Raw genomic sequence first — 56,802 nt, 5'->3', positions numbered from 1 at the left:
CCCTCCGGTATCCAGTGTTTGAGTTCATTGTAACATGTCCTCTTTTTTCACTGTCTACCATCAGGGGATAATACCACCGAGGGGTCTCTTTTCTTGTATAAGGTCACAAACATATATATGTCTTTAAGAGCAGTAGCATTTACACTGTGATGTAGCTACAGTCTGTTAAATTTTAGTTGAGATAGGGAACCATCCTGGAGTATTGATGATTTTCAGCCATAACGAATCCGCAATCCCTAATTTTTCTTGATCATTTAAAGTTAACCCTGTACGAATTTCGTTTTCCTTACCCAGAGTTACTTTTTCAACCCAATCTGGATCGATAATCAGTTCTCGCCCAAGCGCAATAAATGGAACTCCCGATTGTAACGCTCTAAGCGCCTCGTCGGGCGTACGGATCGATCCTACGCCGATAAGGGGAACTCTTTGTTTCACGAGCTCGTTAATAATCTCCATTCTGGAGCGATTGTCCTCTACGCCACGTCTAGGTTTAGACCAAAAATCCATTAAAGAGACATGCAAATAATCCAAATCTTTATTTGCGAGGGCGTCCACCAATATAAGTGTGTCGGCCATGGTAATACCGTGCGCCAACTCTTCTTCTGGCGATAACCGATACCCCACAAGAAACGGCTGTTTTGCATACTCATCCGCCACTTTTATTACTGTATCTACAACAGCGAGTGGAAATGCCATACGTTTGTCTATATTTCCTCCCCATCGATCATCGCGTCGGTTTGTGTATGGGGAGAAGAATTGTTGAATAAGAAATCGGTTTGCCCCATGAATTTCCACACCGTCGAAACCAGCCTCGATTGCCCTGCGAGTGCTATCGCCAAATGCTCGAATAATGTCCACAATTTCTTTCTCTTGGAGTTCTTGAGGGATCACGCTCGATCCTTCTTTAGCAACCGCACTCGCACTGACAATCTCACGGTTCGGTACCAATTCTGGCGAACTTTCGCGACCACCATGAAAGATTTGCAGAATGGCTTTTGCCCCGCGCTTCTTAATGGCTGTTGCCAGGCGTTGTAAACTTGGGATCACATCATCGCGATCAGCCGCTAATTCGCCGCCAAATACCTTGGAGTTGGGTGTGATTATGGTGCTCCCAGTGACAACGATTCCAACTCCATTTGAACGACTTTCGTAATATGCGATTAACTCATCAGATACTGTACCGTCTTGCTTAGAATAAGATATTGTCATCGGTGCATGAACGATACGGTTTTTTACTTGGATACCATTCTTAAAACAATACGGCTCCATTAAAGGCTGATATTTACGGTCCATAGATGTACACTCCTATTTTTTAATCATTGCAGTTCCAATCTGATGCGCACTAGGCGCGGTTAACCGCGTGAAATGTCACGTCGATTCGAGTCCAATATACATTTCCTCCTTTATATGGTCAGGACATTTCTCCCTGTTAGAGCTCATCATAAAAGCTGGAGTCGAATCCAAGTCAAGATGCGAAAACAAAAGAGGTGCCCGGGGAAAAGAGGTAGGAATAAGTTTGACTTGGAGTCGGATCCAAGATGTATAATGGTCAAAATGCAATCTCGGGAGGGGACGAAGTGGAAGAACTAACATATACGATCAAGCAAATCGCCGAGCAAACCGGAATTTCCGAGGATACGATTCGATATTACGAAAAGATTAAGCTACTACCTCGGGCGGATCGGAAGGAAAACGGGCATCGCGTCTATAGAAAAGAAGACTTCTATATGATCAAGCTGATATCTTGCCTTAAAAAAACGGGCATGCCGCTCGAGGCGATGCGGCCGTTTTTGGCGGCCTCAGCCAACACGGATTCCGCGGAATATACGGAGTTGGTGGATCAATTAAAAAGCCACCGAGAAAGTATCGTGAATCAAATCTCCTCACTTCAGCAGATCGTTGATTTTATTGATATCAAGCTGAAGGAAGGGAGACCTCGCCAGGAATGTTCAGAACAAAGTCAAGGTGAGGCTTTAGAAGCAGAAAAGGAGAAAGCAAAAACAAAACCCATTTCCGTCGTGGAAATGAGTTATTTTTCAGCATCTGCTAAAACGGACAGGGTACGAAATTCGATCAGATAGGTATGAGCTTGATCTGCTTAGCTGCGCCTTCATTGACGAGTGTCGAATCAAAAGTATCATACATCCTTAATATCACCGGACTAACTTCTAATCATTTTCTAAATTGACCGAGCCGCTGTCTCTCGGGTCGGTTATTGTTTTGCGAGCTATGAGATCTCCTTCTTCATTGAAGCCCTCGATAGCAAAAGGTGTGGAAATGGCCGTGGGCAAAAACACGAACCAGATCATTTTTTCATTTCCCACGGTCGCCAGTTTAGCTTGATATGTACCATTATTCTGACTCTTGACAGTTACATGCTTGATCGAAGGATTCAGAATATCTCCAAAAACCATGGGAAAGGGGGTTGAGATATGATCTAGTTTAGGCATGCTCATATAGTTGAATGATGATTTTGATTGTAGGGATTCACTGATCCCGAATCCCCCGCCCCAAACCCACTTCCATCCAATCCATGTTTTTCGCACATACTCTACCTGTAGATTGCTGCTATCCGTTTGATTATATCGTCTCATAAATAAAAGGTTGCCCCCTTTAACAGGTTCTCGGTGAATGACTTCCATCGACGATGGACCTCTAAACCGTTCGACCGCTTTATCCGGGGTCTTCCCGAGTGGGATATGAAGGGTAACTTTTTGCCCGAGCGCGCGGGACATGCGCCGATCCGACAATCCTCCAGGGCGTTCCATCATATAAATTATGGCGTAGAAGAGAACGGCAGAAAGTAACATCAGTAAGGCAGTAATCCTAATGATTTGTTTGTGCTTGACTTGCATAATCCTGTTCACCACCAAGAATGTTTTTATCATAATTCCTCTGAAATCGAACAACGACTCCACCAATATACCATAATTTAGATGTTGATGAGCCGTGTATGAGAAACCAGACGTTAAAATGGCCAGTGTATCTTAGAGGGATGAAACGCCCGGTTTACTCAACTCCAGCAGGGAAAAACCCACTTTATGTCGAAGTTTGATGTGGGGGTGCTTACATGCTAAAAACGTTGAAAGTCGAGCTCTTTAGCGATTCCAATCTGGACGATTTGCAAGAACAGGTTAATGAGTTTCTGTATAATATCCATCCTGATGATGTCAAGGATGTTAAGCTTTCGTCTGCCGACGGAACGTACGATATTTTGGTCATTTATAAAGAATAAAGAAAAGCACCGCTAAAGGTGCTTTTCTTTATGTCTAGGTATCACCGTATAATTGAGCATCTATACGAAACAAACGATTCCGTTTTCTCAATCGTGGACACACCGATAAGAACGGAATTCGTGGTTCTGCCACCTATATTTTCAAATGAATAAAATGTTGCCGGCACTCCTCGCATCGTGACGTAATCATCTTGCAGAATATCGCCGGTAGTGTGGGCGTAAAAACCGATAATGGAGTTATCGTTATCATCTACGATGTGTATTTCGGCCAGGGAAATAAGAACTGATCACTGGTGTACTTACAACTTTTTATGTCCCCCTAATGAAGCTTTAAGGTTTCATTAAGCTGCAGATCTTATGATGGAATCACCTCTTAACAATAGATTAGGAGCCCCTCTAATTCCGTGGTTAGAGGGGCTTCTCTTGTTTACCTACCTTTTTTGGCCCGCTCGTGGTTTGATTGTTGCTATTTTTTTGGGCTATGATAGACTAGTGTTTTTTATAAGCCATACAAATGTTGTAAAGAGAGTAGGAGAGTTATGGAAGATGTCATCTTGTGGTTGAAGTACTTGCTGCTGGGTATTGTGCAGGGGGTTACGGAGCCGATTCCGGTATCCTCCAGCGGTCATTTGATTGTCGCCCAGAGACTCATGGGCATGGAGCAGAATGGGCTGTCATTCGAAATGTTAACCAATGCGGCCTCGTTGATTGCAATTGCGTTTATCTATCGCAAGGATTTGCAGAGACTGATCGTGAACGGCCTAAATTATTTGCGCACACGAAAACCGGAGTATAAATCCGATTTCTTGTTCATTCTGTATATTGTTATAGGTACGATTCCGGCTGTCATTATCGGTCTGTTGTTCAAAGATCAGATCGAAGAAATATTTGCTTCTGTACATACGGTTGGTATTGCGCTTCTGTTCACGGGGGTCGCCCTTTGGCTGATAAGGAATCTTCGCGGCCGCAAGCTGGACAATGATCTATCATTCAAGGACGCACTTATCGTAGGTTTGGCCCAGGCGGTTGCGTTGATCCCGGGTATTAGCCGATCCGGTTCGACCGTCATTACGTCGATCGCTGTCGGGATGAAGCAGGAGACAGCGCTTCGGTTTTCCTTCATGCTGTATATCCCTATAAGTCTCGGCGGCATGGTGCTGGGCGTGTCGGATATCACATCGGATCCCGACTTTTCTTCGCTGCTAATTCCTTATCTGATCGCGTTCATTGCTACATTGATCTGTACCTATGTTGCGATGAAATGGCTCATGAATATCATGGCGCGCGGAAACCTGAAATATTTCGCCTATTATTGCTTTGTCGTCGGTATTTTGCTGCTTGTCTTCTTATAAGAATGGGGAACTACAAGGAGGATGATTATGATGACAACAGTTCCTTTTCAGTCCATCATTACAGCGGAGGAGGAGCTTCGGGACCTGTTCGGCGAGTCTAATCACGTGGTCAAACATAAAGCGATTGATCGATTGGATCATCACTGCAAAGACTTCATTGCCAAGAGTCCGCTGCTATTTATGGCTACTTCGGACGCATCCGGTTACTGCGATGCTTCACCCAGGGGAGATGCACCGGGGTTTGTGCATGTGATGGATGAATCCTGTCTGGTTATTCCGGAACGGCCGGGCAATCGCCGCTTTGATTCGCTGCGAAATATCCTGACCAACCCGAGGGTAGGCATCGTGTTTGTCATACCGGGTTTGAAGGAGACCCTGCGAGTCAACGGCAGTGCCGTTTTGGTAAGGGATGAAGACATCCTGGATCGGCTTAGCGTACAAGGCAAACGGCCATGGCTTGGCATTGGGGTCTCGGTTGAGGAATGCTATATGCACTGCGGCAAAGCCTTCATACGCTCGCAAGCGTGGAATCCCGATTCCTGGACATCAGGCGAACAGCTGCCGAATCCGTCCAAGATCATTACGGATCATGTGAATCAAGATAGTGTGACGGAGGAGTCGGTTACTTGGGGATTACAGGACAGTTACAACAAGCGTCTCTATTGATATTCATTTATAATAGGGTTAGCGACGAACGAGTAAGATAAAGAATGATCGAATCATATAGAATGAAAAAGGCTCCCATGAAGGGAGTCTTTTTCATGCACAGTGGCTAGAGAAGCGTTGTTCGGGTCTCAACTCGTATATGGGTCCGAAAACGACGCGTAGCACCTCTCTAGCATCCGGCGGCTTATCCGCTGGTTCGCTTAATCATCATCCTTGCGTTTGCTCTTGGATGCAGCTATAACAAAGGCAATAATGATAAGCGGAATGAAGATGAACCAGGGGATCGTAATCGTCGTCCCCAATAGAATGGCAAGCAGTAACAATCCAACCATACCCATTATAATGTATAGGCAGCCTCTGCCGAACGTCTCCATCTTCCATCAGCTCCTTTTGACAAGGATAACGTAATGGACAAGATCCAAGTTTCACGTATCATGCTAAAAAGGCAGAAGCCTTGCTCTTGCCATCACGCCCTTGCCGGTCACGCTGACAATGAATGAAGGTTTCCACCCAACCTCAGTGTAAAGTATGAAAAGCATACCAGATCAAGACTTCTTTTTATCGTTGTTCATCTTTTGCATTCATCTTATAACCCTTCAATGCGCTGAGATTAGCCCTGGAATTACCAAGGGGTGGTTTCTGATCGCCAGGCTGCTTGGGAAGACGGTGCAGCACTTCCCGGAGCAGGGCATTATTTTCCCACACGATTTCATGGATTTCACCTACTGTATAGAATAGTGCGCCTAAGATTGCACCGCTAATCAGCCAAGTAGCTCCGGTCAACCAATTGCCTTCCATGATGATATGAACGATGACTCCTCCGATAAAACCGCCGATGAGCCATATAGCTCCCAGTGTCTTGAACAGTTTTGACATGCCGATACCTCCATAGGGGTGATAATGTGTAATCGTATCAAAAAAAAGCAATGCATGGTATTGTGTGCACTCGTATGCATCACAGCTCTTTACTCCGGGTTGCCTCCCTTTGAATAGGGAAAGCAATCATGATAGTATCAGGAAGGAACCAGTGGACGAAGGGGGCTTGATGGATTGTGGCTAACATTAAAGAGATTGCCAAGCTGGCAGGCGTATCGGTGTCAACGGTATCCCGGGTGCTGAACAATCATCCCTATGTCAGAGAAGATAAGCGGACACGCGTGTTGGAGACCATGAAACAGCTGAAATACGCCCGGAATATGAACGCGGTTCATCTGATTACAGGGAAAACGATGAATATTGCTATCATGCTGCCGTTTATTAATCATGCCTACTTTTCCTTGCTGATGGAGGGAGCTGGCCAAGAAGCGCTTGCTGCTAGTTATCGCCTAATCCTGTGCCAAACCGGGTATGCGCCGGATAAGGAAGTGGAAGTGCTGGAGATGCTGCGAAACCGCGAGATTGACGGCATTATTATTTTATCATCGGCTGTGACCCCGAAACAGATCGAAGCCTATTGTGCTTATGGACCGATTGTATGCTGTCAGGATGCGGGCGAACGATTATTTTCTTCTATATATATAAACCATGCTGAGGCATTTCGCAGTGCCATGCAATTTTTGATAAAGCGAGGACATCGACGCATCGGCTTCACGGTGGGAAGACTGGACAGTCCGAGCACGAGAGCACGCCAAGTGGCATATGAAGAAGTCCTTAAAGAGATCGGGGAGCCTTACCGCCAGGAATGGATTTTGGATGGCTGTATCGATCTGGAAGACGGTGCGGCAATCATGGATCGACTGTCCGCTATGGAGGAACGTCCAAGTAGTTTATTGGTAACGGGTGACCATGTGGCCGCGGGTTTGATCTATGAAGCTGAGAAGAGAGGACTGTCCATTCCGCAAGAGCTCGCTGTCATTGGCTTCGATAACCAGCCGATCGGTAAAATGCTGGGTCTCACCACGATTGATAACCGACTCTTTGATATGGGTTCGGAGGCCTTCAAAATGCTGTATGCGCATATTCAAGGGGAGCGGAAAGAGCCGATTCGCAAGGAGCTTGCCTTCGAGCTGATCGAACGTTCATCGGTATAATGGCTGCGTAGCCAAGTTCTAACAAACGGATTACAAAGTTCGACAATTATGATATTCTTATTTATGCAAGTTCCATGTTTCACAACGTTAACGTCTGCAGCTGTCTGCAGGCGTTCTATTCTGTATTATAGAAGGAAAGGAGCATAACCAAGTGGATGCCCTTGAACAGTTTAAAAAAGCTTCCCGAATCAAAGTGATTCCCGTGATGCTGATTCCGGTTGCTTTAGGAGCACTCGGGGCTTATGTATGGACAGGTGAATTTCATATAGGCCTCTTTTTATTGACCTTGATCGGGAGCGGTGCTGCCCATCTGTTCTCCAATATGGTGAATGATCTGTGGGACTATAAGAACGGAACGGACACGGAAGCGCAGGAGCATGTAGATGCGATCTCTACGAATTCCGGTTTTCTTACGAAGGGCGTCTGGTCGCTCCGTAAATTCGAGATCGTTACCTGGACGCTGTTTGGGATTGCGGCGCTGAGCGGTATTATCCTTAGTTTGATTAGTGGTTGGTGGGCCTTCATCTTTGGCGGACTTGGCGGGCTGATCGCTTATTTCTATGTCGCACCGCCGATTCAATTCGGATACCGCGGCAAGGGTTTCAGCGAGATTGCGATTTTGCTATCCTTTGGTATTTTGCCGGTGATGGGCGCATACTACGTTCAAACCTCACATATGGATGTTCGGGCGCTGCTGCTGTCACTGCCCATTGGGCTGCTGACAACGCTGATTTTGTTTAATCATCACTTTTTGCATTGGCAGGCGGATCGTCAGGCCGGGAAGAAGACCCTGGTAGTGGTATGGGGTGAAAAAAGAGCGCTGAGCTTCTCGAGAGTTCTGCTGCTGCTGGCCTGCTTGTCTTTGATAGCCTGCGTATTGGCCGGGGCGCTCCCGCCTTACGCATTGATTGCACTGCTTACGATGATTCCGTTGTATCTTGTCTATGGAAGATTGAAGGACAACAACCGTTCCGAAGCGTATTTACCGCTGATGGGTGCGTCAACGATGACCACCATGCGCTGCGGCGGCGTGCTGATCCTGTCATTGATCATTCAAGGAATCATTCAGACTTTGTAAGGAAGAAGGGGTATTAGATGGAACAACAACGCGTTTTTGGTGATTTTCACTCTATCCTGTCCGAGACCGGGACTTGGAAGATCGGCGGTTTTCCGCTGCCGGACGGTTCATTCTGGGAATATCGCGAGCCGAATGCAGTCGTGATCGTCCGCAACGGAATCCTGTACGTGCGGGCACCGCTCAGCCGCCAGAATGATCAAATCCAAATTCTCGATAATGCCAAGCATATGTATTATTCCAACGAAGAGGTGGATGTGCCGGAATCCGGCGAGGTCACGTTCGAGCTGCAGATTCGGGCACGCACCCAGGGTACGGTTCCTGGCGACTTGTATGACGGCTACGTATCGTTGAATCTGCTTGATTTCAGCACGGGTGCAGCACTGGACTTTTTTGCTTCGAACGACAAGTATGCCAGCGTGTATGCCGTTCTGCCGTTCCCGGGCGTGCAGGTGCCGGAATCGGACAAGACCCGCTACTTCTGCATTTTCAAAGAGGAAGATACGCATTTTACACCGCGGGAATTCAACACGTACAAAATTACGTATAACCGTGCCGAGGACGAAGCGATCTTCTACGTGAACGGCGAGGAGATCCGCCGGGAGAAAAACATCCCGATCAAGTTCAATAAGTTCACCATCGCTTTGGGGATCATGACCGAAAAAGACCTTACGCCGCAGGGCAGCGTATCCGTGCATGGACAAACCGTCATTGCCGAATACTCTCCCGTGACGGTAACGATAAAAGAGTAGTGCTTATATAGTAGAAAAACGATCATGCCCATCTGTGGGCATGATCGTTTTTGTGAGCGAGGGACGAGCTGAAGGAGTGCAATGTCGAGGCCGTACGGGGAAAGCTGCAAGCCCCCGACAGGGCAAGGAAGTTAGCCTGGCAAGCCTGTGAGTCCAGAGGAGTCACAGCATGCCCGGCAATGAATGAGTCTGACCGCGTAGAACAGGTCAGACTCTCAAGCCGAGCCGGCAAGCCTGTGAGTCCCAAGAGGATTCACAGCATGCCCGGCAATGAATGAGTCTGACCGTGTAGAACAGGTCAGACTCTCAAGCCGAGCCGGCAAGCCTGTGAGTCCCAAAGGGATTCACAGCATGCCCGGCAATGAATGAGTCTGACCGTGTAGAACAGGTCAGACTCTCGAGCGGAGCCGGCGAGCCTGTGAGTCCCAAGAGGATTCACAGCACGTCCGGCAATGAATGAGTCTGACCGTGTAGAACAGGTCAGACTCTCGAGCGGAGCCGGCGAGCCTGTGAGTCCCAAAGGGATTCACAGCATGCCCGGCAATAAACCAGTCTGACCGTGTTGGACAGGTCAGACTCTCAAGCCAAGCCGACAAGCCTGTGAGTCCCAAAGGGATTCACAGCATGCCCGGCAATAAACCAGTCTGACCGTGTAGAACAGGTCAGACTCTCAAGCCGAGCCGGCAAGCCTGTGAGTCCAGAGGAGTCACAGCATGCCCGGCAGTGAATCAGGCAGCTGACCGTGTAGCAGTGGTCAGCTTAGCCCCTCCCGCGCCCAGCCGCAAAAAAAGCCATCCCAGACGAAAGGGATGGCTCTCTTTTGGTGGGTGGAAAGATTGGAGGCCGTACTTAGGAACAGAGGATGTATGCGTGGAGGAGACCTGGCGTTCGCCTTTGAAACCGGGAAAATACCGCAAGAATATCATCCCGTTTTCCTGGTTTCAACAGCGACCGGAACGGATACATCCTCCCAGAACAGGCCGACTAATCTTGACCACCAAAAAAAGAAAGCCATCCCACAAACCATGGGATGGCTTTCATCGTTACTTCAAATCCTCAATAGAATTGGCTTCCACATAAGACGGAACCACCAGGCCGGTTTTTACGCCTTCCATGTTAGCGCCAAGGTCTTCGACCTGGTCCTTGAACTTATCCCAGTAGTCTGCATGCGTCAACGGAAGCCATGCTGCTACGGTTGCATCCACGTCACCGTTGGCAACGCCGGTCCACATTGGGCCTGCTTCGACTTGAAGCGCCTCAACTTTGTATCCGAGCTTGTCTTCCATGATCACTTTCAGCAGATTGGTGCTGGCGATCTCGGAATCCCAAGCGACATAACTGAATTTGAAGGTTTTGCCGTCAACGGGCTGAACGCCTTCGAGCCAGGCGTCGACTTTCTCCGCATTGTTGTCCGCCCATTCCTTCGCGGCAGCTTCAGGGTCTTGACCTTCTTGAATCGCCGTCATAATCTGACCCATATCGTCGGACGTCCATTTGAAATTGCTCAGGAATTTGTAAGCTTCCGGATGATCTTCTTTCAGTCCAAGACGGGCAACGGTGTGAATCTCTTCCGCTTCACCGAATACTTTCTTCGGATCTTCCAGATATTTCAGGTCATATTTGGAGAACATCCAGTGCGGAGTCCAACCGGTAATAATAATCGGATCCTCATTCTTAATGGCTTTGTTAAGGGTTGCCGTCATGGCAGCTCCGGAGCCTTCGACCAGTTTCCAGTCGGTCAATCCATATTCCTCAATAGCCGCTGCGGTCGCTTTCATAATGCCTGCACCTGGATCAATACCGATGATTTCATGTTTCACTTGTTCACCGAGGGAAGCAGTTGAACCGCCTTCAGCCCCTTTGTCCGTCGTTCCATCCGTTCCGCTATTTCCGCCCTGTCCGCAAGCAGACAGAACCAGAATAGCAGCCAAACTGAGCAGCAACCAAAACTTCTGTTTCTTCAAATTAAGCACCCCTTTTTTTCGTTTTAAATATATTTTGTGTAAAGCGGTCAAGGACAATCGCCAAAATGACGACAGCCAAGCCAGCTTCAAACCCTTTACCAATTTGCAGCTGCGTTACGGCCCGGTAGACCTCGGCACCGATACCTTGGGCACCGATCATCGAAGCGATGACGACCATCGACAAGGACAGCATGATGGTCTGGTTAATGCCGGCCATCAAGGTTGGCATCGCCAGCGGGAGCTGAACCTTGAACAATTTCTGTCCGGAAGTCGAACCGAATGCATCCGCAGCCTCCGTCAGTTCACCTGATACTTGCATAATGCCAAGACGGGTCAGGCGAATCGTTGGCGGAATGGCGAAAATAACCGAAGCGATAACCCCTGGAACCACGCCCAAGCTGAAGAATGTAACGGCAGGGAGCAAGTATACAAACGCCGGCATGGTTTGCATAAAATCTAGAACCGGAATGATCACGCGGGATGCCGACTTGCTGTAGGCCGCCCATATACCTAGCGGAACACCCAGTATAACGGAGATCAAGGCTGCCGTGATAACCAGGCTGAGCGTGCTCATGGTCTGTGACCAGTAACCCAAGTTATCGATGAGCAGAAAACCGATGGCTGTGAACAATGTCAACGGCAGACGGCCTAATAGGTAGGCAATGACGGCCAGGATGACAATGAACAGATACGGATGTGGCAGCATGAACAAATCCGTAAAGAGCTGCACGACGTTTTCAATGATGAAGGCGATGGCGTCAAAGAACCCGGAAAAGACGTCTCCCATCCATTCAACCAAGGAATCAACCCAGCTAGCGAGAGGAATCTTAGGCATCTTGCGTCACCTCCTCGCTCTTGCTTTCTCCGGCCAAGGCACCAAGAACAGCACCGCGGACGATAACGCCCATCAATCGGCTATTCTCATCCACAACGGCCAACGGTACTTTAGCCATGCTCGTAATCTCAAACAATTCATTCAGCAATGTATCGGGTCCGACACTCGGACCGTCCGTAATAAGAATATCCGCAAGCTTGCGGTTATTCTTCATGGCATCCGAAGCATCTTCGGCCGTAATGACGCCAAGCAGCTTCTTGGAACGGTCGATGACGAACAGGTTCGAGATTCCCCGTTCACGCATAAGCTCCAGCGCAACGCGAGGTCCACGATCCATCGTAATGGTCTCCGGACGGCGCATAACGCGTGAAGCGGTAAGCACCTTGGACAGATCCACATCTTCCACGAACCGCTCAACGTAATCGTTGGCAGGCTGGGTCAAGATTTCTTCCGGCGTTCCGATCTGTACGATCGAACCGTCCTTCATCAAGGCAATGCGGTCGCCGATTCGAAGAGCTTCGTCCAGGTCATGCGTGATAAACACGATGGTTTTTTTCATTTTATCCTGGAGCTCGATCAATTCGTCCTGCATGTCTCTGCGAATGAGCGGATCCAGTGCGCTGAAAGCCTCATCCATCAGCAGAATCTCGGGATCATTAGCGAGCGCGCGGGCGAGCCCGACACGCTGCTGCATGCCGCCGCTAAGCTGATCGGGCATTTTTTCCTCCCAGCCCTTCAAGCCTACAAGCTCAAGCGACTTCATGGCCGCTTCGTGCCGCTTGCTTTTGTCTACCTTTTGAATTTCCAATCCGTACTCCACATTCTCTACAACCGAACGATGAGGGAACAAGGCGAATTTCTGGAACACCATGCTGATTTTTTTGCGTCTTACTTCACGCAGCTGTTCCTTGTTCATTTTTCGGAGATCCTTGCCGTGGATCAATATTTCGCCCGATGTTGGTTCAATCAACCGATTTAGCAAACGGACCAATGTAGATTTACCGCTGCCTGACAGCCCCATGATGACAAAAATCTCGCCCTCGTGGATATCGAAGCTGACACGGTTAACGCCAACCGTTATGTTCTTTTCTTTCGCAATTCGCGCTTTACTCCAGCCTTGCTCCAGCAATTGAATTCCTTGTTCCGGATTCGCGCCGAACAATTTGCTGACTTTGTTAACTTGCAGAATAGCCAAAAGTACTCCTCCTTTTATTGTATAGAGACGCGTCCATTTGACCGAGTCTTCTTATTCCTGTCGTCTCGTAAACCCATGTCACCCATTGTAACAACCGATACGTAAAGTATCAAACGTTATATCCGTACGTAAAGTACGTACAGTAAAAACTGTACAAAGTTATCCTTTAAAATGCTCCCATATACTCCGATATCCTCTAGAGCGATCTTCTTTACTTTTAAAATAGCTTTCCCTACAATAGATCAGAGAATGTGTGTGGATTCGGCTTGTTTAGATTTCATGGAGATCGTTCACACTACACTTCGAGTCCACCTAGTTTTGTTATGTTGACATGACTTCTTGGATGGCTACAGATAGAGGAGGCTGCAAGCATGGGCTTGTACCATTTAGATGATGAACGGCAGGCAGCCGTGCATAAGATTCGTAAGCGTGTCATTGAAAATATTGGACGAAATATGGATTTGTACGGCATTCCACTCTCAACGGGACATTTATACGGACTGCTTTATTTTGCGGATAAGCCGATGAACCTGGATGAAATGGGACAGGAAATGAAAATGAGCAAGACTAGCATGAGTACAGGCGTGCGGACGCTGCTCGATTATAAAATGGTAAACAAGGTGTGGGAGAAGGGTTCCCGCAAGGATTTGTATGAAGTGGAGTATGACTGGTACCAGACCTTCTTGGATTTCTTCGATATTAAATGGCGTAAATCGGTGGAGAGCAACATTCTGGTCCTGCGCAAAGCGCTCGACGAAACGGAGAAGCTCCGTAAAACGCATGAAGATGACGAAGAGCTGGCAGCGGTGCTGCAAGAGGATCAGGCGAAGATGCGCGAGGCCGTTGCTTACTATAAATGGCTGGAACGATTGATTGATACTTTTGTGGATGGCGATATCTTTAAGTATGTGCCGAAAGAACCGCCTGAAGGTGAATCCTGATATTGAAAATGGGGAAATTCCCCAGTATAATGTGGAGTAAGGCAATGCTTACCCAAGAGGTACAACCTGATTTTATCGGGTTGTGCCTTTTTTTGTTATCTGGCATCGCCTGGATGAATAACTGCTATGCAAGTGCATGTGGTGCAAAAATAGTCAGGAGGGGTTAGAATGGTCAGTATGTCCTCAAGAATGGTAGAAATTGCAGATTTTCCATCGGTTAACTTAGGCAATACCCGAAGTTTGTATGTATATCTTCCACCCAGTTATCATGAGAATACGGGGAAGCATTATGCCGTACTCTATATGCATGACGGGCAGCATGTATTTTCAGCGGATGAAAGAGGCGGTTCTTGGGATATGCACGTCACCGCCGATCGGCTGGTTTCCGAAGGACGGATGCAGGAGATTATCATCGTTGGCATCGCAACGGTTCCCCATCAAAGACTGAATGAATACTTCCATGACAATCCAAAGATGCATGAGGTGTTTGATCCCCCGTTTGCCGGTGAACGCTACGAATTATTTATTATTGATGAAGTTATACCCTATATCAACCAGAACTTTCGCACGTTGAGGGGCCCTCAGCACACGGCCATGATGGGTTCGTCTGCGGGCGGGATCGTTACCTACAATATCGGCTTTAGAAGACCGGACGTGTTCGGAAGCATTGCGGTCATGTCGCCTTATTTCGTCAAAGCTCATTTTGATGCTCAGGGAGAGCTTAAGGAACATCCCTTTTATGAAAGATACGGGACGCATCCCAATCTTAAGATATGGCTTGATATGGGCGGCGCGGAAGGGGTCTTCATGGAAAAATACGCACGGGAGGAAGCAGAACGTTTGATCCAAGACGGCTTTGTGCCGGGAGAAGATCTCATGCTGTTCCTTGATCCGGGGGCGGCTCACAGCCAAAGCGATTGGGCAGGCAGAGCGAAGGGGCCGCTGTTGTATTTTTTCGGCGATATTGGAGAACCGGCCTCGATTAAGCTGTATGGAGATGGCGTCGTAGGGGTAAACGGACCCGTCAAACAACTGAATCCGGTCATTACATACGACAGCGGATTTGTGCAAACGTTGATGAATGGAACATATCATGTTGAGGATCCTGAATTGCTCACGCTGCTGACGGACGGGACGATGAAGCCTCGGCTATCCGGCAGTACCCGGGTTACGCTGCACAAGGGAAGCTTGAGCGCAGATAAAGAGATTACGATCGTTGAACAACTGCCTGAGCTTGTGAAAATAACGATTCAGGTGAAGGTACCGCCTTCCACACCGGCTTCCTCCACGATCTATGCCGGATTTGAGATTCCGTACTGCGGAGTTGGCATATATAGAGGGAGTGCAATGGTACCACATGGCTTGTCTTTTACGTTCAAGGTATCAAGAGGGTTTGGACTGCACGAGAAGATCGGGGATCCTGAAGTGAAACGACGTTCTTTTACAGCATCGTCCGAGATGGAGCTGTTTTATGAGGTTGAGGACTGGGGTACTTGAATGATGAAATTGCATTGAATTGTAATCGGAGGATGAATAGGCATGAGCATCAGATCAGCTAGACCACAGGATGCAGCTGCAGCGGTAAGGCTGCTGTACGACGCACTGCACGATGTGGCGCATCAATTAACAGGGGAAGACAGCGAAGAGAAAGTGCTTGAAGTGCTGGAGCAATATTTCCGGGCAGACGGGGGCAGGCTCAGTTACCGTCAGGCTGCCGTGAAAGAGATCGACGGCGAGGTAGCGGGCATTATCGTTGCTTACGGCGGGGATCAAGCGGCCGAATTGGATCGTCCGATTCTGGATCGTTTGCGGAAACTGAAGAATGACCCTTCCGTAGCGCTGGACAAAGAGGCAGACGAGGATGAGTATTATATCGATACGTTATCTGTTTCTCCGCAGTTTGGAGGAAAGGGGATCGGTTCGGCGCTCATAGATCATGCAGAGAACCGGGCAAAGGAGCTTACGTATCGTAAAATCGCTCTCGCTGTGGTAACGGACAATCATCGCGCTCATTCTTTGTACGACAGAAGAGGATATAAAACGGATAAGGAAATCATGATTAACGGGCATGTTTATTATCATATGGTCAAACCCGTTTAGAAAAAAATAAACAATTTATAAGCCGCCTATTTACAAATGGTAATAGGTGGTTTATTATTGTGTCATAACGATCTAGAAAATTAGAATGATAAACTAAAATGGAATGAACGAAAATAACAGTTTAATTTACGTAATTAGAATAAATTTAGAATGGAGTGTTGCGCTATGGAACAAGATCAAAATCAAAGCATCGAAATATCGGTGGAACAAGCAAAGCTGCTCGGGAGCGCCCAGCGGGTGAAAATTCTCGGAACCATACTGGATACGGCCAAAACCTCAAAGCAAGTAGCAGATGAATTGGGAGATTCGCCGGGAAGCATCCACTATCATATTCAGAAGTTATATGACGGCGGGCTGATAGATTTGGTGGAGACCCGGACGGTTGGCGGCATCGTAGAGAAATATTATAAATCCAAAGCGAAGTGGTTTAACACCAAGGGAACGCAAACGATGGACCCGGTCCTTGCCGAAGATTATGCAGCGGCGACCCGTACAAGGATCAGCTTGAGGCTGCAGTTGGACGCAGACCAATATGAAGAGATGACAAAGGAATTCAAGGAACTGCTTGAAAAATGGGTGAACAAGACCCTCACGACCAAAGGGAAAGACAGCAAGGAGTATGCCGTCGGGATCAACGTGGTTTCGACGGAAACGTCCGATTAGGAAGGGGCTTCTTTAGCCTCTTCTCTCCAAAACTACTAAATTTTTAATCAAGGAGTGTTCCTCTATGGAAATATTAAAAAATCGCAATTTCCTGCTGTTGTTCGTTGGCCGAATTCTTACGAATATCGGCGACAGCCTGTACGCGGTAGCGGCCATGTGGCTGGTGTACGATCTCGGAGGCTCGACGCTGTATACGGGGCTTGCCGGCCTCCTCTCGATTCTTCCCCGAATCATTCAACTGCTATCCGGTCCGATGATTGACCGCGTTCCTATACGAGGGCTTCTGGTGTACACCCAGTTATTTCAGGCGCTTCTTCTGTTGATCGTTCCGCTTGCATTTTATTTCGACTTTCTGACGGTCGGCGTTGTACTGGCGATTACACCGATTCTGTCCACGCTGAATATGTGGGTATATCCCGCCCAAATGTCGGCCCTTCCCAAAATTCTCGATAAAAAGCAGCTGACGCAAGGCAACTCGCTGTTCTCCTTAGCCTATCAAGGCATCGATGTCGCTTGCAACGCAATATCCGGCGTGTTGATTATTGTGCTGGGCGCAGTATCCCTTTACTTATGGAATTCCATTGGATTCTTCATCGGAGCGCTGTTATTCTCGCAACTGAAAATCAAGAAATCTATCAAAACTTCGGATAACAACGATAATAAAACATCAATGAACAATACCGTAACTTCAAAACCTAAGCGTAATGCCCTTAAAAGTTATTGGGCGGACATGAAGGAAGGTCTTCGCTACATTCTGGCAACCCCGCTCGCACGGGTACAAATGGGGATGATTGTCATCAATGCTGCGGGCGGCGCTACCTTTACGGTTATGCCAGCGTTTGCCGACAGCCTCGGCGGAGCCGGCGTCTACGGTATATTGCTCATGGCCCAGGCTTTCGGAAGTTTGCTGGGAGCGATCCTGGCTCCATATTTGAAGCTGGAGCGCCTGCCCCTTGGATATATTTTTGCCGGAGCGTTCTGTTTATCGGGCGCTGCCTGGTGTCTCAGCGTATTTACCCCTTGGACTTGGCTTGTCGTTCTGGTGTACGGTCTGGCATGGTTTCCCGGAGGGATTACGAACGTTATCATCAATTCGGTCATTCAGAAGGCAATACCCGAGAAAAGATTGGGCACGGTGTTTGCGGCAGCTAGCGGACTCAGCGGAATTGCCATGCCGCTTGGCAGCCTGATCGGAGGTGCCCTTGGCGTGGTTGCGGCAAGCTCCTCCATTATCGCGGGATGCGGAATCGCCGTGTTCTGTGTAGGGTTCTTCTGGATCTTTGACTCGACCACCCGTAGTCTTCCGTCACCTGACAATGTAGATGAAGAATGGTTCGCGCCTTATACGAATACGGCTCCTGAGAAGTCCGTTTCTATGCACACAGCCCCTTAGAGTTGGCTAAGGTCGATCAGCTTCTATACTTACAGAGACCAATAAGAAGAGGGGTTGTACTGATTATTTTCATATATCGAGCCGAGGATGAATCAGCAATCGACGGATTCATCCTCGGCTCTTTTTTTCGTTTAAGCGAAGTGTAAACGCCCGCCGCATCCCAACGCAGCGATGCTTGTCAGGCTAGTCTGCATAATGTGACCAAGTCCCTCATAGACATGTATCAATCAAGTCAAAACAAGTGTTGAAGGGGATGATGACATGCGCCGGATTTCATGGGTGCTGCTCGCGGTAGTATTATGCTTAACAACAATACTGGCGGGATGCGGGAAGAAGAATGCAGACAGCGTTGTGAAGGATCTGGGCAAGGTGGCTGATAAGCTGGAAAGTGCCAAGGGCGCTTACCAGGGAGCGGGCGTTATGACCATACATACCGGTTCGGCGCCGCAGGAGTATCAGGTTGAGGTATGGTACCAGTCTCCATCTTATTACCGGATCAGCTTAACCAATGGACAAAAGGATATTACGCAAATCGTGCTTCGCAACGATGACGGCGTGTTCGTTCTGACGCCGAGCTTAAACAAGAGCTTCCGCTTCAAGAGCGACTGGCCGGATAATCAGGGACAGGTATATCTGTACCAAACGCTGCTTAGCAGCATTCTGAACGACAACACCCGTCAGTTTGCCGAGGATAAGGATAGTTACGTGTTTGATGTGGCCGCCAATTACCACAGCCATTCCTTGATTCGTCAGAAGATTTGGCTCGCCAAGGACAACTACACGCCGAAACAGGTACAAGTGTCGGATTCCGAAGCAAATGTGGTCGTTGAGGTGAAATTCAACACCTTTACCTTTGATACGAACCTGACCAAGGATTCATTTGATACGAATAAGAATCTAAGTGCCATGAACGATGCGAAGGGGACCATGGCGGAAGTGGACGAGAACGGGGTACCAGTGGCTTCCAGTACGGAAGGTAACGGCACTCAGGGAACCGAAGGTTTGACGGAAGCGGCTTCGGGTCGCGATATGGGATCCTTCGGCATCATCTATCCGGAATATGTGCCTGCAGGGGTCACAAACAAAGACACGATGGAAGTTCCGGAGAGCAAGGATCATGCGGTTATTCTGAAGTATGACGGCGTGTATCAATACACGATTATGGAATCCAGACCGGTGGATCGTGCGGTTTCCCTCGTACCGGGCGAGGCCGTGTATATCGATTTCACAACAGTTGGCCTGCTCACCGGCGATCAGCAAAGAACGCTGACCTGGAATTCGGAAGGCGTGGAATACCGAATTACGAGCGCCAATCTGCCTGTTGAAGAAATGAAGAAAGTCGCTGCTTCCATGCAGGGAGAATCGGGTAAATAATACGAAGTAGGCGGATACCGAGCATTGAAGGAGGGCAAAATTCCGACAATGAGGCCATTCGCCTCTTTTCCAAATAAAGGAACTCCATCCGTGGGCTCATCACTATTTCTTGCAGATATTCCGATGTTTCACCAAGTTTCGCACCCGGGGGGAACCACGAGCCTCATAAATAAGCAATTTGCCTCAATTGACAGTTGCCCCCGGGAACATTACCATTAATCTAATGTAAAGCATAATGCTTTTTTCAAAATGGTAAGAAGGTGACTGGAATTGCAAGCGATATATCGACCTACCCTGGCGGAGATCAACCTGGACCATCTGCGCGCCAACTATAACGCTTTTCGTGAGGCGCTGCCAAGCCACATGAAATTGCTTGCTTGTGTGAAGGCTAACGCCTATGGTCACGGAGCTGTAGAAGTGGCACGCGAACTTCAGCAATTGGGGGCGGCTTACTTAAGCGTAGCTTTCCTGGATGAAGCGCTCGAGCTTCGGCAAGGAGGCATATCCAGCCCGATCCTGGTGCTCGGTTATACACCACCGGAGGCTGTAGAGATCGCTTATGAGCATGATGTAACCATAACCCTGTTCAGTTCGGAAGTGCTCCAAGCGATTAATGCACTGCCGGTCCAGCCGGAGAAGCCACTCAAGGTACACATCAAGATTGACAGCGGAATGGGTCGTTTGGGCCTGCTTCCAGGCGAAGATGCAATTTCTTTTATAGAAGAAGTATTTTCACTGCCGCAGGTTGTTGTCGAAGGAATGTTTACCCATTTTGCAAGAGCGGATGAAAAGAACAAAGACTATACATTGGGACAGTACCGCCGTTTTCAGGGCGTAGCGGACGCTCTTCGGGATAAGGACTACCATATCCCGCTCATACATACGGGCAACAGCGCTGCTGCAATTGATACACCCGAATTATCCTATGATATGGTTCGTGTCGGCATCAGCTTGTACGGACTGTATCCTTCGGATGAGGTGAATCGAAAGACAGTCAGCCTCCGCCCTGTCATGACGTTAAAGACAAAGCTTGTCTACGTCAAAAATTTACCTCCGCATTCCGGTATCAGCTACGGGACGAAGTATGTAACGGAGGAGGAAGAGCAGATTGGAACCCTCCCCATCGGTTACGCCGATGGCTTCTCTCGTATGCTGAGCGGTAAAGTGGAAGTACTGATACGCGGCCGCCGCGTCCCTGTTGTCGGAACCATCTGTATGGACCAATGTATGGTATCGCTCAAACCTTTCGCCGATGAGGCGGAACAAATTAAAGCTGGTGAAGAGGTTGTACTCATCGGTCAGCAGTCTGACGAATGCATCACGGCAGATGAGCTGGCGTCCAAGCTGGGGACGATCCACTACGAGGTCGTCTGCATGATTGCCCATCGGGTACCACGTCAGTATATACGCAATGATATACCCGTGAAGACCGTGAATGCACTCTGGAGCAACCTTTAAAAAGTCAAGTCACCATAAGTAATTTATTCAGGAAAGAAGGAATAAGTACAGACCTTCCCGAATTAGGAATATGTCGTTTAAGTCTGTACGAAAGTGTCGATTGTAGTTTATAATGATATGCAGCATACTTGATATACCTTCGGCATATATATTCTTTTGTATAATTTTCCTTGAATAATGTAATACTGGTGCACAGGGCGAGAAGGTTGTGGGGGTGTAATAGAGGGTGGCCAATATGCAGAACACCAAACGAATCATGATCAGTTTACCGGATCATCTTTTGCAGGAAGTGGACGGGATCGCTCAGCTGGAAAATTCCAACCGCAGTGAGCTTATTAGGCAAGCCATGAAGTTGTACCTGAATGAACGGAAGAAACGTTACATTCGTGAATCCATGCAGCGGGGTTATATGGAAATGGCCAAAATTAACCTGACCATGGCTTCTGAGGCGTTTCACGCGGAGGAAGATGCAGACAACACTCTAGACCGCTTAGTAAGCGGGGTGTAGACAGTGATCGTTAAACGGGGCGACGTATTTTTTGCGGATTTATCACCTGTTGTCGGTTCTGAGCAGGGCGGCGTAAGGCCAGTCCTTGTCATTCAGAACGATATCGGCAACCGGTTTAGTCCGACTGTGATTGTTGCAGCCATTACGGCACAGATTCAAAAAGCCAAGCTGCCGACTCACGTCGAAATCGACGCGGCGTCGCATGGATTTGACCGGGATTCCGTCATTTTGCTAGAGCAGATCCGGACGATTGATAAGCAGCGGCTAACCGACAAAATCACCCATCTTGATGATGAAATGATGAGTAAGGTGGATGATTCCCTGCAAATAAGTCTGGGCTTGATTGATTTTTGATTCCATTCAAGCGCTAACGTTTTCCACATAGAATGTTATGACTAAAAACCCTCAAGGACTAACTCCTTGAGGGTTTTTATATGGAGGGTATGTTCGAAGGGCACGGCAATGGATGCATGAACTAAGAGAGTAGCGGTTTACGCGTTTGTAGGTATGAGGATGTAGGCCGTTGTAACCGCCGCAACGATAAACAAAAGGCAGACAACGGACCAGGCAATCGCATGTTTGTCATTCATCTTAGGTGACCCCCTAATTGTAATGAGGTTCGGATATCCGGCAGCAGCATTTTCGTACACTAAGAATATAAATTTAATCTTAAAATCAGATGAAATTGACATTAAAAGCAGCTTAAAGCCTTATGAAGTGAGCGATGTAGTGGAAATGAGCGCTTAAGTTTGGGATAATAGCAAATATAGTTTCATTGAAGAAAGAGGGATATCATTGTCTGAATTAGAAGCTGTTGTGGAAGTAAATGAGGAACAGATTCGCAAGGAAGAATCGAAACGGATCGTGAAGCAGATCGCGAAGGAGCTTCAATTGTCCGAAAAACAGGTGCGCACGACCGTTGAACTTCTGGATGAGGGCAATACCATACCGTTTATTGCGCGTTACCGTAAAGAAATGACAGGCGAACTGGATGAGAACCAATTACGTGATATTGAAGAGCGGACTGGCTATCTGCGCAATTTGGAGATCCGTAAGCGGGAAGTCATCCGCATCATAGAGGAACAAGGCAAGCTGACGGAAGATCTGAAGGCATCGATTACGGCCGCCGTTAAGCTGCAGGAGGTAGAAGATCTCTACCGTCCGTATAAGCAAAAGCGTAAAACCCGGGCAAGCGTTGCCAAGGAAAAAGGGCTTGAGCCGCTGTCGGAGTGGATATGGTCGCAGCCGAAGCAGGCTGATGTGATGGTTGAGGCAGCCAAGTATGTGGATGAGGAGAAGGGTGTGGCTTCGGCAGAAGAGGCCGTGCAAGGCGCGATGGATATACTGGCTGAAAATATTGCCGATGACGCAACCGTTCGTTCCTGGGTTCGCAGATACAGCTTGGACCACGGCATATTGACCTCTGAGGCGAAGGATACCGAAGTGGAATCCGTATACGAGAACTATTACGATTACCGGGAATTGGCGAAGAAAATGCCGCCGCACCGGATTTTGGCCATTAACCGGGGAGAGCGCGAGAATATTCTGAAGGTAGGGCTGGATGTTCCTTCCGAATCCATTCACGCGTACATCGGCAAGCAGGTGCTTAAAGGTCCATCAGCCGTCACGGACATTCTTACGGCGGTCATCGAGGATTCATACAAGCGCCTTATTGCTCCATCGATTGAACGGGAAGTCCGCGGAGAGCTGACGGAAAAAGGGGAGAACCAGGCGATCTCCATCTTTGCCGGGAACCTGCGCAGCCTGCTGCTGCAGCCGCCGGTGAAGGGACGCTGTGTGCTGGGCGTTGACCCGGCTTACCGTACCGGTTGTAAGCTGGCAGTGGTCGATGATACGGGCAAGCTGCTTGAGGTGGCCGTAACCTATCCGACGCCGCCGGCCAACAAGAAGCAGGAGGCCGCGGCGAAGTTTAAGGAGCTGATTGCCAAATACGGCATCAAGCTGATTGTCATTGGAAACGGTACGGCATCCCGTGAAACGGAACAGTTCGTCGCCGAAGAAGTCATTGCGGAACTTGCTGACCCTGAGCTGGCATACCTCATCGTCAATGAAGCGGGAGCAAGCGTATACTCGGCCTCGAAGCTGGCGCAGGAAGAATTCCCGGACCTGGATGTCGCCGAGCGCAGCGCGGCCTCGATTGCCCGCCGTGTGCAGGACCCGTTGGCCGAGCTGGTTAAGATCGATCCGAAATCGATCGGCGTGGGCCAATATCAGCATGACGTAACCCAGAAGCATCTGGAGGAGAGCCTGAAGGCCGTCGTGGAGTCTGCGGTTAACCATGTCGGGGTGGATGTGAATACGGCTTCGCCGTCACTACTATCCTATGTGGCCGGCATCAATGCAACGATTGCCAAAAATATCGTGAAATACCGGGAAGAGAATGGGAAGTTTGTCAGCCGGAAGCAGCTGCAGAAGGTTCCGCGTCTCGGTGCCAAGACCTATGAGCAGTGCGTGGGCTTTATGCGGATTTCGGAAGGCGAGAACATATTGGATCGTACCCCGATTCACCCGGAATCCTATGCGGTGGTTGACCGTTTGTTCAAAGAGCTTCAGGTAAGTCTGGACAAGCTTGGAAGCAAGGAACTCGCTGAACTGCTGGATGCCCAGCAGCCGGAGAACCTTGCCGTGAAGCTGGAGGTTGGCGTGCCGACGCTGCGCGATATACTGGACAGCTTGCAGCGCCCGGGACGCGATCCGCGGGAGGAATTGCCGCTGCCGATTTTCCGTCAGGACGTACTGAAGATCGAGGATCTCATGCCGGGAATGGAGCTGCAGGGAACGGTACGCAATGTCATCGATTTTGGCGCCTTTGTGGATATCGGCATCAAGAGCGACGGACTGGTGCATATTTCCCAGCTAAGCGATGGATTTGTCAAACACCCGATGGATGTTGTCTCTGTGGGGGATAACGTTACCGTGTGGGTGCTGAATGTAGATTTGAAGAAAGGCCGTGTCGGATTGACGATGCGTAAGCCGAAAGATCAGTCATAGGAACTGCTGTGTAAAATAGAAGAAGAGCCGTAACCCCTTGAACTGTACCCCAGTTGTTAGAGATCACCTAACATTTGGAGGCGCAGTTCCCTTTGGGGAGAACGGCTCTTTTTTGTATCATTCTTGATCTGGAGCAATAGCTAATGGGGCATGTCCTCACGGTAGGCTTAGCCATGGCTCAGCTTTAGCAGCAGTACTTTTTTATCGTATCTTTCGAGACACCAGTGATATTTTGCTGAAATTTTGGGTTCGACTGCGGGAGCATTTACATCGACTTCATGAAAACCAAACTTCTTATAGAAATGCTGCAGCTCCTCAAACGGAATGCAGTAAACCGTCTTTAAACCTAGTCTCTTTGATTCTTCCACCAGAAACGAGACGACTTCGTGCGCGAGGGACTGGCCTCTAAACTTGTCCAAAATATAAATACCGCCGAGCTCTGCCTCGTGTTCATTAAGTCTAACCAATCGACCGACTCCTGCGTAGTCGTCTTGCGACATGACGATGGCAATGATTTCATTGTCCAGTGAACTTGGCTGAAAGCCGATGTGCTCGTAATGTTGATTGACCCAAGGCAATTCTGCTTGAGTCACCCTTTTGATGCTCATGATTACTCACCTCAGTTTCTTTAAAATGGATGTGGAGGTATACTGCGCGCAGCATAAGCATTCGGCTTAGTCCTCGCTGTTCGAAGATTGCTGCTTTTTCTTCGCCCGGAATCGTCTGACTTTCATCAGATTGCCGCACATTTTATCGTCGCAGTACCGTTTGGAACGGTTACGCGTGTCGTCGTAATATACCCAGAGGCAATCGGGATTCGTGCAGATGCGGAACCGGGATAACTCGCCTTGCTGGGTGGCTTGCGCAAAGGAGCCTGCAATCTCGGCAGCCGCTGCTTGCAGGCCAGGATTTTGGATGATATAGGACAGCGCCAAATTTTGTTCCTCATCGATCTCCAGATGACGAATAACGGGTCCAGCAGCCATCCAGCGGTTTAATTGCTCTATCTCCATGGGAGAGGGTGACTCCCCCGCGACGATGTGTTGAACACACGTTAACAGGAAGGAACGAAGCTCCCTCAACTGCCCCAGCTCATCCGGGGTCAGGGGCAGGCTGACTTGAAGCTGATATTGGTTCATGAAATCGGTGAGCCAATCCTCTCGGGCAAGCCGGTCCTCGGATCGGCCGCTGCCCCTCCAGTCATGCCATTCGCTGTTTATAAAATCATCCCATAACATTAAATTCATCCTTTCTCATCTCATTATTGTAACAAGTAAATATTAATGTTGCTAGTTACTTGTAATGGGGTGCGAAGTGTGTTAATTTTTATGTAACATTCTATTTGATTTATGCTGGTTACAAATTTGATACGGAGGCGATGGTTATGAACATGAAGGAACTGCTGCTCCAAAACTGGGATTATGCGATGGGGCAGGAGGATTGGTATCCGCCGATTCTTCCTGCCCTGAAGGATGTAACAGTTGAGCAGGCTTTGTGGAAACCGGAAGGGCAGGCGGCAAATTCCATTTGGGAGAACGTGCAGCATTTGCTGTATTACAAGCAGCGTCTGCTCGCGAGATTGGAAGGAACGCCGCTTCCTAATGAAGGAATCGGCAATGACGAGACGTTTCTCATTCATGACACAAGTGAGGGGGCATGGAATACGGCCCGGGAGCAGCTTCAGGATGTTCATGCCGCTTTACGACAGAAGATGGAAGAGATGACGGAGGCGGAGATCATCGAATCGCCGCAGCGAATACTTAGCTTAATCATGCATGATGCGTATCATACGGGACAAATTGTTTTTCTCCGGAAGCTTCAGGGCTCCTGGCCAGCTAAACGCAGCGATCTATAAGTATAACATTCGTCCATTCAGCCATCATAATAAATGCAAAAATAAGCCGGACAGGGCGTCCGGCTTATTGTCATACCTATGGATCGGTTGCAGTGCACTAACGGGCATTCGAGTTTTCTTCGCCCGGGGAATTCCGGTAAAAGTACCAGCATTCGTTCAACAGCTTGATCTGACGTCTGTCCTTTTTGCGAAAAGCGCGTGTCAATTGATTGCAGAGCCATTGCGGCAAGGGTATCTCCTCCTCTTGCTAATTCCATCTGTATGGATAGCATATGGGGAAAAAGCCCAAAGCGTGCAGGTCTACCTCGATTATAACGCTTCTTCCTCGTACCATTGCTCAAGCTGCGCTTGGAGAGCACGAATTTCGGTAAGCAATGAGATGAGCGGATATTCCGTTTCCTTAAGGGAAGCAAAGGCCTGCTCAAGCTCATTTATGTATTCCAGACCACCTTGAATGCTCAGCGATTCCTGAAGCAGATCCAGATTGTCGCATTCGGCTACAGCAAGAGGCAGCTGAGGTTTGCCTGCGGCGGTGAGTTTATCGATTTCCTTATTGAGGCGTAAATTTAAAGCACTGAGCTGGTAAGCATAGTCACTGGGCATTTCGACAAATAACAGCTCGTCCTGTCCTTTTAAAATAACGTAGCGCATGTTCGGCATGATTGCAGGTTCTCCCTCCATACTTTCTACTTGACAGTGTAGCCCAGAGAGAAGTTAAAATTCAAGTAGCATTTATAAGGCAAAAGGAAGGATCAGACATGGTGACGATCAACGAGATGAGTAACGAAGAACTGCAGGCATGGGTTGAGAAAATCTCGCTGGAAAGCTTCCGGGTTCCGTTCAGGCATCAGGCTACGTTTAACCGGCGATTGTCTTCAACAGGCGGCCGTTATTTCATGAAAAGCCATAACATCGAGATTAATCCGCATCAGCTTGCTACGAACGGTAAGGAAGAGGTGGAGAAGATCATCAAGCATGAGCTATGCCACTATCATCTGCATATCGCGGGCAGGGGATACCGGCATCGGGACGCTGATTTCAAAAACCTGCTGCAAGCCGTTGGAGGGAGCCGTTTCTGCAAATCCTTGCCGAAGGGCAAGGCCGCGGGCCGGCGTCAACCGGAACCATACCGATATAAACTACGCTGCAGCGTCTGCGGAACCGAATATCTGCGTAAACGGAAAATGAATCCCGCCCGGTATCGGTGCGGAAAGTGCAGCGGACGCCTTACACTCCTGAAGCTTGACTCCCCTATAAAGTCATGATAAATTATTTATATCCAACTTAATGTTCCCTGATAGCTCAGTTGGTAGAGCACTCGACTGTTAATCGAGTTGTCACAGGTTCGAGTCCTGTTCGGGGAGCCATATGGAGAGATACCCAAGTGGCTATAAGGGGACCCTCTGCTAAGGGGTTAGACTGCGTAAGCGGTGCGAGGGTTCGAATCCCTCTCTCTCCGTTGAGCGTTACATCGAAGAAAGCTCCCATCACCAAGTGATCGGGGGCTTTTTTGCATAGGGATGAGAACCCTGACCTAGGGTTCGTCGGAGCCTAAGCAACGTTAGGAATACTTCGCAGTCTCGACCGAAGGGAGAGTACCCCTCTCTCTTTTGTTGAGCGTTACATCGAAGAAAGCTCCCATGATGGGGTTGCAATACATTTTATGGACGGACGGTTGCAGCGAATCGTAAGCTCAAGGGAAAATGCACATGCATACCATGTGGAGCGAGAAGGAAATAGCGTTCAAGAAGTGGAGTTAACACCGGAATTTTTAGGCTGATTTATTGGCCGAAAAAGCTCCAAAAATAAATTTTAAAATTTACGAAAAAAAAGCTTGCCAGCATTTTTGGAATTATGCTATACTCAATCTTGTCGTCACGGCGACGTGGTTAAAGTGGCCCGTTGGTCAAGGGGTTAAGACACCTCCCTTTCACGGAGGTAACAGGGGTTCGAATCCCCTACGGGTCACCACTTTCTATATAACCTCGGGATGAGAACCCCGTCGGTTCGTCGGAGCATAATCATCGTAAGGATAAGCTTCGCAGTCTCGAACGAAGAGAGAGTATCCCCTACGGGTCACCACTTTCTATATAACCTCGGGATGAGAACGCCGTCGGTTCGTCGGAGCGTAATCATCGTTAGGATAAGCTTCGCTGTCTCGAACGAAGAGAGAGTATCCCCTACGGGTCACCACTTTCTTATATGGCAGCAGCATGATTGTCATCGAGAGCCATTAGCTCAGTTGGTAGAGCACCTGACTTTTAATCAGGGTGTCGAAGGTTCGAGCCCTTCATGGCTCACCATTTTTTACAAAGCAACGAAACGATGTACTCCTTATATTATGCGGTAGTGGTGGAATGGCAGACACGCTATCTTGAGGGGGTAGTGGGTGTATACCCGTGGAGGTTCGAGTCCTCTCTACCGCATACGAACATGAAGAAAAAGCTCCGCACCTTGTGCGGGGCTTTTTTTGCGCTTAAGATCTCAAATGTATAAATTTCTAAGCATGGCCTACCTGATATGCAAGAAAATAATATCTAAACGAGTTCTGTCTTCTTATGAATGTACGTCGATAGTTTTTTCTTATATCAAGGTTTACATAGGATTCATCACGGTTTTGATCGATTTTCATTGCACATTTATGCACAATTGATGTTTCATCTCTGGTCAGGAGTTTAATATCATAACGTGGACGAGCAACAACTTCAAATTACCTATAAGGAGTGATTCAGAATGGCTAATAACAACAATGGAAAGATGAGCCGTGAAGAAGCAGGACGTTTAGGTGGAGAAGCAACTGCGAACAACCATGACAAAGAGTTCTACCAAGAAATTGGACGGAAGGGCGGCGAAGCAACTTCCCGTTCCCATGACAAAGAGTTTTATCAGGACATCGGTAAAAAGGGAGGAGAATCCACTTCAAACTCCCATGATAAGGAATTTTATCAGGAAATCGGCCAGAAGGGCGGGGAAGCGACTTCCGATTCCCATGGCAGGGAATTCTATGAGGATATCGGACGCAAAGGCGGCGAGGCTACCTCGGAATCCCACGGACGTGAGTTCTATCAAGAGATTGGACAGCAGGGCGGCGAAGCCAGAAGCGGCAGCGGCAGCAACGGAGACGGCAAGATGAGCCGTGAAGAAGCGGGCCGCAAAGGCGGCGAGGCAAGAGCAAGACAGCGCCAGCGGGGGAACTAATGACAATCCGGCGTATTTGAGAAGAGGTTTTTCTTGGAGGGGACTGAAATTCTCTCATGCGAAGGATCCGCCTTCATACCCAATATTTAAAAAGCAGCGGCTACGGCTTCCTGACAGGGAGCGCGTGGCTGCTTTCTTTTTGTCTAACGTCGTCGTGCGACAAGGTGGAAAAGAGAGAAGATCGTGCTGGACTTTTGGGACGGTGTGTGATAATTATATGATAATGATAACCATTCTCATTTAAGGTTGGGGTCTGTACATATGTTAAACCTGTCGACGAATAGCAGTAGCAAAAAAGATTCGCGTGAATACAGCGGGCTCACGGCCCGTTTATGGAATATGGATATTGTTCATGGGCAAGAGCTCTCCCTGGAGCAGCAGTTGGCAGTGCAGCCAGCCCTTATTATCCCGCTTAGCGGAGAACCCTGTTTACAACAGGCAGAGCAAATCACCCGTATGAATAAGGGATGCGTTTATTGTTGTGCAGCGGGGGCTACTTTCGGAATTACGAGTGCCGATTACAGGAGTTCCGAGGAGCACGAGCAGGCTTCGGTCGCGATCCTTCATTATAGTTTCATGGAAGGGATATCAGGCTGCGATCGATTGCATGAGGTGGATTGCGCCGATTTCATGCCCTATGACGGCATCTTTGTCATCAGCTCTCCGGACCGCTTGAATCTCGTCTGCCGGTCGATGTATAAGGATTTTCACAGCAAGGAGCCCATGAAGCAGTGGAGGGTTCAGCTGGATTTTCAAGAGCTGCTATATACGATGATTGCCGAATGCAGCCCTTACTCCAAGAATGATAAGCGGCAAGCGCTGGAGCGGGTGAAGGAGTATATCGAGGAACATTATGATGAAGATTTAACGATTGAACAATTGGCGAGCCTTTCGGAGCTGAGTCCCAAATATTTTGTTGAAGTATATAAGAAGACGTATGGGCACAGCGCGATGGATTATTTGGCGCATGTTCGTTTGAACAAGGCGAAGCAGTTGATGCTGGGCTCGGATTCTTTGCTGCGTGAAGTGGCGCATATGGTGGGGTATAAGGATGAATTTTATTTTAGCCGCAAGTTTAAGAAGGCATTCGGGATATCCCCCTCGGTGTATATAAAAACAAGGAAAAATAAACTGGCGATGTACGGCTCGACGGCCCTCCTGGGTTACGCCATGCCGCTGGATTTCACGCCGTACGCGGCTCCGCTTCATCCGAAGTGGTCACAGCATTACTATAACATGCTTGGGCCGGATATCCCCGTTCATCTGGATGCATACCGCCAGAATCATAATAAATATGCGAATCTGGAGAAGCTGGCCTCGGCACGTCCGGAGCTCATCGTTTGTGCACAGGGGGTGGAAGATTGGGAGAAGGAGCAGCTTCGGCTGATTGCCCCCCTCTACGAAATGCCGGAAGAGCAGGGAGGGTGGCAGTTTAATCTGTTAGGGCTCGCTAAATTGCTGAACAAGCTGCACGAAGCAGAGCAGTGGATCGATACGTTTCATCATAAAATATCGACTTACCGTGGGAAGCTCCCCGCTGAAATGATGGAAGAACGCACGCTTTTGACCGCACGCCTGCGTCAGGATGAACTGATGGCTTACAGTCATCCGGGCATGAAGGAACTATTATTTGATTATTTTAATTTTCAGCCGGCTAAGTCTGTGGACTGGGAGGAGGCTGGACGTTTAACGATTGAGCAGATCAAGGAGAGCCGGGCAGACCATATGCTGCTCTTGATCCGTCAGGATTCCGAAACGCTGGCCAATTGGAGAAAACTGCAGGCAACGCCGGAGTGGATGACCATTACTGCGGTGCGAGACGGAACGTTGCACCAACTATCCTCTTACCCTTGGCGCGAGTACTCTCCCATTGCGATGGAGCAGATGGCGGAGGAAGCCTTTCGGTTGTTTTCCGGAAATTGTCCATGAGGAATCCGGTGATTTGTCCATGGTACTAAGAGAGCAAATCCTATACTATGATCAATAATGATAATCATTATCAATTATTGAGTGATCATAGATCATGGAAGGGGTAATTGGAGAGAGATGAAACGAATGAAATGGGTCTTGGGGTTATTGCTGGTATTTGCGTTGGTACTGTCCGCCTGCGGTGGAGGCAGCGAGGCTAAAGATACAGACGGAGCTAGCGCGAATAATGCAGCAGAGAGCGCGAACACAGCCGGGGAGGAAAACGCTGCGAAAGAAGAAGCGGCTCCAGCATCGTCCGATACTAAAGTTGTGAAATATCTCGATCAGGAATATACGCTTCCGGCCAAGACGGAGCGCATCGTTATCACCGGTGCCGTTGAAGCCATGGAGGATGCCATTGTGCTGGAAGTAAACCCGGTTGGGGCCATTAGCTTCTCGGGTAAATTCCCGCCGATGTTTGAATCGATTACGAAGAACGCCCAGTCGGTTGGCGAGAAAATGGAGCCGAATTTCGAAACGATCCTGTCTTTGAAGCCGGATGTGATTTTGGCATCGTCCAAAGCCAAGCCTGAAGTCATTGAACAGTTAAATAAAATTGCACCCACGATTCCGTACTCCCATATATCGACCAACTGGGAGAGCAACCTGAAATTGCTCGGCGAGTTAAGCGGCAAACAGGAACAAGCGGAACAGGCAATCGCGAAATATAAAGAGAGCTTGGAAGAAGTCAAAGCGACGATTGGAGATAGCCTGAAGGACAAGAAAGTTCTGGCGCTTCGGATTCGTGCGGGCGAGATGTACATCTATCCGGCAGGCGTGTTCTTTAACCCGGTATTGTATGAGGATTTGGGGATTGAAGTACCGGCTGAAGTAGCGGCAGCCAAAGCACAGGAACTGATCTCGAAAGAGAAAATTGCAGAGATGAATCCGGATTATGTATTTGTCCAATTCTCGCCAGATGAGAATAAGGATACGCCGAATGCTTTGGAAGAACTTCAGAATGATCCGATCATGAAGAACTTGAATGCATTCAAGAACGGGACCGCTTTTGTCAACGTGGTGGATCCACTGGCTCAAGGCGGAACCGCGTACAGCAAAATCGAGTTTCTGAAAGCTGCAGTCGAAAGCCTGACAAAGTAACATCCAACATTTCAGTATAAACCTATAAGGCGTGTTGTTCATGAGGTTCAAAAAATCACTGCCGGCTGTCATCCTTGTGATGGCCCCGGCAGTCTGTTTCTTGCTCATAGCGGCCTCCATCCTGTATGGAGCCAAAAATATTACGATGGATACCGTTTGGGATTCCATCTTTGCTTTTGATTCGGAGAGCATCGATCATCAGATTATTGTGAGCTCCCGATTGCCGAGAGTTGTCGGTGCCATGCTTATCGGCGCTTTTCTCGCGGTATCAGGCGCTTTAATGCAAGGAATGACAAGGAACTATTTGGCGTCCCCATCCATCATGGGGGTATCGGATGGTTCGGTCTTCGCGGTGACACTGTTCATGGTATTTATCCCGAACGCCAGCTCCAATATGTACATCGTCAGTTCGCTGATCGGCTCAGCCATCGGAGCGGCCGTGGTGTTCGGCTTGGCATGGCTTATTCCTGGCGGACTCAGCCCGGTTCGACTGGCTATTCTCGGAACCGTAATCGGGACGTTTCTTAGCGGTACCGCAGAGGCATTGGCGGCCTATTTTCAGATATCGCAAAATATCAGCTTCTGGTACAATGCCCGGCTGCATGCCATGGACCCGGAACTGATTAAACTGAGCATTCCGTTTGCAATCGTTGGTTTGTGTCTTGCCGTTGTATTATCCAAATCGATCACGCTGCTGTCGCTCGGGGACGAGACGGCCAAGGGGCTTGGTGTGAATACGTGGCTGATTAAAGCCCTTGCGATGGTGGCTGTTGTGATTCTGACTGGCGTATCTGTGGCGCTGGCGGGTAAGGTTGCCTTCGTAGGTTTGATTATTCCTCATATTGCCCGCTTTCTGTCCGGCTCGGATTATCGATGGATCATACCGGTGTCGGGCGTGCTTGGCGGCATGTTTCTTGCATTATGTGATATTCTCGCACGGTTTGTAAATGATCCGTTTGAGACGCCGGTGGGTGTTATAACTTCGTTGATCGGGGTTCCTTTCTTCCTCTATTTGATCAAGACGAGGGGAGGGGCTCAGCGTGCGTAACACCTATTACCGATTCCCGATGGTTCTGACTGGAGGAATCTTGGTTGTATTGACTGCCGTATATTTCAGTCTCACCAACGGGACGTTTGATATGTCCATCAAGGAAGTGTTTCAAACTTTGCTCCGGATGAATCCCAATTCGGATTTCGATCTCGTTGTGTTCGAGTTCAGGCTGCCTCGTATTGTGCTTGGTGCTCTCGTCGGGTTTGCGCTGGGTATGGCCGGTGCAGTTATCCAGGGGGTTACCCGCAACGGTCTTGCGGATCCGGGCATTCTCGGCATCAATGCAGGCGCAGGCATGGCGGTTGTGTTGTTTATGTTCCTGCTGCAAGGGCAGATCACGATGACCGGCTGGTTCGGGGTTATGATGATGCCGATGTTCGGTATCGCTGGCGGTTTGGCGGCAACTACGGCCATATTTATGTTCGCCAGAGAAAACGGAAAGCTGGATCCGCAGCGGCTAATTCTTGTGGGGATTGCGATTGCATCCGGTTTTGGTGCTATTACGATGTTCCTCTCGCTCAAAATGAATCCATCGGATTATGAGATGGCTGTAGCTTGGCTGGCCGGCAGCCTTCACAGCGCTAACTGGAAGTTCGTGGTCACGATGCTTCCTTGGCTCATCATGCTGCCGCCTGTCATTTGGCTCCGCTCTCAAGTGCTCGATTTGTTCCAGCTGGGCGAGGAAAGCGTGAAGAGTGTCGGGGTAACCGTTGAACGGGAGAAAAATGTATTGCTTCTATGCAGCATCGGTTTGGTCAGCGCGAGCGTTGCCGTATCCGGCAGCATCGGGTTTGTCGGTCTGATCGCTCCGCATCTGGCGAGGCAGCTGGTTGGACTGCGGCACAGGCATATCATCCCGATCAGCGGTATAGCAGGCATGGCGATTGTGGTCATAGGCGATTTCATCGGCAGAACGATATTCGCTCCGGCCGAGCTGGCTGCAGGCATTGTGGTGTCCGTGATTGGGGTTCCATATTTTATCTATCTATTAATTCGTATGCGAAAATAAAAGCAGCTTTCGGGAGGATCACATGAATCGTTATCAACAGCTGGTGGTTGAGGACAGGGAACTCACACTGTATTTGCCTCCTTCCTATCATGAGTCGGACCGTTCTTATCCTGTTGCCTACGTACAGGATCAAGGAGATATGTTCACGGACTGTCTCAATTATCTGAACCATCTGTTTGCAGCAGGCCAACTCGTCGAGGTCATCCTGGTCGGGATTTCGTCAACAAATCGAAACCGTGAGTACACGCCTTGGCCGGCCGAGCCGCTGCTGGAGGGCAATCCGCCTTTCGGCGGGGAGGGCAGAGCTTATGTCGATGAGGTGGCGGATGTCATCAAGGCGTACATAGACAGACAGTACCGTACACTCGCAGCGCCCGAACATACAGCCATCATTGGTGGTTCCTTTGGCGGTTTGATCTCGATGTTCGCGGGGTATTGGCGTCCCGAGACCTTCGGACGGATCGGGATGCTGTCGGCTTCGTTATGGTATGACGGGGTTATGGGTTACATCAGGGAGCAGGGGGAATTGCCTGCCGGGCTGAGGGTATATATGTCCGTTGGACAGTTGGAAGGCGCATATAAGAACAATGCGCAGAAACATATGTATCCGAATAACGTCGAGGCGCATCGATTCTGGATCGAACAAGGGGGGAGCCCCGAGCGGCTCCAACTGGCGGTAGATCCTGATGGGACCCATGATCCCATTTTTATGGCCAGAAGATTTCCGGATGCGCTGCGGTGGTTGTTCGTCAAGGAAGAATATGACCAAGAATCTGAGATTGTGCGAGCTAACTGCAATTACCACGAAAAGGATCCTCTGTTTTGCATACCGGGAACGGTGACATGGTCCATGCAATCCGACGTCACAGGCCGCGAATACCGTATTTTCATTGCCGAACCGATGGGACCACCACCTGAAGGCGGTTATCCTGTATTATATTCGCTGGATGCCAATGCGACCTTCGGAACGCTTGCGGAGGCAATCCGACTGCAATCCCGGACCCCCCGCGGCATTCCCTCGGCGCTTATTGTCGGGATCGGCTTTGATAGTGACAGTCCGATCGTGAGCAGCGAGCGTTTTTACAACTTTACTGAATATGCTGAAGACCATGAATTGCCGGTCCGCCCTAACGGATTGGATTGGCCGGAAACAGGCGGCGTCGAAGCATTCCTTACCTTCATCGAGTTTCAGCTGAAGCCGGCCGTGGAGCGGCAATACGCGGTGAATCGTTCGAAGCAGGCGCTGTTCGGGCACTCGCTCGGTGGTTTTTTCACCTTGTATACATTATTCACCAGACCTGAGACCTTTTCGCGGTATATTGCGGCTTGTCCCTCGGTGTGGTGGAAGAACTACGCGCTGTACAAACGGTGGGAAGAGGGGAAGCTCCGTTTACAACAGAGCGGACAGCGTAAAGAGCTGCGTCTGTATGTTGGAGCTGAGGAGAAGCCGTCCATGGTTCAAGACGCCAGGGAACTCTATGCATTCCTCAAAGGGCATGATGAGGTGCTGGAGACTACGTTTCATGAAATTGAGGGAGAAGGCCACGTCTCGGTGCTGCCTGCTCTGGTAAGCCCTCTGCTTCGTTTTGTGAACGCGTAATATGAGAAAAATGCCTTAAGCATGAATAAGCAGCCTCATATCCAGGGATAAAGCCGGATCATGAAGCTGCTTATTCCGCGTTGCTGTTTATAGGCAGAGAGTTAATCGTGTATTTCCGGATCATCAAGGATGGAAGAGTACTTTGGGTACAATCTGCGAATGCAATCCGGACAGATATCGTGGGTAAATTCAATGGGGAGGCGGCTCTCCAAATAGCTCTCCACAGGCTCCCACTCTTCCGCGTGGTGAACGTATTTGCATACGGCGCAGATGGGAATATGTCCGGGAAGGGGAAAGCTGTGAGCCAGCGCTTGTTCCAGCAGCAGCTCCTTGCGTTTGAACTTCGTAATATCCGTAAATGATATCATAGCTCCGTGAATACGGCTGTCCTTGTTGATAAGCAGCGGCAGTACCTCACATAAAACCCAATTCTCTTGGCCGTTCCATTGTACGGCATATTCAAAGGAATAATCAGAATGCTTCCCCAGCATAACATCTCTTACGGAGGGCAAATCCAACTCACGGAAAAAATGATCAAATGAAGCCAGACTCAGGGACTTGGAAGCGAGATTAAAAAAAGATGCCCCCTGCCATCCAAACTCAGGGGAAACACCATATCTTCCGGCCATGGTAATGAGTGGATCGTTAATTTTGTCTATGATGCCATCCGGCGTAATGATCATCAATCCTTTGTTCAAGGAATGAACCGCATTATTCCAGGATGTGATCATGGTATCGTAGGGCAAATGACTCGCTCCTCATACGGAATAGACTCATGAGTAAAAGATACAACCATCCATGAGTACTATGGTATAATTTAGGCAATATATATTTGATTATACACGTAAATAAGTGGTTTTGCAAGAGAAAAATACGTACATAAGTAATTTTCTTTCAAAGAGAACTAGGAAGGCGGTTGTTTGATGCAGTCTATTTACCAACGAATCGAACATCTCATAGAAAGCCGAGGTATGACCAAGAAGGCGTTTTGTGAAACCCTCGGGATCAGCACAGGAAATTTTGGTGATTGGAAGAGGGGGAAAACAACGCCGAGTACAAATAAATTGATTGAGATAGCTGCATTCTTTTCCGTAAGCTTGGATTGGTTGATTATTGGCAAGGGCAATCCTACCCGAGTCAATGAAGCGCGCGGGGAGTATGAAGTGGAGCCGGGATCATCCGATCTTCCCATCATGTCCGGATTGGCAGAGAATGAGAAGGAGTTTATCCGGGAATATATCGAGTTTTCAGCATACCGGAAGGAAAAGCGAAACGACAAGACCTAGCGGCTTATGAACCTAAGCTGACGACCCACAATTTGGTTCTTTACTTTTGTGTGATGGAACAGTATAATAGGGAATGTTCGCTACAGAACATCCCTTACAACATGCGGTAGTGGTGGAATGGCAGACACGCTATCTTGAGGGGGTAGTGGGTGTATACCCGTGGAGGTTCGAGTCCTCTCTACCGCATACTTTATGAAGAAGCTGTTTATCAAGAGGAATTCTTCCTCTGATAAACGGCTTTTTTGTTTGCATCGCAAGTTGGGACATGCTGTTTCTTATGCGAGTTTGCCCAATTATCGTTTCAATTTCCGCTGCAAGTTTAAAGAGTACATGTAGAGACCATAATAGGGCATGAAGGAGATGAACGAGCATGAAACCATTATACACAGCAGATGTAAAAGTCATTGGAGGGCGTGAAGGCTCTGTTGAATCTACCGATGGGGTTCTTAATCACAAGTTAAGCATGCCGAAGGAGCTTGGAGGACCGGGCGGTGACGGAACCAATCCGGAGCAGCTGTTTGCGGCCGGCTATGGCGCCTGTTACGAAAGCGCCCTGGCTAATATCGCCCGTAAAGAGGGCGTCGAGCTCAAAGACGTCGTGATCCATTCTCAGGTCATGATCGGAAAGGACGATGGCGCTGACGGTTTTAAGCTTGCGGTGAAGCTGAAGATCGAAATGCCGGGAATCGAACGAAGCCAGGCGGAGGACCTCGCGAAGAAGGCGCATGCGTTCTGCCCTTATTCCAAGGCTACCCGAGGCAACATTGACGTGGAGTTAAGCGTAAGCTAACCATAAAGGAATTCGGATGGTCCTCTGAAATGGAGGGCCATCCTTTTTTGTCGGCTTACGATGCGGAATATGAAACTTTTTACATGATACTCCGTATTTCAGTTAAAGCTATGAATTGGAAAGGGGCGCTTAAGATGAGTATTGAACAAATGATAGAGGAACGGTTTGTATGCAGCAAATGCGGAGGGAATCACTGCCAGACGAAAGAGGTCTCGATGTCAGGGGCCGGGCTGAGCAAGATGTTTGATATTCAGCACAATCATTTCCTATTTGTTTCCTGCACGAACTGCGGATATGTGGAAGTGTTCAACCCGGATATATTAGAAGGTAAAAAGAGGGGGCAGCTTGGCTCGATCCTGGATGTGTTCTTCGGTTGACATCACCCCTAAAATTCTTTAATATGACTAAGTACCAGAAAGTACAAACCAGTCATAGGGAATTTAAATAAAATAAACGGGTGATGAACATGCCATACAGACCGCAGATTGCAAATGTGACCACAGCTGGAAGCAATGAAAAAGAAGGGCTTTACGAATTCATTATCCACACGGCTGACGGAACGGATATTCGCGTATTCTATAACCGCTTCCCGGAATGGAAACTGACTGCGCTTAGCCGACTTGGGAAAGTACCTTGCCCGGTTTGTCGTAAGGATTTCATATGCAAATGCATGGAGAAATTCTCGAACGAATTCGACCAGCAGATGAAAGACGGCGAGTGGCTGAACAAAGCTGCTGAGTAATAAACCAATAAGCGTACTTGATCAAGCGTAGGAGAGGGCTCCTGCGTTTTTTCTTTTTTATGGCTTGCCTGAAAGGAGCGAGGAAAATATGAAGGATCGTGCAACCGAAAATCATGAGGAATATGCGATTGTGCTGATTGATGGCGTGTGCCATTTGTGCCAGGGTCTGACGCAGTTCATTATCAAGAGAGATCCTGCCGGTGCCTTTCGCTTCGCTTCGCTGCAATCCGAGATTGGGCAGGAGTTGTTGAGGCAGGGAGGGCTTCGTGGAGATACTACGGAAACGATGGTGCTGATTGAACAGGGGAGGTATTACACAAGGTCGACGGGAGCTCTTCGGATTGCGCGGCGTCTTCGCTTTCCTTGGCCGCTGTCGTATATCCTGATTCTGATTCCCCCGTTCTTACGAAACCTGGTGTACCGCTGGGTAGCGAAGAACCGTTACCGGTGGTTTGGGCAATCCAGTGAATGCATGATCCCGACGCCGGACATTCGGCGCCGGTTCTTGTCCTAATCCACTTGTATTAATGATGATGTTCTGCCGTACCTTCTTGAAATGTCGGAGTTCCTGCTTGCAGGTAGGCAAGCTCGGCCTCGGACAGTTTGCCGACCGCGAACGGTTTCTGGGGAATGATGATGGAACCGTTATTTCCGCTGTGCAGCTTGATGAAATACAGCCCCTCATTATCGAAGGTTTTGGTTACCGTATACACGCCATCACCGACCTCTACCGCATCCGTCATGGGATCCCGCAGGGAGCCGTCATGGCTCCACAGTTCGTAGTGGACAAAATCCGCACCAGGTACCCTTTGGCCATCCTGGGTGAGAATGATCTCAATGGTCTCCGGTTGATGAACATATAACGTCTCCGGAATGTTCACCTCGGCGATCAGCGGGATTTCTTTTTCATACCGGTTGACTGCTTCGGGACTGGCCGAACAAGCGCTCAGCAGCAGGACCGATAGCAGTGCGGATAATATAAAACGGCTTTTCATGATCATGAAACCGCCACCCCTTATTGTAGTTAGAGTATAGACTGAATCAGGCATTCAGAAATGTCTTGATCGTCGGTACCCTCCGAACGATAACATAATCGATGATCCACACGATGATGAGCGACAAGCCCACAAGCGGGAACAGGATCCCCAAAGCGATGAGAAGCAGAAGGAATACCTTCATGTTCTTGGCTTTAACCTCGGGTGCTTTTGGCGCCCCCAGTCCATGCTCCGGTTTTCGCTTCCACCACAAGTACAGACCGCTCACCGCAATGAAAATGATTCCTATGCATATAAGCAAACTGAAGATTTGGTTAACGATACCGAATTGGGTTCCTTTATGCAGTGTAATGCCTAGGGCAACGGCTTTACCAACGACCCCGTAATGGTCATAGCGATAATCCGCCAACACCGCGCCGCTGTACTGGTCGATATGCATGGTAGCCTCATCTTGGGCTTTCGGCGGATAGGCCGACAACGTGTACACCCCGTCCGCTTGCTGTGGAATGCTGATGGTGTAGCTAGGATGGATCCCCTCGCTTCGGGCTACGTACATGACATCTTCGATTGGAAGCGGCGTAAAGTCGGAGATGGTGGAGTTAGGTACCTCCAGATTTTCGGCCGCCCAAGGGACCTCTGCGACTTCCTTCGTCTGAACCACATGGGAGGATGGCGCACTGCCTGACCAGATGGAAGGGGGATAACCAGCGCCGGTGTTAGTTGCCATGGTTTGAAAATTGCTGCCCCACAGGCCTGACCAGGGCAAGCCGGTCATAATGAGAAACAGCATGCCTGCCGCGATCCAGAAGGCGGGAACGGCGTGCAGGTCCCTGCGGAGAATCTGCTTGCCCTTGCCGAGCCTCGGGTACAGGATCCCCGCGAGGCTTCTTTTCTTTTTGCTTTTGTTTTTATTTTTCGGAAACCATAAAAATAATCCGGTAATGATCAGCACGATCGCCCAGCAGGCGGCTAGCTCCACGATCCGGTCCCCCACGGTCCCGACCATCAGCTCGCCGTGGAATTCCTCGATTTTGTCCATGATGCGGTCTTTGTCTTTCAGCTCGCCAATCTTTTCTCCCGTATAAGGGTCCATGAAGACGGTCATGGATTCGCCCCCTGAGGTCAAACTGATCTCTGTAGATCGGGAGTCCGACTCGCCGGGGCGGTATTTCGTGATCGTAGCGTCAGGGTAGAGCTCTTTCACTTGTCCGACCAGCTTGCTGGGCGTTACCCGTTCAACCTGAGGGGTTACCGTGTAGTAGTCCCGATATAGCGCTTGTTCAATCTGAGGCTTAAATAAGTAAACGGAGCCGGTGATCGCCAGGATGATCAGAAAGGGAGCAAAAATGATGCCGGCATAGAAATGCCATCTCCAGACGGTTTTGTACCATGCGGCAGAGCTTGGATTTGACGGTTGACTTTCATTTGGTTGGATTGCTGGAGGTTTCTTGTTCCCCATGGCTGGTGGCTCCTTTTCAATTAAAGCTAAAATTTATATAAGATGAACATGAGAGTACATTTCATATATCAGATGAGTTTACTTCGGGGCCCGGAAACCGGCCTGGACGGCTTCTGCCTCGCTGCAGAACCACTGCTCCTGCTTCGTGCGCTCATAGTATGGGGATTCGGGAGTATGGTAGATTTTCTCGCCCTTCGAGTTGATGTTGCCCTTGATGTCGCAGCCTTGCTTGGACGCTTGGCTGTTCTCTTTCGGAGCTTGGGCTGCCGCTGTGTTATTACGGCTACTGTTGTTCTTGTTGTTTGTGTTGTCCTGCTCCTCCGGATGGAAGCCGTCTTCCTGGGCATAGTTCTCTACGCTCCATATCCCGAGCGCCTGGTCCCGGCTGATCCGCTGCAAATCATCAAATTTGTCCACATAGCGGGTGTTGGGCGGGTAGATATAGGCCACGCGGGCGAGCCCTTCTTCAAGCAGCGATTCCTGGACCATTTTTCCGTCGGCATATACATACGCAAGCAGCCTGGAGTATTTATCCCGGTTCGGACCGATATCAAATTCCAATTCAAGAAGGTCGGCTTGTTCCACCAGATCCTTCGTAAAAGCCTTGGCCTCGGGCCCGAATGGCTGTACGCCCAGCTTCGGATGACTCGTCTCGGGGGTATCGATCAGGAGCATCCGGACATTCTCCTTCTTCCCTTCGAACATCACGCTGATGGTGTCACCGTCAACGGCTTTGACCAGTTCCACGGCTGCCCGCGGAAGATTCAGATCATCGGTTGGATAGGTCGTTTGTTTGGAATTCGTTGTACTGGTGTTGTTGGTCTTGGCTTCAGATTTAACGCTTGTTGCGGTTCCTTCGTTTGATGTCGCCGGGGACATCAGCGGCTGGCTGCAGCCTGATAATAGCAGCAAGGCGGTTAGCACAGCGGTTAACATTCGTTTGTTCACTTGTTGTCACTCTCCTGGCTTGGAAGTTTGGTTCAGATGGTTTAGGAGTTTATGTAATGTTGGTTCTATATAAGTAGTTCTTATATAGAGAACATTCGTTCTAAGCCTATATAGTAGGACATATATCCTTGTTTTGACAATAGTGAATAAGGGCTATCTGTATATCAAAATAATATCTTGCCGTTCTTCTGCAACTGTGATATTCTAATGTCAAATTATAACAGACAACGGAAGCACCGTTCATGGACCGCATATTGCGGCCTTGGACGGTGCTTTTTGGCGTTGTTACAGAAGAGAGGGATTGGCTTTATGATACCGGCCCGACTTGTGCTGGCAGTGCAGGATTCCCGGTATGTTGAACCGCTGCTGAGTTATGTGCATGGAAGTTCTTACGGATCGGCTCTTCAGGTAACCGCATTTACCCGCATCGATTCATTTCTACATTATATGGAAGTGGGGGAAGTGCCCAATCTGGTCGTGGGGGATACGGAAATGCTGGAGAGCTGGCTTAACCGGGGGGAGACTTCGGTTCCTTGGCTGCTTCTAAGTGAAGGTCATTCATCTTCTTCTCTTGTAGAGGGCGGCAGCAGTACATTCAAGTATCAACCGCTGCCTCAGCTGATGGAAGTCATCATCACCCACTGTAAGCGAAGCGGTGGAGCGCTGGAGAAATTGAATGTCGGAACAACCTCGGTGATTGGGATTGTATCTCCCCTGAGCGGGAGCGGGAAGTCAACGATAGCAATGAACATGGCGAAGCAGCTGGGCGTGCTGGGATTAAAGGTGTTCTATCTCAATTTGGAGACGGTGAACAGCAGTGCATTATTTCCTTCCGGTTCGGTGGGCATGGAGGGGAGCTTTTCAAGATTGTTGTACGACATTAAGGCCTCACAAGAAACGGCTTCGGGGACCGATTTGTCAGTAACCCCTTATATCATCAGACATCATGGCCTGAAGTGCGATTCCTTTGAGCCCAGCTTCAACGTGAAGGAAATCACGGAGATGACCATGGAGGATACGGCTTTGCTGCTGGCTTCCCTCGTATCGTGTAATCAATATGATGTCATTGTCGTGGATACCGAGGGATACATGGAAGAACGAATGCAGGCGGTTCTTGAACAGGCCGGAGTGCTAATCTGGGTTTTATTAGATGATCTCATGAGTATGTATAAGAGCGGTGTGTGGATGGATCAATTGGAGCTTGAGGATCCCGCGCTTTTCGGGAGCCTGAAGAAGCGGAGCCAATTCATTGTCAATCGGTACACAGGACAACTTGTTAACGGATTCCCCCGCAAGGATATAAGCATAGACAGCGTACTGCCTTATATTCCTTCATGGAAACAGCTTCATCGGGAAGAACTGCTGTTGTCCTCACCCATCTATCAGAGAGAGGTATTGAAGCTCTGCCAGCAGCTGCTGGAGGGCTCGGGTATCATGGCGTTGCAAGCGGGTGGTGGGCAGTGATGATGGAGGATCCGTTCAAGTCGGTTCGTGACCAGGTTCGTTCCGAGCTTGATATGAGTGCGAGCATTAACAATTCGGAATTAATGGCCCGTATCGAGGAAATGGTGTGGAGAAGACGCGAGCTCATGGAACTGACAGCCGCTGAGAAGCGGCGGCTGGTGCGCAGGGTATTTGATTCTTTTCGCGGGTTGGATGTGCTTCAACCCTTAGTGGATAATCCTCGAATTACGGAAATTATGATTAACAGCCACCAGGATATATTCATCGAGCAGGATGGGGAGGTGAAGAAGCTGCCGCTCCAATTCGAATCGCAGAGCCGCCTGGAGGATATCATTCAGAGCATTGTCGGTACGGTAAACCGGGTGGTGAACGAATCCACGCCCATCGTTGACGCCAGATTGAAGGATGGCTCGCGGGTAAATATCGTGCTTCCTCCCATAGCGCTGAAAGGGCCGACCATGACGATCCGTAAGTTTCCGGAATCGCCGATGACGATGGAGGACCTGGTACGAAGGGGCGCCCTGACAGAGGAGGCAGCGGAGCAGCTTCGGATACTGGTTAAGGGGAAATACAACATTTTTATAGGCGGAGGGACGGGTTCGGGGAAGACGACTTTCCTGAATGCATTATCGCAGTATATTCCGCCTGATGAGCGTGTCATCACGATTGAGGATTCGGCGGAATTAAAGATCGTGACGGTCCCGAACCTCGTGTCGCTGGAGACCCGGAATGCTAACACGGAAGGCCGGGGAGAAATCGCGATACGCGATCTGATCCGTTCCTCGCTGCGGATGCGCCCCAATCGGATCGTAGTGGGCGAGGTGCGGGGAAGCGAGGCGCTGGATATGCTGCAGGCGATGAATACCGGGCATGACGGAAGTCTGTCGACGGGGCACGCTAACAGCACACAGGACATGATCAGCCGTTTGGAAACGATGGTGCTGAGCGGCGCGGATCTTCCGATCAGTGTAGTCCGTCAGCAGATAAGCTCGGCGATCGATATTTTCGTTCATTTATCCCGGCTTAGGGATCGATCGCGACGCGTAACGGAGATTAGCGAAGTGATCGGAATGAGCGATGGCGAGGTGGTGCTGAATCCGCTGTACCGGTTCCGTGAAACGGGCGAATCGGGCGGCCGGGTGATTGGGTCTCTTGAGCCTTGCGGCAATCCGCTTCAATCGGCGGACAAGCTTCATATGGCCGGGATTACGGCTTGGCCGCTGCAGAAGATGATGGAGGTGACGTCATGAAGCGATCTGAAGGTTCGGTCTTGACCCCGGAAGAGGGTCAAGGTGAGCGGGTGATCAAGAGGAGGAATGGAGCTGGAAAGCGTGAGCAAGCTGCTCCAGTTGGAACCAACACTCTTCCGGATTACGGCGTCTATCATCTCTCGATGAGACAGAGAATGGGATGCATTATCCTTGGCGGTCTTATGTTTTTCTCCATCGGTTATCTGTTTTATCACGATCTGATTTTGTCGCTGCTGCTTGGAACGGCAGGTCTGACGATCCCTAAATTTTGGGGACGGTTTATGCTGGAACGCAGACGCAGGACGCTGAATCTTCACTTCAAGCAAGCTCTCTACTCCTTGTCCTCGTCTCTGTCGGCCGGCCGCTCCGTGGAGAACGGATTCAGGGATGCCGTTCAGGACTTGCTGCTGCTGGATCCCGGAGGCAGTAGCGATCTGATCTTCGAACTCAAAGTCATTGTGTCCCGTTTGGAGTACGGCGAGCCTATCGAAGTGGCACTGCAAGATTTTGCACAGAGGGCGGGGATGGAGGATCTAACGAATTTTGCCGATGTCTTCTCAACTTGCAAACGCACAGGCGGCGATCTGGTTGAAGTCGTGCGGAGAACTTCTTCAGTCATCGGAGAAAAGCTGGATATTCAGCAGGAGATATCTGTGATGATCGCCCAGAAGCGGTTCGAATCCAAGGCGCTGCTGGCTGCGCCGTTCCTGCTGCTGCTGTTCATGAACCTGACGTCTCCCGATTATATGGAGCCCATGTATAGCGGATCGGGGATCATGATCTCTACTTTTGCATTGGCGGCTTTAGGAGGATGTTTCTTATGGATCACCAAAATGATGAATATCAAGGTGTAAGGAGGTGAGGCGGGGATGCTGACATGGATATCCGGTGCGCTGATGGTTCTGCTTGTGGGTGGTTGGGTGGTGCTGAATCAAATGTGCGGCGAACGATACCATCGTCTCAGCAAAGTGCCCATGGATGGGCTCAGGCTGCAGCGGTTAACACCGCCTCTGTTGTTCCTGCTGGAGCAGGGAAAGATTCCGATGCGTTTTCCGATCGTGTTCTATCGGATGCAGGGCTCAGTCCAGAAGATCCATGGTCTGCGGCACAGCGCGGAAATGACGTTGTTGTTTATGGCCGAGGCACTTGCGTATACATGGCTTATTTTGATCGGCGGCTGCTTGTGGTCGTTGCTGTCCGGGGATGCAATCGGACTTCTGGCTGGATTGGCATTGGGGGCATTGCTGCCCGTCGCTTTGGTGAAGGACCTCCATAAAAAGGTCACGCTGCGTGAGCAGGATATCGTGATGGAGCTGCCGGAGCTTCTGAACAAGATTGTTTTGCTTGTCGGGGCCGGCGAGACGGTGCAGCGGGCGATCATTCATTGCGTGGAACGGAACAAGAACGCAAACCATCCCCTGTATGCTGAGCTGAAGAGAATGGTGCTTGAATGGGAGGGAGGCCATCCGTTCCAGCAAGCCTTCGAACAGTTCAATAAACGGTGCGGCGTTCAGGAAGTATCGATATTTACAACAACCGTTTTGCTTAATTTTCGGCGCGGCGGGAATGACTTTGTCCTGGCACTGCGGGATTTGTCCCGAGTGCTGTGGGAGAAGCGCAAGGCCATTGCAAGAACAAGGGGCGAGCAGGCCTCCTCGAAGCTGGTACTGCCAATGGTGGTCATCTTCATGATCGTGATTGTTTTGCTCGGAGCGCCTGCATTTATGATGATGAACATGTAGAAGGGAACGGTGTGCGAAATATGATGTTAAACATGGCGAAGAACGGGATGAAAGCTTTTTGGAAGGATGAGAAAGGGATCGGAACGCTTGAGATGATCCTGATCCTAGTCGTTATTTTGATTATCGCCCTTATATTTAAAGATCAGATTACGGCCTTGGTGAACAACTTGTTTAAAAACGTGAACAACAAGAGCAAAGAGTTCCTTGAATAATCGGCTTAAGAGAAGATGGAAGGACGAGACGGGGAGCTTCACGGTGGAAGCCTCCCTGGTTCTTCCCATCGTGTTGATGGTGACGGTATTGCTGCTGTTCCTATGTTTGTACATCTATCAACAGTCTTTGCTGGTCCAAGCTTCAGCTGCAGCATCCGAGCGGACTGCGTATAACTGGGATAACAGCCATAAGATTGCAGCCACGGGATCCGTAGAGCAGGGACAATATGATTCGCTATATTGGCGGTTGACGGATGATAACGTAGTCGGATCTCTATTTGGTTTGGCAGGGGGAGATAGTACGAGGTCAATTACATTGCCGCAGAGCGAGGCTGAGAGCGGAAAATTGCCCGAGCTTAAGATGTCAAAGGGCGGCATGGCCGTGCCTTCCAGTATGGCTGGAGAGATGCGTTATACGAATCAGCTGCTCATACGAAAGGTAACGACGTCGTTAAACGAACAGGTCTCTCTGACGCCGATCAGCCGAATGCTGGACGATGGCGGCCAAATCAAGGTCAACTCACAATCGATTGTGGTTGATCCCGTTGAATTTATTCGTACGGTGGATCTAATGCGATATTACGGATCGAAGTTTCAAGGCGGGAGAAATGGAACGGATAAGGCAGCCGCAGGAGAAGTTCTACAAAAGTTCGGAGGTTCGCGATAGTCATGACGAAGCATGGGAAAGCACGGTCTAGTCGGAGAAGGAGAGACGGGGGCCGATCGTCCGATGGATCTGTATCTGTTTTTTTGATTATCGCCCTGGCAGCCGTATTTATGTTTGTAGCCATATTCATTGATTTCTCGCGTATCGCGGCCATGAAGGTGCAAAGCGAGAGGCTGACAAGAGCAGCCGTACGCTCCGTGATGTCATCCTACGATCCGCAGCTGCAGAAGGAATACGGACTGTATGCCCTTGGGGGCACCAGCGGCGACCTCATTATGGGAAATGTGCTGAATGACAGCTTGAACCCGGGAGAACGCAGCGATGCGTTTCGGTTAATGGCGATGGAACTCGATAGCTCGGGGCTTGAATTGCAGCGTCCATTGGGCACTTATGACATCTTCAACCGACAGATCATCGAGGACATGAAGTATAAAGCGCCGATAGATTTCACTTTGGAATTAGTGGGTAAGTTCAAACCTTTATCGCAGTCCATGAAAGAAGCTTCCAATACCGTCGATGTGCTTAAGAAGCTGCGCAAGCTGTATGACAAGCGGGAAGCGGCGCTGGATGAGATGCTGGCAAAGCAGCGCAAGGCAGGAGAGCATGCGATCCAGCTTTCGAAGCTGGTTATGGATCCGCCTGGACAAGCGATCAACGATACCTCGCTTGGGGGCAGCATCCAAACCGCTGCCGACGGGGCATCGCAGTATGAGGATTATAAAGATAAACAACAGGAGGACGCGGACAGGCCTCCCAAGGAGAAACAGTATACGCTTCTACTCATGGCTTACCGGAGCGGAATTTCTTCCATTGGCTCACAGATTTCGAGGGAGGCCAGCCGAATTCAGAGGGAGAATGACAAGCTGCTCTCAGATGCACATCAATTATGGGAGGAAGCAAGGAATCTGAATGAAGAGATGAAGCAGGTCATCAAGGATTCCGAGAATCGTTCATCTAATAGGGGATATGATCAGGTCACGAATGATGTAACGCCAGGGTCTAACGATTCTTCGGGGGCAGAAGCGGAGATGATTCAATCCATACGGAAGCAAGCTGACAAATTGATTCATAGCGATGAATTCTTGAACGGCTTCCGGCAAGAGATTGACAGCCAGGAGAGTCGATACCAACAAGTTGGACGTGCAGTAACCACTCTTCAGTCTTCTCTAGGGGGAGAAGGAATGAAGGGAACGGTGCTTGAAGCCAGTCGCACATTAGAGCGTTTTGTTTCTAATTATGGAGCATCAGGCAGTGGGAATATTATAGATCGGCAGCAGGCGTCATTGGAACAGTTCCGCACATCGGACAAGGAACGGAAGGCGATGGAGAAGCAGGCCAATCAGAAGCTGAAGCAGGCATCCAAAGTCATTGAGTCAATTAACGGGTTGAATGGACAACATCAGGCGATTATGGATGAGTTCCGTGAACTCCAGCAGTACTATGACGAAAGTCTTCAATTTAATGCCGAAGCGGACAGCATGAGTAAGGGAAAGCCTATGGATGATGATCCGTATGATGCCGGTAAACAGGCAATGGATAATATGGACGGTATGTTTGGATTTATGGGGAACGTGCTTGGCGGTGTCAGGGATGAACTGTTTCAAAATGAATACGCCGTTCATTATTATCAGCATTTTGATATTGGGAAATTAACCGGAATGGTTGATGGTTCCAACACCGGCGGAGATGTCGTCCAGGAATTCGACATTGGGAACCAGGAAGTGGAGTATATTCTATACGGATTTCATAACCCCGCTGGGAATATATCTGCGGCCTATGCAGAGATTTTTTCTTCCAGACTCGCGGTCCGGACGATGGAAGGATTCATTGTGAATAGTAAATTAGGAAATCCGCTGGCGATTTTGGCGGCGGCCATTCTGTATGGGATTGAGAAGGCCATAGAGGATATGATCCAGTTGTGTCAGAAGGGGAGCGTTCAGCTATCCAAGTATGCCCCCATTGAGCTCACTTACAGAGATCATTTGCGAATATTTCTGCTTATTCACAGCAATAACGAGAAGAAGCTGTCACGCATGTTGGCGTTGATTCGATTGAACACCGGCACCAATCCTGCGGAGCGATTTACCTATGCTTCAGGAGAGGTCAGGACGGCCATGCGTTTATGGTTTCTTCCAGGGGTGACGAAGGCGATCGGCGTTGTATTTGGAAGCGATGGGGACGAAGTTCAGGGAAGTCGTTACATGGTGAAGCGCAAGGCGGATTTTTCCTATTAGGATTAGGGGTAGTTGAATGAAACGATTATCGGAAATACAGACACCTCTCCGTAAAGGTAAAGCGTCATCGGAACAAGGAAGCATGGTCGTGGAAGCTGCACTTGTGCTGCCGATGTTTATGTTTTTTGTTATTTTTCTCATTTATATCGTGCAAATGACGTTGATATCGACAGCGCTCCAGAGTACCGTATCGGATACGGTCAAAACTGTCGCGGCTCATATGTATCCTGTCTCTCTAGCCGTGCAGGCTAATGCTGGTGGTAGTGGAACAGGAGAAGGCTCACCAAGCACATCTCATTGGGAGATTCCCAAATTGTCGCTTTCTGATTGGGTTTCGAATTACAGCGACTCTCTTCCTGCTCCTGTTAGTGAGTGGATCACGCAAGCTGTAGCGTCAGGCGAGGAGCCGCTGCAGCAGCTTAAGAACCAAACCGTGGAAGCCGTACTCGATCCCGTGGTCAAGCCGATGATGAAACCGTTCATGCCTGAACATCTTCTGGATTATGATCGAATCCATGTGTCCAATGTTCACATTCCCAATTTGAAGAGCGGAGCGAGTCCCTATTTCGGCATTGAGGTGAATTACGCCCTTCCGATCCGGGTTCCTTTCTTGAACAAACGCATCGTGCTGCAGGCAAAAGCTCAGGAGAGATTATGGATTGGCGATACCGGTGAAGGAGGGACGGGTTCAGGGGATGGATCCGGGACAAACGGGGCGATTGAGCTGTTGGAGAAGCCGAATCCGGCCGTTGCCAGCAAGCAGGCTAAGGTAAAAGTACGAGTGGCGCCGGGCAGCAGTGCTCAATTGTCAGTCTATTATAAGAGCGGTCAGAGTACGGCTAAATATTTGGGTTGGGAGACCGCGGACGAGAACGGCTATATCGAATGGGAATGGAACGTAGGCTTTAATACAACGCCGGGAACGTGGCTGTTTGTCGTTGAGACAGCAGACGGGCAGCGGATTGAGGTGCCGTTTACGGTGGTCGCGCGGTCGGGTTCTTGAAGCTTGATAGCAAGAGTTCGAGATGAAGGATTCCAAGTGTTCCAAGAAGCGTTTCAGAGAAGTGCTTCAAAGAAGTCTTTCAAATAAGCGTTTAAGAGAGTCATTCGAAGAATCGTTCGTTGTGCATCCATAGTTAAAATCCTACCACGGCTATTCCAGTGAATAGTTTAGCAAGGGAGTTATGATGTTTTATGGCCGTTGCTTTTGGTGTTTGTGCTGTTTATTTGATCGCCGCATTCATTACAGACCTTCGCTCCATGAAAATACCGAATGTTTTAACTGTTTCGGCTATGCTGTCCGGCCCTGTCTATCATGGCGTTCTGGACGGGTGGGAGGGGCTGCTCTTTTCTTTGAAGGGGCTTGGAGCCGGATTTCTTATCTTGTTGATCATGTATTTTATAGGGGCTGTAGGAGCGGGTGACGTTAAGCTGTTTGGGGGCATTGGTGCCTGGACCGGCTTATGGTTTACCTTGCAGGGCATTATGTATTCTGTCCTTTTTGCCGGTGTCATCGGTTTGCTTATCCTGCTCTGGCGTCGGGAAACGATGAAGCGAATACGTACTGTCGTTGGCAGTATCGCCGGCGTTTTTGTGATGAAGAGCTGGTTGCCATGGCGGAACAGCCAGGAGGAACACTTGCGATTCCCTTTTATGATTGCCGTCCTTCCTGGCGTAATCAGCACGTATGTGGTACTGCACTTGTAGGAGGGGGAATTTATGCTCGGATTAAAGGCGGATTTTATGCAGAACGGTGGAACCATTATGGTGCTGGATCGGGCTGAAGGAATCCAATCATCAGAACTTAATCATGTACAGCTAGGGATGATCCGTTCGTCGAGAATCCCTCATTTTCTGAAGCTGCATATGAAAGAAGTCGATTATAAGGTAACGCTGGAGTATGATATCACCGGCAAAAAAATGCTATCTCAAACGTTAAAGAGCGAGCGCATGACGCTGACCGAATATTTTGGATTGCTGCTGCAGATCGTCACGGCTCTGGAGGACAGCAAGCTGTATATGCTTCAGCCGGAGAATTACATACTTCATGAGGATTATCTGTTTATTGAAGGTTCCTTACATCTTGGCACTTTATATTTAACTTATGTTCCGGTTGCAGCCATCGAAGCAAGCGGCACTCGTCTTCCGCTTATGCTCAAGGAACTAATGACAAGGTTGCTTGCATCGGTGACGGAGCTAAAAGGGGGAGGGATACAGGCACTGATGTCGTTCTGCAGCGAACAGAGCTTCAATCTGCCGGGCCTTAAGAAGCTTGTGATTGAACTGTTAGCCGGAGAGGGTGAAGACCATCGTACTGTAACTCAAGCAAATGCAGCAGTGCCTTCAGGTCTGAATCAAGGATCGCCCTATACCGATAGTCAATCAAGCAACATTCGCTCCAAGCCTTCATTCGCATTTGCAGAACCGACTCATGGACGGACAGCAGTGCCACAGATGGAGAGTGACATCTACACAGATAAACAGAGTTTAATTCAAGGTCTGAAGGAACGTACGAATGAGATGTTCGGGAAGAGAGACAAGAGCGAGGAAATGAATTCTCATGCGGGTCGAAGCCCATTGGGTTCCACTCCTTCGTGGCTGCCTCATACGGATGAGACAAATTCAGAAGCTTCAGATAATGAGAAGACTTCGCCGGTTCGCACCTATATTATGTTAGGATGTTTGCTCGCCGCAGCGGGAGCTTGGAGATTGCTTTACATGAATCAGCCTACTCCATTGATGCTGGGGTTGTCGGTAGGTATTACGATTCTGCTTGCTGCGGTAACCTGGCTTGGCTGGACAGGTAAACTCCAGCTGCTCTCACGGAGATCCGGCGATTGGTCCGGTTCCTTGCCCATGTTCGAGTCAACAGAGCTTAGTCCGCAGGAGCATTCCAAGTGGAAGTCTGTCCCGCGTTTTCAGGCGGACCCTTTATCGGGTCTTCTTGGGGATAACTCGGAAACAGACGCTGGAAAAGCAGAAGCAGGGCTTGAGGAGGGGAAAGAGAACTGGAGATGGCGGGCCCCTAAATCTCCATTCAACTCCGAGAGAGATCACCATTCAGGGGGATATTCCGCACAATCTCCGCAGGGCCATGCTTATTCGCGTTCATCTGAGGCAGAAGCTGCGGCCGCGGATCCATATGGGGAAGTGGGGGATTATTATGCCCAGTTGTCCCAACGGACGGAGGTGCTTTCGTTCCCTGGAGGTGAGGGAGCTACCGTCCTACTAAGTCCGGATGCTGCAGCCCGTCCAGCCGTGCAGTATTCAGCAGGTGCTTACCTCGAGCTAAACGAACCGAATGCAGCCGCCCCGCAGCGGATTGAACTATATCAGCCCCATTTCATCATCGGCCGATCCCCTGACGTAGCCCAATTCGTCGCGCAGGGAGTGGGGACTTCACGGGCGCATGTCGAACTTTCGCGGGAAGGCGGGGGTTACGTCCTGAAGGATCTGGGTTCGAGAAATGGTACGGTGTTGAAAGGGGAATCCATGGTGCCTTATAAAGAATATCCTCTGATGGAGGGGGATGTCTTTATTATTGCCGGCTGGTCGTTTACCCTGCGAAGGGGGTAATATTGATAAGGGATTAGTAGGAGTAAGATTTGCGAAGCTATTATTCTATGAAGATTAGAGAAAATTTGGATTATTGCAGAAAACCAAAGGTGTAGGGGCTTTTGGTTTTTTTTGTTTTTACTAGATTTATAAAAACATCTGGTATGATGATTATGGTAAAATGCACCGACTATGTAACTAAGTTTGTTTTTTTAACGATTAATCGAAAATATATCTTGTGTTTTTGATTCATACGTATAAGGAGGACTTTGATGTGTCTGAAGATCTTAATAAAGAAATATTGAAAGAACTAAAAGAAATCAATAATAAACTAGACATCTTGAACTCGTCAAAAGGAATATCAGGAACTCTAAAAGTTATTGCCCTGATATTCGGGTTTTTAGTGATAGGACCTTTGCTTGTAGGGATAATGGTGTATTTATTTAATTTAACTGGCTAAGATCTCATCTATATTCAGGGCGTAGGGGCTTCCCGGGCACATGTCGAGTTTTGGCGTGATAGTGGAAGATATGTAGTGAAGGATCTGGGTTCGAGAAACGGTACGGTGTAGACGGGAGAGTCCATGGTGCCATATAAAGAATATCCTCTGATGGAGGGGGCCTTCATTATTGCCGGATGGATGTTTACCCTGCGCAGGGGTTTATATTGATAAGGGATTGTATAGTAGAAGAAAGAGATTAAATTATTTCCGAAGCCAATATTCAAGGGACATACTTACTTGTATAGATATAATTGGATCATCTACACTTAGTTGGACACTAAAAATAGGGGCTAGTAGAATGAAGAGAATAATATTAGGAGCGGATCTACTATGCCAAAACAAAGACGCACATTTACAGCAGATTTCAAAAGACAAATGGTTCAGCAGTATTAAAACGGAAAGCCAAGAGCAGCCATTGCGAGAGAGTATGAGCTTAGCCCATCTGCACTGGATCGCTGGATCAAACAAGCTCAAACCTCAGGTTCGTTTTCTGAAAAAGATAACCGAACTGCTGAAGAGAATGATCTCATCGATATAGATTATTTATTAGCAAGGAAATCCACTATTAATAAATTATGGAATGCAATAATAACATTTTCTAGATGGGCAGGAAAAAATGATGCTATAGAGGATATTTCTGTTGTAAAAGTTGCTGATATAAAGAAACAAGCACCAAAAGCAATAAATAAACTCGAACGAAATAAATTAATTAGAGATACTGATCGTACAGATAATAAGAGAGATAACGCTATTCTTATGACGTTATTTATGACTGATATTAGGGTGTCGGAATTTTTTGTTCTAGATCGTCTAGACGCTGATCTAAACGAGCGTACAGTGCCATTAAACGTGGAAGTGAGAAGGGCTATTAAAAAAATATCTTAAACAACGAACAGACAGTCATCCTGCTTTATTTATAAGCAATAGACAAAAATTATTAGTATCAGAAGTATCCAACATCTTATGAAGCAGAATGGGCATAATGTCCATCAGACTCGACACAGCTTTATAACTGTGTTTGTAAGAGCAGGTGAAGACATAGGAGTAATACAAAGTCTTAGTGGTTATAGTTCAGCTGATATGATTTGCGATACAGTATGCCCAGTGAGGAAGATAAGCAGAAAGCGGCTGATAACATATTTATAGCTTTAGGGCAGAGACTCCATGTTTATCAAGCAGTTCACCAAGTTTAGAGTGACTTGGTACATTCCCGCTTCTCCGGCCGACTCACTAAGGAATAGGCTTATAGCCGACAGTAGACATTTATCTTATCGAAGGGTGAGTGATGGGTGAATCCTGGATCTTGTTTAAACCAAAGCACTAGGAAAAAGGGATCACCGCTTTGATGATCCCTTTCTAAATCAATCTAGTTTGATCGTTTAATTAAATATGAAGTGATCTCCGAAGTGAAATAACCAACCAAATATGTCCCAAGAATAATTAGCTGAACATACAGTACACCTTTCGATGATAAGCCCCAACTCTTAAATAAATTAGGAATCCAAAATATACAAACCATAGCTAAAATAATCAAAATGAGAACCGGAAGAGTACGTAATAGTGCCTGCATAGTTGACTCCCTTATTCTTAGTTTTCATCATAACTTAGAAGCATTTTGTTGGCAGTTCACGTGGCCAGAAGAAATGCCCAAGTATATTTTTCACTGTTGTTTTTCCTACTTCATCACCAAGAGTAAGGCAAACAATGGATCTTACCAAATCACGTTCGTACATTTCAAATGTGACGGACATGTCTTCGTCTCTCACTACTTGATAAGCAGTGAGTATCAGTCCGGTAACAAATGCAGTAATTGCAGCAGCAAAGCCTGCTGTTATGGCTGCTAGTATTCCAAATAATGCACCGACAGCTGCTACTCCTAATCCTAAGATATAGCTTGCATCACCGGCAGCTATATAAACCTTATAGCCAAACCCCTTGACTGCACTCCAAATATTTTGCTTCCTTTCCAAAATCCACTCTGAATCCCAATCTCCCCCTGTGCAGGAGCAGAATTATCAGTCTTTATAGCTTTTTCAAGATTTTTCTCGAATTGAAAATATGTTCTTTCTACAACAACAGATTCATTATTATTTGCTAGAAGAGCGAGATTAGCCTCACTATTTATACTAATTGCTGACGAAACTGTAGCATAATGAGTGTTACCGTCATTATTATTTTTCACTTCAACAACCGACATTCCATTCTCGGTATTAGTGTAGACAACTGTAGATTCACAATCACATTCTTCGGATTGAGCATACGCCGGGGCAACAACTGAAAACAACAAAATCAAGGATAAGAATAGACTGATCGTTTTCTTATTTTTAAACAAGGTTAATTCCTACTAAAAAAAGTGATTTATTTGAAATCCGGCCGGATATTCAAATCTAACACAATTCTTATGTCATAATACACCATAAAAACGCTTTATATGGAATCGATAATATAATTAACATTTTATTTAATATATTCCCTATTCGTTTTACATCAATGGGGCTAAAAAATAACCATCTAAATCAAACATGGATAACAAATCTATATGGGATGGTCCATAACACCCAGTTGTTCAGAACTAATACTATAAATGGGGGTTATATGAAAGACGGAGGTTACAAACGATA

Annotated in this window: 60 protein-coding genes and 6 tRNA genes; 49 read left to right on the top strand and 17 right to left on the bottom strand. The window is 48.6% G+C overall.

Features of this window, described 5'->3' with window-relative positions; translation table 11 throughout:
• Window positions 1-165: 165 nt before the first annotated feature.
• On the bottom strand, window positions 166-1,293 hold the full coding sequence (locus AC0VZ8_RS27905) for an NADH-dependent flavin oxidoreductase (protein WP_475485115.1): 1,128 nt from the start codon (window positions 1,291-1,293) through the stop codon (window positions 166-168).
• A gap of 284 nt (window positions 1,294-1,577) precedes the next feature.
• On the opposite strand from AC0VZ8_RS27905, the gene AC0VZ8_RS27900 reads away from it, so the two are divergent.
• A complete protein-coding gene (locus tag AC0VZ8_RS27900) occupies window positions 1,578-2,081 on the top strand; it encodes a MerR family transcriptional regulator (RefSeq protein ID WP_475485114.1) in 504 nt (167 codons plus the stop codon).
• A gap of 87 nt (window positions 2,082-2,168) precedes the next feature.
• On the opposite strand, the gene AC0VZ8_RS27895 is transcribed toward AC0VZ8_RS27900, so the two are convergent.
• Entirely contained in the window at window positions 2,169-2,855 is a 687-nt protein-coding gene (locus AC0VZ8_RS27895) for a hypothetical protein (protein WP_475485113.1), read from the bottom strand.
• 215 nt (window positions 2,856-3,070) lie between these two features.
• On the opposite strand from AC0VZ8_RS27895, the gene AC0VZ8_RS27890 reads away from it, so the two are divergent.
• The 3 genes from AC0VZ8_RS27890 to AC0VZ8_RS27880 all read left to right on the top strand — a co-directional run bounded on the left by AC0VZ8_RS27890 (window position 3,071) and on the right by AC0VZ8_RS27880 (window position 5,253).
• Window positions 3,071-3,235: a sporulation protein Cse60 gene (locus AC0VZ8_RS27890; protein ID WP_162487647.1), complete on the top strand. Its 165-nt coding sequence runs from the start codon at window positions 3,071-3,073 to the stop codon at window positions 3,233-3,235.
• 539 nt (window positions 3,236-3,774) lie between these two features.
• Window positions 3,775-4,587, top strand: coding sequence for an undecaprenyl-diphosphate phosphatase (locus tag AC0VZ8_RS27885; protein ID WP_071222546.1), 813 nt, complete (start codon window positions 3,775-3,777; stop codon window positions 4,585-4,587).
• A 30-nt stretch (window positions 4,588-4,617) separates the two neighbouring features.
• The gene (locus AC0VZ8_RS27880; RefSeq protein ID WP_475487777.1) at window positions 4,618-5,253 is read left to right on the top strand and encodes a pyridoxamine 5'-phosphate oxidase family protein; all 636 of its coding nucleotides are present in this window, start codon (window positions 4,618-4,620) and stop codon (window positions 5,251-5,253) included.
• Window positions 5,254-5,453: 200 nt separating this feature from the next.
• Here the strand turns inward: AC0VZ8_RS27880 and AC0VZ8_RS27875 are convergent, their stop codons facing one another.
• Entirely contained in the window at window positions 5,454-5,627 is a 174-nt protein-coding gene (locus AC0VZ8_RS27875) for a hypothetical protein (RefSeq protein WP_260067914.1), read from the bottom strand.
• Between the two features lie 184 nt (window positions 5,628-5,811).
• Window positions 5,812-6,129 (bottom strand): hypothetical protein, encoded by a 318-nt coding sequence (locus tag AC0VZ8_RS27870; RefSeq protein WP_475485112.1) that lies wholly within the window; start codon window positions 6,127-6,129, stop codon window positions 5,812-5,814.
• A gap of 176 nt (window positions 6,130-6,305) precedes the next feature.
• On the opposite strand from AC0VZ8_RS27870, the gene AC0VZ8_RS27865 reads away from it, so the two are divergent.
• The 3 genes from AC0VZ8_RS27865 to AC0VZ8_RS27855 all read left to right on the top strand — a co-directional run bounded on the left by AC0VZ8_RS27865 (window position 6,306) and on the right by AC0VZ8_RS27855 (window position 9,110).
• Window positions 6,306-7,283, top strand: coding sequence for a LacI family DNA-binding transcriptional regulator (locus AC0VZ8_RS27865; protein WP_071222556.1), 978 nt, complete (start codon window positions 6,306-6,308; stop codon window positions 7,281-7,283).
• A 151-nt stretch (window positions 7,284-7,434) separates the two neighbouring features.
• Window positions 7,435-8,361: a prenyltransferase gene (locus AC0VZ8_RS27860; RefSeq protein WP_260067912.1), complete on the top strand. Its 927-nt coding sequence runs from the start codon at window positions 7,435-7,437 to the stop codon at window positions 8,359-8,361.
• A 17-nt stretch (window positions 8,362-8,378) separates the two neighbouring features.
• Window positions 8,379-9,110 (top strand): DUF6081 family protein, encoded by a 732-nt coding sequence (locus tag AC0VZ8_RS27855; protein WP_071222560.1) that lies wholly within the window; start codon window positions 8,379-8,381, stop codon window positions 9,108-9,110.
• 1,043 nt (window positions 9,111-10,153) lie between these two features.
• On the opposite strand, the gene AC0VZ8_RS27850 is transcribed toward AC0VZ8_RS27855, so the two are convergent.
• From AC0VZ8_RS27850 to AC0VZ8_RS27840, 3 genes are read right to left on the bottom strand one after another with little or no spacing between them, the layout of a single operon-like run.
• The gene (locus AC0VZ8_RS27850; protein ID WP_475485111.1) at window positions 10,154-11,074 is read right to left on the bottom strand and encodes a glycine betaine ABC transporter substrate-binding protein; all 921 of its coding nucleotides are present in this window, start codon (window positions 11,072-11,074) and stop codon (window positions 10,154-10,156) included.
• A gap of 1 nt (window position 11,075) precedes the next feature.
• Window positions 11,076-11,909, bottom strand: coding sequence for an ABC transporter permease (locus AC0VZ8_RS27845; RefSeq protein ID WP_260067911.1), 834 nt, complete (start codon window positions 11,907-11,909; stop codon window positions 11,076-11,078).
• Window positions 11,902-13,104 (bottom strand): quaternary amine ABC transporter ATP-binding protein, encoded by a 1,203-nt coding sequence (locus AC0VZ8_RS27840; protein WP_071222564.1) that lies wholly within the window; start codon window positions 13,102-13,104, stop codon window positions 11,902-11,904. The genes AC0VZ8_RS27845 and AC0VZ8_RS27840 overlap by 8 nt, the downstream gene beginning before the upstream one ends.
• Window positions 13,105-13,475: 371 nt before the next feature.
• Here AC0VZ8_RS27840 and AC0VZ8_RS27835 point away from each other — a divergent pair, with 371 nt between their 5' ends.
• The 10 genes from AC0VZ8_RS27835 (at window position 13,476) to AC0VZ8_RS27790 (ending at window position 24,553) form a co-directional block, all read left to right on the top strand.
• Entirely contained in the window at window positions 13,476-14,045 is a 570-nt protein-coding gene (locus AC0VZ8_RS27835; protein ID WP_071222565.1) for a GbsR/MarR family transcriptional regulator, read from the top strand.
• Window positions 14,046-14,213: 168 nt separating this feature from the next.
• On the top strand, window positions 14,214-15,542 hold the full coding sequence (locus tag AC0VZ8_RS27830; RefSeq protein ID WP_475485110.1) for an alpha/beta hydrolase: 1,329 nt from the start codon (window positions 14,214-14,216) through the stop codon (window positions 15,540-15,542).
• A gap of 42 nt (window positions 15,543-15,584) precedes the next feature.
• Window positions 15,585-16,145 carry a GNAT family N-acetyltransferase gene (locus AC0VZ8_RS27825; RefSeq protein ID WP_475485109.1) on the top strand — a complete coding sequence of 187 codons (561 nt, stop codon included), beginning with the start codon at window positions 15,585-15,587 and terminating at the stop codon, window positions 16,143-16,145.
• A gap of 165 nt (window positions 16,146-16,310) precedes the next feature.
• A complete protein-coding gene (locus AC0VZ8_RS27820; protein WP_071222568.1) occupies window positions 16,311-16,808 on the top strand; it encodes a winged helix-turn-helix domain-containing protein in 498 nt (165 codons plus the stop codon).
• Window positions 16,809-16,872: 64 nt separating this feature from the next.
• The gene (locus tag AC0VZ8_RS27815) at window positions 16,873-18,201 is read left to right on the top strand and encodes an MFS transporter (protein ID WP_475485108.1); all 1,329 of its coding nucleotides are present in this window, start codon (window positions 16,873-16,875) and stop codon (window positions 18,199-18,201) included.
• 261 nt (window positions 18,202-18,462) lie between these two features.
• Window positions 18,463-19,575 (top strand): outer membrane lipoprotein-sorting protein, encoded by a 1,113-nt coding sequence (locus AC0VZ8_RS27810; protein ID WP_071222570.1) that lies wholly within the window; start codon window positions 18,463-18,465, stop codon window positions 19,573-19,575.
• A 270-nt stretch (window positions 19,576-19,845) separates the two neighbouring features.
• Entirely contained in the window at window positions 19,846-21,033 is a 1,188-nt protein-coding gene (gene alr, locus AC0VZ8_RS27805; protein ID WP_475485107.1) for an alanine racemase, read from the top strand.
• Window positions 21,034-21,259: 226 nt separating this feature from the next.
• A complete protein-coding gene (locus AC0VZ8_RS27800; protein WP_028406492.1) occupies window positions 21,260-21,541 on the top strand; it encodes a CopG family ribbon-helix-helix protein in 282 nt (93 codons plus the stop codon).
• Window positions 21,542-21,544: 3 nt separating this feature from the next.
• Window positions 21,545-21,895 (top strand): type II toxin-antitoxin system PemK/MazF family toxin, encoded by a 351-nt coding sequence (locus AC0VZ8_RS27795; protein WP_006212388.1) that lies wholly within the window; start codon window positions 21,545-21,547, stop codon window positions 21,893-21,895.
• Between the two features lie 441 nt (window positions 21,896-22,336).
• The gene (locus tag AC0VZ8_RS27790; RefSeq protein ID WP_475485106.1) at window positions 22,337-24,553 is read left to right on the top strand and encodes a Tex family protein; all 2,217 of its coding nucleotides are present in this window, start codon (window positions 22,337-22,339) and stop codon (window positions 24,551-24,553) included.
• Between the two features lie 167 nt (window positions 24,554-24,720).
• Here AC0VZ8_RS27790 and AC0VZ8_RS27785 read toward each other — a convergent pair whose 3' ends face one another.
• Window positions 24,721-25,161: a GNAT family N-acetyltransferase gene (locus tag AC0VZ8_RS27785; protein ID WP_475485105.1), complete on the bottom strand. Its 441-nt coding sequence runs from the start codon at window positions 25,159-25,161 to the stop codon at window positions 24,721-24,723.
• A gap of 66 nt (window positions 25,162-25,227) precedes the next feature.
• Entirely contained in the window at window positions 25,228-25,791 is a 564-nt protein-coding gene (locus tag AC0VZ8_RS27780) for a CGNR zinc finger domain-containing protein (protein WP_071222574.1), read from the bottom strand.
• 146 nt (window positions 25,792-25,937) lie between these two features.
• Here AC0VZ8_RS27780 and AC0VZ8_RS27775 point away from each other — a divergent pair, with 146 nt between their 5' ends.
• A complete protein-coding gene (locus tag AC0VZ8_RS27775; protein WP_216530692.1) occupies window positions 25,938-26,408 on the top strand; it encodes a DinB family protein in 471 nt (156 codons plus the stop codon).
• Between the two features lie 97 nt (window positions 26,409-26,505).
• Here the strand turns inward: AC0VZ8_RS27775 and cmpA are convergent, their stop codons facing one another.
• Complete coding sequence (gene cmpA, locus AC0VZ8_RS27770; RefSeq protein ID WP_015737250.1) at window positions 26,506-26,637, bottom strand: cortex morphogenetic protein CmpA; 132 nt, start codon at window positions 26,635-26,637, stop codon at window positions 26,506-26,508.
• A gap of 80 nt (window positions 26,638-26,717) precedes the next feature.
• Window positions 26,718-27,068, bottom strand: coding sequence for a hydrolase/acyltransferase (locus tag AC0VZ8_RS27765; protein WP_071222576.1), 351 nt, complete (start codon window positions 27,066-27,068; stop codon window positions 26,718-26,720).
• A gap of 98 nt (window positions 27,069-27,166) precedes the next feature.
• Here AC0VZ8_RS27765 and AC0VZ8_RS27760 point away from each other — a divergent pair, with 98 nt between their 5' ends.
• The 12 genes from AC0VZ8_RS27760 (at window position 27,167) to AC0VZ8_RS27705 (ending at window position 36,335) form a co-directional block, all read left to right on the top strand.
• Complete coding sequence (locus AC0VZ8_RS27760; RefSeq protein WP_475485104.1) at window positions 27,167-27,673, top strand: SprT family protein; 507 nt, start codon at window positions 27,167-27,169, stop codon at window positions 27,671-27,673.
• A 26-nt stretch (window positions 27,674-27,699) separates the two neighbouring features.
• A tRNA-Asn gene (locus AC0VZ8_RS27755) sits at window positions 27,700-27,775 on the top strand.
• A gap of 3 nt (window positions 27,776-27,778) precedes the next feature.
• Window positions 27,779-27,867 (top strand) — tRNA-Ser (locus AC0VZ8_RS27750).
• Between the two features lie 437 nt (window positions 27,868-28,304).
• Window positions 28,305-28,379, top strand: a tRNA-Glu gene (locus tag AC0VZ8_RS27745).
• Window positions 28,380-28,635: 256 nt separating this feature from the next.
• Window positions 28,636-28,711: transfer RNA gene (locus tag AC0VZ8_RS27740), tRNA-Lys, on the top strand.
• 40 nt (window positions 28,712-28,751) lie between these two features.
• Window positions 28,752-28,834, top strand: a tRNA-Leu gene (locus AC0VZ8_RS27735).
• A 307-nt stretch (window positions 28,835-29,141) separates the two neighbouring features.
• Complete coding sequence (locus tag AC0VZ8_RS27730; protein WP_475485103.1) at window positions 29,142-29,606, top strand: KGG domain-containing protein; 465 nt, start codon at window positions 29,142-29,144, stop codon at window positions 29,604-29,606.
• 261 nt (window positions 29,607-29,867) lie between these two features.
• Window positions 29,868-31,535 (top strand): AraC family transcriptional regulator, encoded by a 1,668-nt coding sequence (locus AC0VZ8_RS27725; protein ID WP_475485102.1) that lies wholly within the window; start codon window positions 29,868-29,870, stop codon window positions 31,533-31,535.
• Window positions 31,536-31,652: 117 nt separating this feature from the next.
• On the top strand, window positions 31,653-32,675 hold the full coding sequence (locus AC0VZ8_RS27720) for an ABC transporter substrate-binding protein (RefSeq protein WP_071222580.1): 1,023 nt from the start codon (window positions 31,653-31,655) through the stop codon (window positions 32,673-32,675).
• Window positions 32,676-32,715: 40 nt separating this feature from the next.
• Window positions 32,716-33,723: a FecCD family ABC transporter permease gene (locus AC0VZ8_RS27715; RefSeq protein WP_475485101.1), complete on the top strand. Its 1,008-nt coding sequence runs from the start codon at window positions 32,716-32,718 to the stop codon at window positions 33,721-33,723.
• 19 nt (window positions 33,724-33,742) lie between these two features.
• A complete protein-coding gene (locus AC0VZ8_RS27710) occupies window positions 33,743-34,735 on the top strand; it encodes a FecCD family ABC transporter permease (RefSeq protein ID WP_426198721.1) in 993 nt (330 codons plus the stop codon).
• Between the two features lie 22 nt (window positions 34,736-34,757).
• Window positions 34,758-36,335, top strand: coding sequence for an alpha/beta hydrolase (locus tag AC0VZ8_RS27705; protein ID WP_475485100.1), 1,578 nt, complete (start codon window positions 34,758-34,760; stop codon window positions 36,333-36,335).
• A gap of 101 nt (window positions 36,336-36,436) precedes the next feature.
• On the opposite strand, the gene AC0VZ8_RS27700 is transcribed toward AC0VZ8_RS27705, so the two are convergent.
• On the bottom strand, window positions 36,437-37,081 hold the full coding sequence (locus tag AC0VZ8_RS27700) for a PAS domain-containing protein (protein ID WP_071222582.1): 645 nt from the start codon (window positions 37,079-37,081) through the stop codon (window positions 36,437-36,439).
• A 177-nt stretch (window positions 37,082-37,258) separates the two neighbouring features.
• On the opposite strand from AC0VZ8_RS27700, the gene AC0VZ8_RS27695 reads away from it, so the two are divergent.
• The 6 genes from AC0VZ8_RS27695 (at window position 37,259) to AC0VZ8_RS27670 (ending at window position 39,667) form a co-directional block, all read left to right on the top strand.
• Window positions 37,259-37,621, top strand: a complete 363-nt coding sequence (locus AC0VZ8_RS27695) for a helix-turn-helix domain-containing protein (RefSeq protein ID WP_475485099.1) — start codon at window positions 37,259-37,261, stop codon at window positions 37,619-37,621.
• A gap of 103 nt (window positions 37,622-37,724) precedes the next feature.
• Window positions 37,725-37,807: transfer RNA gene (locus AC0VZ8_RS27690), tRNA-Leu, on the top strand.
• Between the two features lie 184 nt (window positions 37,808-37,991).
• Window positions 37,992-38,411, top strand: a complete 420-nt coding sequence (locus tag AC0VZ8_RS27685; protein WP_475485098.1) for an organic hydroperoxide resistance protein — start codon at window positions 37,992-37,994, stop codon at window positions 38,409-38,411.
• A 134-nt stretch (window positions 38,412-38,545) separates the two neighbouring features.
• Window positions 38,546-38,788 (top strand): zinc ribbon domain-containing protein, encoded by a 243-nt coding sequence (locus AC0VZ8_RS27680; protein ID WP_071222731.1) that lies wholly within the window; start codon window positions 38,546-38,548, stop codon window positions 38,786-38,788.
• An 89-nt stretch (window positions 38,789-38,877) separates the two neighbouring features.
• The gene (locus tag AC0VZ8_RS27675) at window positions 38,878-39,153 is read left to right on the top strand and encodes a hypothetical protein (RefSeq protein WP_076324660.1); all 276 of its coding nucleotides are present in this window, start codon (window positions 38,878-38,880) and stop codon (window positions 39,151-39,153) included.
• 88 nt (window positions 39,154-39,241) lie between these two features.
• Entirely contained in the window at window positions 39,242-39,667 is a 426-nt protein-coding gene (locus tag AC0VZ8_RS27670) for a thiol-disulfide oxidoreductase DCC family protein (protein ID WP_100539067.1), read from the top strand.
• A gap of 10 nt (window positions 39,668-39,677) precedes the next feature.
• Here the strand turns inward: AC0VZ8_RS27670 and AC0VZ8_RS27665 are convergent, their stop codons facing one another.
• The 3 genes from AC0VZ8_RS27665 to AC0VZ8_RS27655 form a co-directional block, all read right to left on the bottom strand.
• A complete protein-coding gene (locus AC0VZ8_RS27665) occupies window positions 39,678-40,154 on the bottom strand; it encodes a FixH family protein (protein WP_475485097.1) in 477 nt (158 codons plus the stop codon).
• Between the two features lie 40 nt (window positions 40,155-40,194).
• The gene (locus AC0VZ8_RS27660) at window positions 40,195-41,607 is read right to left on the bottom strand and encodes a PepSY-associated TM helix domain-containing protein (protein ID WP_475485096.1); all 1,413 of its coding nucleotides are present in this window, start codon (window positions 41,605-41,607) and stop codon (window positions 40,195-40,197) included.
• A 78-nt stretch (window positions 41,608-41,685) separates the two neighbouring features.
• A complete protein-coding gene (locus tag AC0VZ8_RS27655) occupies window positions 41,686-42,555 on the bottom strand; it encodes a thermonuclease family protein (RefSeq protein WP_071222589.1) in 870 nt (289 codons plus the stop codon).
• A 309-nt stretch (window positions 42,556-42,864) separates the two neighbouring features.
• Between AC0VZ8_RS27655 and AC0VZ8_RS27650 the strand changes: the two genes are divergently transcribed.
• The 13 genes from AC0VZ8_RS27650 to AC0VZ8_RS27590 all read left to right on the top strand — a co-directional run bounded on the left by AC0VZ8_RS27650 (window position 42,865) and on the right by AC0VZ8_RS27590 (window position 54,719).
• Window positions 42,865-44,019, top strand: a complete 1,155-nt coding sequence (locus AC0VZ8_RS27650) for a P-loop NTPase family protein (protein WP_071222590.1) — start codon at window positions 42,865-42,867, stop codon at window positions 44,017-44,019.
• Window positions 44,019-45,269, top strand: coding sequence for a TadA family conjugal transfer-associated ATPase (locus tag AC0VZ8_RS27645; RefSeq protein WP_071222591.1), 1,251 nt, complete (start codon window positions 44,019-44,021; stop codon window positions 45,267-45,269). The genes AC0VZ8_RS27650 and AC0VZ8_RS27645 overlap by 1 nt, the downstream gene beginning before the upstream one ends.
• Window positions 45,266-46,123: a type II secretion system F family protein gene (locus tag AC0VZ8_RS27640; RefSeq protein WP_071222592.1), complete on the top strand. Its 858-nt coding sequence runs from the start codon at window positions 45,266-45,268 to the stop codon at window positions 46,121-46,123. The genes AC0VZ8_RS27645 and AC0VZ8_RS27640 overlap by 4 nt, the downstream gene beginning before the upstream one ends.
• Before the next feature lie 15 nt (window positions 46,124-46,138).
• The gene (locus AC0VZ8_RS27635; RefSeq protein WP_071222593.1) at window positions 46,139-47,011 is read left to right on the top strand and encodes a type II secretion system F family protein; all 873 of its coding nucleotides are present in this window, start codon (window positions 46,139-46,141) and stop codon (window positions 47,009-47,011) included.
• 20 nt (window positions 47,012-47,031) lie between these two features.
• Window positions 47,032-47,223: a Flp1 family type IVb pilin gene (locus AC0VZ8_RS27630; RefSeq protein ID WP_015737227.1), complete on the top strand. Its 192-nt coding sequence runs from the start codon at window positions 47,032-47,034 to the stop codon at window positions 47,221-47,223.
• Complete coding sequence (locus AC0VZ8_RS27625) at window positions 47,216-47,890, top strand: TadE family protein (RefSeq protein ID WP_475485095.1); 675 nt, start codon at window positions 47,216-47,218, stop codon at window positions 47,888-47,890. The genes AC0VZ8_RS27630 and AC0VZ8_RS27625 overlap by 8 nt, the downstream gene beginning before the upstream one ends.
• Before the next feature lie 2 nt (window positions 47,891-47,892).
• Complete coding sequence (locus AC0VZ8_RS27620) at window positions 47,893-50,124, top strand: hypothetical protein (RefSeq protein WP_475485094.1); 2,232 nt, start codon at window positions 47,893-47,895, stop codon at window positions 50,122-50,124.
• Window positions 50,125-50,140: 16 nt separating this feature from the next.
• Window positions 50,141-51,127: a TadE/TadG family type IV pilus assembly protein gene (locus AC0VZ8_RS27615; RefSeq protein WP_475485093.1), complete on the top strand. Its 987-nt coding sequence runs from the start codon at window positions 50,141-50,143 to the stop codon at window positions 51,125-51,127.
• Between the two features lie 191 nt (window positions 51,128-51,318).
• Complete coding sequence (locus AC0VZ8_RS27610) at window positions 51,319-51,831, top strand: A24 family peptidase (RefSeq protein ID WP_071222597.1); 513 nt, start codon at window positions 51,319-51,321, stop codon at window positions 51,829-51,831.
• Window positions 51,832-51,843: 12 nt separating this feature from the next.
• On the top strand, window positions 51,844-53,700 hold the full coding sequence (locus AC0VZ8_RS27605) for a DUF6382 domain-containing protein (RefSeq protein ID WP_475485092.1): 1,857 nt from the start codon (window positions 51,844-51,846) through the stop codon (window positions 53,698-53,700).
• 253 nt (window positions 53,701-53,953) lie between these two features.
• Window positions 53,954-54,139 (top strand): hypothetical protein, encoded by a 186-nt coding sequence (locus tag AC0VZ8_RS27600; RefSeq protein WP_475485091.1) that lies wholly within the window; start codon window positions 53,954-53,956, stop codon window positions 54,137-54,139.
• A 6-nt stretch (window positions 54,140-54,145) separates the two neighbouring features.
• Window positions 54,146-54,250 carry an FHA domain-containing protein gene (locus tag AC0VZ8_RS27595; protein WP_475487776.1) on the top strand — a complete coding sequence of 35 codons (105 nt, stop codon included), beginning with the start codon at window positions 54,146-54,148 and terminating at the stop codon, window positions 54,248-54,250.
• Window positions 54,251-54,479: 229 nt separating this feature from the next.
• Window positions 54,480-54,719 (top strand): hypothetical protein, encoded by a 240-nt coding sequence (locus tag AC0VZ8_RS27590; protein WP_475485090.1) that lies wholly within the window; start codon window positions 54,480-54,482, stop codon window positions 54,717-54,719.
• A 1,066-nt stretch (window positions 54,720-55,785) separates the two neighbouring features.
• On the opposite strand, the gene AC0VZ8_RS27585 is transcribed toward AC0VZ8_RS27590, so the two are convergent.
• A complete protein-coding gene (locus AC0VZ8_RS27585) occupies window positions 55,786-56,151 on the bottom strand; it encodes a hypothetical protein (RefSeq protein ID WP_475485089.1) in 366 nt (121 codons plus the stop codon).
• Window positions 56,091-56,513: a hypothetical protein gene (locus AC0VZ8_RS27580; RefSeq protein WP_475485088.1), complete on the bottom strand. Its 423-nt coding sequence runs from the start codon at window positions 56,511-56,513 to the stop codon at window positions 56,091-56,093. The genes AC0VZ8_RS27585 and AC0VZ8_RS27580 overlap by 61 nt, the downstream gene beginning before the upstream one ends.
• Window positions 56,514-56,802: the final 289 nt, after the last annotated feature.

This window comes from Paenibacillus sp. QJM3NY_38 (genome assembly GCF_056173265.1).
The sequence above is the reverse complement of the archived record's forward strand: the minus strand, read 5'-3'. Positions and strand labels throughout refer to the sequence as shown.

Bases quoted from the DNA above. Each gene is read 5' to 3' on its own strand.
- AC0VZ8_RS27610 (WP_071222597.1), top strand. From the start codon at position 51,319: ATGGCCGTTGCTTTTGGTGTTTGTGCTGTTTATTTGATCGCCGCATTC.
- AC0VZ8_RS27890 (WP_162487647.1), top strand. From the start codon at position 3,071: ATGCTAAAAACGTTGAAAGTCGAGCTCTTTAGCGATTCCAATCTGGAC.
- AC0VZ8_RS27650 (WP_071222590.1), top strand. From the start codon at position 42,865: ATGATACCGGCCCGACTTGTGCTGGCAGTGCAGGATTCCCGGTATGTT.
- AC0VZ8_RS27645 (WP_071222591.1), top strand. From the start codon at position 44,019: ATGATGGAGGATCCGTTCAAGTCGGTTCGTGACCAGGTTCGTTCCGAG.
- AC0VZ8_RS27605 (WP_475485092.1), top strand. From the start codon at position 51,844: ATGCTCGGATTAAAGGCGGATTTTATGCAGAACGGTGGAACCATTATG.
- AC0VZ8_RS27710 (WP_426198721.1), top strand. From the start codon at position 33,743: ATGGTTCTGACTGGAGGAATCTTGGTTGTATTGACTGCCGTATATTTC.
- AC0VZ8_RS27720 (WP_071222580.1), top strand. From the start codon at position 31,653: ATGAAACGAATGAAATGGGTCTTGGGGTTATTGCTGGTATTTGCGTTG.
- AC0VZ8_RS27590 (WP_475485090.1), top strand. From the start codon at position 54,480: ATGAAGAGAATAATATTAGGAGCGGATCTACTATGCCAAAACAAAGAC.
- AC0VZ8_RS27670 (WP_100539067.1), top strand. From the start codon at position 39,242: ATGAAGGATCGTGCAACCGAAAATCATGAGGAATATGCGATTGTGCTG.
- AC0VZ8_RS27875 (WP_260067914.1), bottom strand. From the start codon at position 5,627: ATGGAGACGTTCGGCAGAGGCTGCCTATACATTATAATGGGTATGGTT.
- AC0VZ8_RS27825 (WP_475485109.1), top strand. From the start codon at position 15,585: ATGAGCATCAGATCAGCTAGACCACAGGATGCAGCTGCAGCGGTAAGG.
- AC0VZ8_RS27640 (WP_071222592.1), top strand. From the start codon at position 45,266: ATGAAGCGATCTGAAGGTTCGGTCTTGACCCCGGAAGAGGGTCAAGGT.
- AC0VZ8_RS27760 (WP_475485104.1), top strand. From the start codon at position 27,167: ATGGTGACGATCAACGAGATGAGTAACGAAGAACTGCAGGCATGGGTT.
- AC0VZ8_RS27780 (WP_071222574.1), bottom strand. From the start codon at position 25,791: ATGTTATGGGATGATTTTATAAACAGCGAATGGCATGACTGGAGGGGC.
- AC0VZ8_RS27620 (WP_475485094.1), top strand. From the start codon at position 47,893: ATGACGAAGCATGGGAAAGCACGGTCTAGTCGGAGAAGGAGAGACGGG.
- AC0VZ8_RS27660 (WP_475485096.1), bottom strand. From the start codon at position 41,607: ATGGGGAACAAGAAACCTCCAGCAATCCAACCAAATGAAAGTCAACCG.
- AC0VZ8_RS27870 (WP_475485112.1), bottom strand. From the start codon at position 6,129: ATGTCAAAACTGTTCAAGACACTGGGAGCTATATGGCTCATCGGCGGT.
- AC0VZ8_RS27905 (WP_475485115.1), bottom strand. From the start codon at position 1,293: ATGGACCGTAAATATCAGCCTTTAATGGAGCCGTATTGTTTTAAGAAT.
- AC0VZ8_RS27685 (WP_475485098.1), top strand. From the start codon at position 37,992: ATGAAACCATTATACACAGCAGATGTAAAAGTCATTGGAGGGCGTGAA.
- AC0VZ8_RS27895 (WP_475485113.1), bottom strand. From the start codon at position 2,855: ATGCAAGTCAAGCACAAACAAATCATTAGGATTACTGCCTTACTGATG.
- AC0VZ8_RS27775 (WP_216530692.1), top strand. From the start codon at position 25,938: ATGAACATGAAGGAACTGCTGCTCCAAAACTGGGATTATGCGATGGGG.
- AC0VZ8_RS27810 (WP_071222570.1), top strand. From the start codon at position 18,463: ATGCGCCGGATTTCATGGGTGCTGCTCGCGGTAGTATTATGCTTAACA.
- AC0VZ8_RS27680 (WP_071222731.1), top strand. From the start codon at position 38,546: ATGAGTATTGAACAAATGATAGAGGAACGGTTTGTATGCAGCAAATGC.
- AC0VZ8_RS27665 (WP_475485097.1), bottom strand. From the start codon at position 40,154: ATGATCATGAAAAGCCGTTTTATATTATCCGCACTGCTATCGGTCCTG.
- AC0VZ8_RS27630 (WP_015737227.1), top strand. From the start codon at position 47,032: ATGATGTTAAACATGGCGAAGAACGGGATGAAAGCTTTTTGGAAGGAT.
- AC0VZ8_RS27765 (WP_071222576.1), bottom strand. From the start codon at position 27,068: ATGCCGAACATGCGCTACGTTATTTTAAAAGGACAGGACGAGCTGTTA.
- AC0VZ8_RS27815 (WP_475485108.1), top strand. From the start codon at position 16,873: ATGGAAATATTAAAAAATCGCAATTTCCTGCTGTTGTTCGTTGGCCGA.
- AC0VZ8_RS27615 (WP_475485093.1), top strand. From the start codon at position 50,141: ATGAAACGATTATCGGAAATACAGACACCTCTCCGTAAAGGTAAAGCG.
- AC0VZ8_RS27880 (WP_475487777.1), top strand. From the start codon at position 4,618: ATGACAACAGTTCCTTTTCAGTCCATCATTACAGCGGAGGAGGAGCTT.
- AC0VZ8_RS27845 (WP_260067911.1), bottom strand. From the start codon at position 11,909: ATGCCTAAGATTCCTCTCGCTAGCTGGGTTGATTCCTTGGTTGAATGG.
- AC0VZ8_RS27715 (WP_475485101.1), top strand. From the start codon at position 32,716: ATGAGGTTCAAAAAATCACTGCCGGCTGTCATCCTTGTGATGGCCCCG.
- AC0VZ8_RS27855 (WP_071222560.1), top strand. From the start codon at position 8,379: ATGGAACAACAACGCGTTTTTGGTGATTTTCACTCTATCCTGTCCGAG.
- AC0VZ8_RS27885 (WP_071222546.1), top strand. From the start codon at position 3,775: ATGGAAGATGTCATCTTGTGGTTGAAGTACTTGCTGCTGGGTATTGTG.
- AC0VZ8_RS27675 (WP_076324660.1), top strand. From the start codon at position 38,878: ATGCCATACAGACCGCAGATTGCAAATGTGACCACAGCTGGAAGCAAT.
- AC0VZ8_RS27725 (WP_475485102.1), top strand. From the start codon at position 29,868: ATGTTAAACCTGTCGACGAATAGCAGTAGCAAAAAAGATTCGCGTGAA.
- AC0VZ8_RS27635 (WP_071222593.1), top strand. From the start codon at position 46,139: ATGCTGACATGGATATCCGGTGCGCTGATGGTTCTGCTTGTGGGTGGT.
- AC0VZ8_RS27705 (WP_475485100.1), top strand. From the start codon at position 34,758: ATGAATCGTTATCAACAGCTGGTGGTTGAGGACAGGGAACTCACACTG.
- AC0VZ8_RS27695 (WP_475485099.1), top strand. From the start codon at position 37,259: ATGCAGTCTATTTACCAACGAATCGAACATCTCATAGAAAGCCGAGGT.
- AC0VZ8_RS27830 (WP_475485110.1), top strand. From the start codon at position 14,214: ATGGTCAGTATGTCCTCAAGAATGGTAGAAATTGCAGATTTTCCATCG.
- AC0VZ8_RS27730 (WP_475485103.1), top strand. From the start codon at position 29,142: ATGGCTAATAACAACAATGGAAAGATGAGCCGTGAAGAAGCAGGACGT.
- AC0VZ8_RS27820 (WP_071222568.1), top strand. From the start codon at position 16,311: ATGGAACAAGATCAAAATCAAAGCATCGAAATATCGGTGGAACAAGCA.
- AC0VZ8_RS27785 (WP_475485105.1), bottom strand. From the start codon at position 25,161: ATGAGCATCAAAAGGGTGACTCAAGCAGAATTGCCTTGGGTCAATCAA.
- AC0VZ8_RS27835 (WP_071222565.1), top strand. From the start codon at position 13,476: ATGGGCTTGTACCATTTAGATGATGAACGGCAGGCAGCCGTGCATAAG.